Here is a 57,671-nt window from a genome sequence, read left to right as displayed (position 1 = left end):
CCAAGCTGCGCGTCAACGCCCAGTACGCAGGTTTCGTCAAACGCGCCGATACCAGCGCCGACAACACCTTCATGCGCAACCAGTTGCAGGAAGCGCGCTGGTTCATCAAGAGCCTGCAGAGCCGCAACGAAACCCTGATGAAAGTCGCCACCCAGATCGTCGAGCATCAGCGCGGCTTCCTGGAATATGGCGACGAAGCGATGAAGCCGTTGGTCCTGCATGACATTGCCGAGGCGGTGGGCATGCACGAATCGACGATTTCACGGGTGACCACCCAGAAATTCATGCATACCCCTCGGGGCATCTATGAATTGAAATACTTTTTCTCCAGCCACGTCAGCACCTCCGAAGGCGGCGAATGCTCGTCCACGGCCATCCGCGCGATCATCAAAAAACTGGTCGCGGCGGAAAATCAGAAAAAGCCGTTGAGTGACAGCAAGATCGCTGGTTTACTGGAGGCACAAGGCATTCAGGTGGCCCGCCGTACCGTCGCCAAATACCGCGAATCCCTGGGGATCGCACCTTCGAGCGAACGCAAGCGGTTGATGTAACAGGCCACGCCACAGCGTTCCAGTGGCAGGCACCCAGCCTGCCGCTTTATGCACTGGCAACGAAGGAGAAGCTGTATGCAAGTCAACATCAGTGGACACCAACTGGAAGTGACCGAACCCCTGCGCACCTACATCGGCGAAAAACTCGACCGATTGGAGAGGCATTTCGACAAGATCACCAACGTGCAAGTCATTCTGAACGTCGAAAAGCTGAAGCAGAAGATCGAAGCCACACTGCATATTCCCGGCGGAGAAGTGGTTGCCAATGCGGAGCATGATGACATGTATGCCGCGATTGACCTGCTGACCGACAAGCTGGATCGCCAACTCAAAAAGCATAAGGAAAAGACCCAGAGCCTCCTCCAGGGCGCAACCGGTCGTTAACCCCCCCAATCCATGATCCGACTAGAAACCATCCTGACCCCCGGCCGTTCCCAGGTGAACGCGCCGGGTGGCAGTAAGAAGAAAGCCCTCGAACAAATTGCCAACCTGATCCACCGCGAAGTGCCGGATCTGGAAATGCAGGACGTCTTCGAGGCCCTTATCGCCCGTGAAAAACTAGGCTCCACCGGTTTTGGCAACGGCATCGCCATTCCACATTGCCGCCTCAAAGGCTGTACGTCGCCCATCAGCGCGCTACTGCACCTTGAAGCACCCATAGATTTCGACGCCATCGACGGCGCCCCGGTCGACCTGCTGTTCGTATTGCTGGTTCCGGAAGCGGCGACCGATGCGCACCTTGAGCTGCTGCGCCAGATCGCCAGCATGCTGGACCGCAAGGAAGTGCGCGAAAGACTGCGCAGCGCAACGAGTAACGACGCTTTGTATCAGGTTGTCCTGGACGAGCAGAACGGTCATTAAACATGCGCATGATCATCGTCAGTGGCCGCTCCGGCTCCGGTAAAAGTACCGCCCTCAATGTGCTCGAGGACAGCGGCTACTACTGCATCGACAACTTGCCGGCAGGCCTGCTTCCGGAGTTGGCCGAGCGCGCCCTGATCCACACCGAACTGGCGCAACCGCTGGTCGCCGTGTCGGTCGATGCCCGTAACCTGCCCAGCCACTTGTCGCGCTTCCCCGAACTGCTCGAGGAAGTGCGCAGCCGCCATATCCAATGCGATGTGCTCTACCTGGATGCCGACGAAGAAACCTTGCTCAAGCGTTTCTCCGAAACTCGCCGGCGCCATCCACTGAGCAATGCGAGCCGCTCCCTGGCCGAAGCGATCCATGACGAAAGCCAACTGCTCGGGCCCATCGCGGACCTGGCGGACCTCAAGCTCAACACCACGAACCTGAACCTGTATCAACTGCGCGACACCCTCAAGTTGCGCCTGCTGAACCAGCCAGAACCGGGTACGGCCTTTCTCGTCGAATCGTTCGGTTTCAAACGCGGAATGCCGGTAGATGCCGACCTGGTGTTCGATGTCCGCTGTTTACCCAACCCTTATTGGAAACCGGAACTGCGCGAGCAGTCCGGGCTGGACCAACCGGTAATCGACTACTTGGCCGCCCAGCCGGATGTCGAAGAGATGTACCAGGACATTTCCAGCTACCTGCTCAAATGGCTGCCCCGCTTTGCCGCTAGCAACCGCGCCTACGTCACGATCGCCATTGGCTGTACGGGTGGCCATCACCGCTCCGTCTACCTGACCGAACGCCTGGGTCAGCTCCTGCAACAATCCCTGAAGAACGTCCAGGTTCGCCACCGCGACCTCAGCTAAAGGATTCACACCGCGATGCCTGCTCGTGAAATTGAAATCATCAACAAGCTGGGTTTGCATGCCCGAGCGTCGGCGAAATTCGTAGGTGTGGCGGGTCAGTTTCCTGAGACCACGATCCGGGTCGGGCGCACGCCTGAGAGTACCGTCGATGGTAAAAGCATCATGGCGATGATGATGCTCGCCGCTGGCAAGGGCACCAAGATCCACTTGAGCACCGAGGGCGAACAGGCCCAGGAGGCGATGGATGCCTTGGTGGCGCTGATCAACAACTATTTCGACGAGGGGGAATAACTCCTCCGGACCCAAGGCCATTTCGTCGCGAGGGAGCTTGCTCCCGCTCGGCCGGGCTGGCGCTCCAGTGCGCAGCGGCCGCAAGATGTTGGGGCCGCTTCGCGGCTCAGCGGAACAAGCTCCCTCGCCACAAAAACGGACTTGCCATGAGCTCTAATCGACACAAAAAAGGCGCGTCATCCACATGAATGACGCGCCTTTTTTTGTGGCCTTGAGTATCAGCTACCCGCCACGGTCATCCGCTCGATCAACACCGAGCCCGTGCGGATGTTGCTGCGCAGCTCCAAATCATTCCCCACCGCCACGATCTGCTTGAACATGTCACGCATGTTTCCGGCGATGGTGACTTCCTGAACCGGGAACTGGATCTCGCCATTCTCGACCCAGAAACCCGCCGCGCCACGGGAATAATCCCCGGTCACCATGTTCAGCCCATGGCCCATCAACTCCGTTACCAACAGCCCCCGGCCCATGCGCCGAAGCAATGCCGCCTGGTCTTCTTCGCCATGGGTAACGAAAAGGTTATGCACACCGCCAGCGTTGGCGGTGCTCGGCATGCCGAGTTTGCGGCCCGAATAGGTACCAAGGATGTAGGACACCAGCTCGCCGTTTTCCACGAACGGCTTGGCGTAAGTGGCCAGGCCATCGCCGTCGAATGCCGAGCTGCCCATGGCCTGCATCAGGTGCGGACGCTCGTCAATGGTCATCCACTCCGGGAACAGCTTCTGCCCCAGCGCGCCTTCCAGGAACGACGACTTGCGGTACAAGTTGCCGCCAGACACCGCCGACAGGAAGCTGCCAAACAGACCACCGGCCAGCTCGGCAGAAAACAACACCGGCACCTCACAGGTCGGCACCGGCCGCGCGCCCAAGCGGCTGGCTGCCCGTTGTGCGGCTTTCTGGCCGATGCTCACCGGGTCCGCCAGCAACGTGCCCTGGCGACTGACGTCATACCAGTAGTCGCGCTGCATCTGCCCGTCCGCCTCGGCGATCATCACACAACTGAGGCTGTGACGGGTCGAAGCGTAACCGCCGATAAAGCCATGGCTGTTGCCATAAACCCGGCAACCCTGGTGCGTATTGAGCGTCGTACCGTCGGCATTCTTGATCCGGCGGTCGGCATCGAATGCCGCCGCCTCACAGCGCAGCGCCTGTTCGATGGCTTGCTCGGGCGTGATGTCCCAGGCGTGGAACAGATCGAAATCCTTCAGTTCCTTGCACATAAGGGCGGCATCGGCCAACCCCGAGGCGTCATCCTCGGACGTGTGCTTGGCGATCGCCAGCGCCGCGGCCACCGTTTCACGAATGGCGTCGGGCCCGCTGGCCGAAGTGCTGGCCGATCCCTTGCGCTGGCCTACGTACAAGGTAATGCCGAAACCCTGATCCCGATTGAACTCAACGGTTTCCACTTCGCGCTGGCGCACCGAAGTCGACAATCCCTGCTCCAGCGATACCGCCACCTCACAGGCGCTGGCACCTTGTCGCTTGGCCTCGGCGAGAATCTGCTCGACTTGCTCCTGCAGTGCCGGCAATGCCTGCGGACCGACGCTCTGAACTGCACTCATGGTGTTCTCCACTCAAATTCTGCTTTCGGTATCGGGTTTGCACGCAAACTGCCTGCGCTGTTTTTCGTACAAACCCTTGGCCTTCTAGCGACCGGGCCGGACAAGCGGCCCCCGACTGGTTATCATGGCGGCGTTTCTTTGCGGACTGCCACCATGGTTGATTCTTACGACGACTCCCTCTACGAGGGTGAAAAAAGCAAATCCCAGGTCAAACGCGAGCTGCATGCTCTGGTTGACCTCGGCGAGCGCCTGACAACACTCAAGCCTGACTTGCTGGCCAAACTGCCGTTGACCGACGCCTTGCGCCGGGCCCTGGCCGATGCGCCCAAGCACACCGCGAATATCGCGCGTAAACGGCACCTGCAGTTCATCGGCAAACTGATGCGCGACCAGGACACTGACGCGATCCTGGTTTTGCTAGACCAGCTCGATGCCTCCACCCGGCAGTACAACGAGCGCTTCCACAACCTGGAACGCTGGCGTGATCGCTTGATCGCTGGCGATGACGGCACCTTGGAAAAATTCGTCATCGACTACCCGGAGGCCGATCGCCAGCAATTGCGCTCCCTGATCCGTCAGGCCCAGCACGAACTGGCGCACAACAAGCCGCCGGCCTCGAGCCGTAAAATCTTCAAATACATCCGTGAGCTGGACGAGACTCAACGCGGCCTGCGCTGAGTCTCGTCCTTGGGTGGAGGCCTTGCACTCCACCCAAGGCTCCGTCATGCGCCCGTGCCACCCACGGTGATCGCATCGATCTTCAAGGTCGGCTGGCCGACACCCACCGGCACCGACTGGCCGTCTTTGCCACACGTGCCCACGCCACTGTCCAGCGACAGGTCATTACCGACCATCGACACTTTGCTCATCGCCTCCGGCCCGTTGCCGATCAGGGTCGCGCCCTTGACCGGCGCGGTGATCTTGCCGTCTTCAATGAGGTAGGCCTCGCTGGTGGAAAACACGAACTTGCCGCTGGTGATGTCCACCTGGCCGCCGCCGAGGTTGGCGCAATAGATGCCTTTTTTCACCGAGGCGATGATTTCCGCCGGATCGCTCTGGCCGCCCAGCATGTAGGTATTGGTCATGCGCGGCATCGGAAGGTGCGCGTAGGATTCGCGACGACCGTTGCCGGTGCGAGCGACGCCCATCAGGCGAGCATTGAGCTTGTCCTGCATGTAGCCCTTGAGCACGCCGTTTTCGATCAAGGTGGTGCACTCGGTCGGGGTGCCTTCGTCATCAACGCTCAGGGAGCCCCGACGCCCGGCCAATGTACCGTCGTCGACGATCGTGCAGAGTTTCGAGGCGACCATTTCACCCATGCGACCACTGTAGGCAGAGCTGCCCTTGCGGTTGAAATCGCCTTCCAGGCCGTGGCCGACCGCTTCATGCAGCAGCACGCCGGACCAGCCGGAGCCCAGCACCACCGGCAACGTGCCGGCCGGGGCCGGAATCGCTTCCAGATTGACCAGCGCCTGGCGCAGGGCTTCGCGGGCGTAGCCCATGGCGCGGTCTTCGCTGAGGAAATAACGATAGTCGGTGCGCCCGCCGCCGCCATGACCGCCGCGCTCACGCCGGCCGTTCTGCTCGACGATCACGCTGACATTGAACCGCACCAGGGGCCGGACGTCCGCCGCCAGGCCACCATCGGTGGACGCCACCAGGATTCGCTCCCAGACGCCCGCCATGCTCACCGACACCTGCTGGATCCGCGGATCGAGGGCGCGAGTGGCAACGTCGATGCGTTTGAGCAGCTCGACTTTCTCGGCGCGACTCATGACCTCCAATGGATTATCCGGCGCATACAGCTGCGCCACGTCCTGGCTGCTGAACGCCTGGACCGTGCCGTTTTGCCCGGCGCGCGAGATCGAACGAGCGGCACGGGCCGCGGCGCCGAGGGCTTCGAGGGTGATGGCGTTGCTGTAGGCAAAACCGGTCTTTTCACCGGACTGGGCCCGTACGCCGACGCCCTGGTCAAGGTTGAAACTGCCTTCCTTGACGATGCCGTCTTCCAACGACCAGGACTCGGAAATCTGCCCCTGGAAATACAGGTCGGCGGCATCGATGCCCGGGCCGGCCAGGTCACCCAGCACGCCTTGCAGGCTTTCGAGGGTCACGCCACCGGGGGCTAAAAGGTGTTCACTGACTGAGGACAACAACCCGCTCATATGTTTTACGCCTTGAATTCGTCGTCTTGGGCAGGTCGCTGTCGGGCGCCCTGCGAGAAAAAGCGCCGATGGCTCGCCACCGGCATGCGCGCCCGGATGGACGCCTGTTCGCTGCTGTCGCGCTCGGCCAGCAGCACCGCCTCGCCTTGATCCTGTTGCGCCAGCACCCGCCCCCATGGGTCGATAATTGCAGCGTGGCCGAAGGTTTCCCTTGGCCCCGGATGCGTCCCGCCTTGGGCTGCCGCCAGCAGGTAGCACTGGGTCTCGATGGCTCGGGCGCGAATCAATACGTCCCAATGGGCGGCGCCGGTTACTGCTGTAAAGGCCGAAGGCGCGGTGATCAACTCAGCCCCGGCCGCTCGCAACTCGCTGTAGAGCTCCGGGAAACGCAAGTCGTAACAGACCGTCAGGCCCACCCGGCCCACGGGAGTATCGGCGACCACCACGTTGCGACCATAAGCATAGTCATCGGATTCGCGGTAGCGCCCACGATTGTCCGCCACGTCCACGTCAAACAGGTGCAGCTTGTCGTAACGCGCCACGATCTGGCCCTGGTCGTCCACCAGCAACGAACAGGCATGAGCCCTGGCTTCGGGCTCGTCCTCCGGCGGTAATGGCAGCGTGCCGGCGACAATCCATAACCTGAGGTCGCGAGCGACCTGTTTCAACCAAGGCAGGATCGGTCCCTGACCAAAGGCTTCGGCGCGACCGATGTCGGCAACGTCCCGCCGCCCCATGGCGGCGAAGTTTTCCGGCAGCACCGCCAGCCTCGCACCGCCAGCCGCTGCCTGTTCCAACAGCACACGGGCGCGGGCCAGGTTGGCGAGGACATCGCTTTGGCTGACCATTTGAATCACGGCGACTGGCATGCTGCCTCCCTCATTTTGTGCATCATCCTCTTGTGGGAGCGAGCTTGCTCGCTCCCACAAGGGCTAGCGTTACTCGTCAGAACGGCTTGTCGAAGCTGATCTTTGGCTCTTTCCACGGCCCCTTGACGTCGTATCTTACGCTGGCAAAACGCGCTACGCGGTCACCGATCAGTTTGTCGATCAAAAACAATGCCCCACCCACCGCCGGGGCGCCGACAATCAGCGCGGCGATGGGCAGGTTGTTGGTCACCGGCAACGTCACCAGCAGCTTGGCGTCGACCCGGTCAGTGACCATGTCCAGCGTTCCGTTCAGTTCCAGGTTGCTCGAAGGTCCCGTCAAGGCGATGGGCTCACGCGTTACATAGACGCCATTGCTCGCCACCAGCAAGCCCTTGACCCGGTCATAGCTCAGCCCCTTGCCAAACAGGTCGGAGAAATCCAGGCGCAGGCGGCGGCCGATGGAGTTGAAGTTCAACAGGCCGAATACCCGCAACGCCTGCGCGCTGCCTTCGACCTCGACGAACTGCCCCTTGGTAAGCGACGCATCGAGACTCCCGGAAAAGCGCTTGGTGGCCACCCAGGCGGGCGAACCAGGCCAACGGCCGTCAACGTCCAGGCGAAACTCCTGGCTGGTCACGCTGGGGGCGAATCCCCAGCCTTTCAGCACATCGGCCAGGTTCTTACCCTTGATCCGCCCCTTGTACCAACTGCTGGTCGAGCCCGGCGCACCTTCCCAAGCGCCATTGCCATTGAGGACCATGCCCTTGAGGCCCATGTCCAGATCGTTCAACGCAATACCTTTACCGGTTGGACGCACCTTCAACGACCAGGCGCCGATCAGATCAGGCCCTTGGAACAACTGGTCGATGGCGATATCCAGGGCCGGTATCTTGCTCGGATCAACCGAAGCCAGCGGATCCGGGGCGTTTTCGTCGGCCTGCACCGTCGGGTCGGCAGCGGGCAGGCGCACGTAGTCCAGCTTGATACCGATGGGGGCGGCCTTTGCGTCCGGCACGTTGACGCTGCCCTTGGCCTGCTGGCTGTCGAGCCGCATGGCCCAGGCGTCCGGCTTGCGGTCCAGTTGCACCGATGCCTGGTCCAGCGTCGTGCCCATCGCCGTGAGTTTGCCCACTTTCAGGTCGACACCGCTGAGCACTTGCCGGGCGCTGCCGCCCGGGTCCTGGCCGGCGTATTTGCCCAACAGATCCTGCCAGGGACCCACGTCCAGCTCCGATAGCGTGCCTCGCAGGCGCAGCCCCTTGGCTCCCGGCAGCACTGCATCGCCCCCGCCCAGGAGCAATTCGCCACGGCCATCGGCCGTTTTTTCCGCTCGGGGCGGCATAAGTGAAGCTGGCCAGGTCGCCATAATTGGCCCAGTAACGCCGCTCCGGCCCCTGCAATGTCATACGGAACACGGTGTCGCGCCCGGCATCAGCCGCCATGCCGAAGGGCGCCGGCAGATCCACCGCGACGCCTTTGAGATTGGAATTGATCGACAGCTGGCTGTCGGCGCCGTCGAGGATCACTTGCAACTGGTAAGGAATCACGCCGGAGACGGGCAACGGCTGGGTCACGCTCAGCCAGTCGGTGAGTTTCTTCACCTCAACCCGTCCGGACGCCGTGACACGCGTATTGAGCGCGCCGGTGCGGCCCTCGGCGAATATCTGCGCGGTCACGGGTCGGTCGAATGCCCGGGCCGCAATGTTCTTGCCGCTCAGCCCCTTGCTGCTGTCGAAGCGGAAATCCCCCTTGAGTTGAGTCAATTCCAAGGCCGGCTCGCTGAGTTTGAGCCGAGCCTTGTCCGTTGAGAAATCCACGAGGATCTTCGGTTGCTCGCCTTTCACGAGCGGGATATCGAGCTTTACGCTGCCGCGCAGGTCGCCCTCGCCTTCCCAGCCGGCGAATGTTTCGGCCGTGCCGATGGGCGCGGTCTGGAGGATCTTCAACCCGTCGCCGAGCCCTCCGGCAAACCCACCGTCGAGCAGCAAATGAGAGTTTTGCCCGGTCGGCACGTGGGGAATGTTCACCGAAACGTCTTTTACCTGGGTACCCAGCAGTTGCCCCTGGCTGGCGAAGATGCGTACGCCGCTGTCCTCGACAAACACATCGCCGCTGACCTTACTGACCGAAGGCCAGCCGGGCTGGAACGCCAGCTCAGCGTCATGCACCTTGAAAAACAGGCTGATGCTGCGAGCCGCATCCTCGGCGCCTTTGTTCAGCGAGCCTTGATACTGAAAGAAGCCCTCATCCACCGCGCCTTTGACAATTGCGGTGCGCAGCCACTCGTCCAGCGCAGGACTGAGAACGGCCGGCAGGTACTTGCCGGTGTAGCGCCCATCACCGTCCACCAGGCCGACCCGCAGGTCCATGTAATCTTCCTGGCTGTGATCGAAATGCAGGCGAATCAGGAAATCCCCGGCAATCCGGCCCTCCTCACCCAGCACCTTCAGGTAAGGCGCGATCAAGGTGAACCCTTGCTTGTCCAACTTCCAGGTCAGCCGTGCGTTGGCCTGCAAGTACTGCCAGGGTTTGGCGAAGATCGGGTCCAGGTGCAGGGAGAAATCCTTGCTGTCCATGCGCAGTTCGCCGCCGCCGAGGTCGCCGCTCAGGCTGCCCGAAACATTACGTGCCGCCGGGGCCCCGTGATAGGCGTTGAAACCCACCGTGTCGAGGTTGGTGGCGAAGCTGACTTTTTGATCACCGGTATTGTGTGGCCGGTAGTCGAGCAAGACGTTGCGCAAGCCACCGGTCACCTTGAGTCGGTCGATGGCGGTGGCGACGCCTTCCGGCAATGGCGCCAGGGCATTGATTAGCGGCGTGAGCGGCGTCAAGTCGAGACGATCGGCCTGCACGTGCCAGCGTTCCTCGGCCTTGTCGGTGGCGTCGGTCTGCTGCAGCTGCAGGCGCGACTCCCAGCGGGTGTCACCCAGGCTCATCGCCAGAGTGTCGAAGGTTGCGATAAATCCTTGGCTGCTGCGCTGGAAATAGCCGTTGAGGGCCAGGTTATGGATCTGCACGGGCTTGCGGTCGGCATAGGCGCCCTGGAGCTGCGGCGCGTTCAAGCGCACGGCCGCGCTTTGCACCGTGCCCGCGCCCCAGCTGAGCCAGAACTCGCCCCCCGCCTTGATTTCGGAAAAATTCCATTGCCGGGTCAGGCGTTTAGGCAGCCATTGGGACCAATCGCTTTGCGGCAGGCTCAGGTAGGCATCGGCCACGCCATTTTTCCAATCGCTGGCGCGGATGCGGGTACGCAGGTTGATCGCCACGGGCTGGCCGTCGGGCAGGGTCAGCCGAGCGTCCAGGCGCTGGCGGGAGGCACCGGTGCGCAGGCTCAAGCCAACGTAGGTGAGGCTCAGGGGCGGATGGTCCAGTGGCTGCAACGTCACTTGGCTGTCGAGCACCGACAGCTTCGAGACCATTTGCATGCGGTTCAACAGTTGCTGCGGATCGAGTGGCTGGTCGTCCCGTACTGGCAGGCCTTCCAGGGCCCATTTCCCGTCGGCGCCTTCCTTGAGGCTGATCTTCAGGCCGCTGATTTCCAGATGGGCGATGCGCACCTGGCGGGCCACCAGGCTGTCCCACACCGCGGGCACGGCGCGCACATGATCCAGGTGCAGGGCATTGGGGCCGTCGCCGACCACTACATCGCGCGCGGCGAAGATGGGGGCCAGGGCGTTCCAGCCGCCTTCGAGGCTACCGACGTGCACCGGCATGCCGAGCGCTTCGCCGGCACGGGCCTCGACCTCGCTACGGTATTCAGCCACCAGCGGGACCAACTCCCGGCCGAGGCTCACGTACAAGGCCAGCACGACCAGCAGCAGCGCACACAGGCCAAGCCCCCAGCGTGTCAATGTGCCCAACAGGCGTGTCAGACGCTCCATGTCAGCAGCCCCCCTTGGCAAAGGCATTCTCGCCGCGGCCTCGCCACTGCGCATGCCACGTCAGAGCAACACCACGTCGTATTGTTCCTGCGAATACATGGTCTCCACCTGGAAACGGATCGTGCGGCCGATAAAGGTTTCCAGCTCCGCGACGTTGCCCGACTCTTCATCGAGCAACCGGTCCACCACTTTCTGGTTCGCCAACACTCTATAGCCAGTGGCCTGGTAGGCGCGCGCTTCCCGGAGGATTTCCCGGAAGATTTCGTAACACACGGTTTCCGGGGTCTTGAGCTTGCCCCGGCCCTGGCAACTGCTGCATGGTTCGCACAGCACTTGTTCAAGACTTTCGCGGGTGCGCTTGCGGGTCATCTGCACCAGGCCCAGTTCGGTGATGCCGATGATGTTGGTCTTGGCGTGATCGCGCTCCAGCTGTTTTTCCAGGGTGCGCAGCACCTGGCGCTGGTGCTCTTCGTCTTCCATGTCGATGAAATCGATGATGATGATCCCGCCGAGGTTGCGCAGGCGCAATTGCCGGGCAATGGCCGTGGCCGCTTCAAGATTGGTCTTGAAGATGGTTTCCTCGAGATTACGATGGCCGACAAAGGCACCGGTGTTGACGTCGATGGTGCTCATCGCCTCGGCCGGATCGACCACCAGATAACCGCCGGACTTGAGCGGCACCTTGCGTTCAAGGGCGCGCTGGATCTCATCTTCGACGCCGTACAGGTCGAAAATCGGCCGCTCGCCAGGGTAGTGCTCCAGGCGGTCGGCGATTTCCGGCATCAGCTCGGCGACGAACTGGGTGGTTTTCTGGAAGGTTTCCCGGGAATCGATGCGGATCTTCTCGATCTTCGGGCTGACCAGGTCACGCAGGGTTCGCAACGCCAGGCCCAGATCTTCGTAGATCACGCTGGGAGTGGCGATGGTCTTGATCTGCGCGGCGATCTGATCCCAGAGCCTGCGCAGGTAGCGGATATCCATGAGGATCTCATCGGCCCCGGCGCCTTCGGCGGCCGTACGCAGGATGAAGCCGCCGGCTTCCTTGATGCCTTCTTTTTCCACGCAGTCACTGACCACTTTTTTGAGGCGCTCACGCTCGGCTTCGTCTTCGATCTTCAGGGATATGCCGACGTGGGCGGTGCGCGGCATGTACACCAGGTAGCGCGACGGAATCGACAGCTGGGTGGTCAGGCGCGCGCCCTTGGAGCCGATGGGGTCCTTGGTGACCTGCACCACCAGGCTCTGGCCCTCATGGACCAGCGCACTGATGCTTTCTACCGCCGGCCCTTCGCGCATGGAAATTTCCGAGGCGTGGATGAACGCCGCGCGGTCCAGGCCGATGTCAACGAAGGCTGCCTGCATGCCCGGCAAAACCCGCACCACCTTGCCCTTGTAAATATTGCCGACGATGCCACGCTTTTGCGTGCGCTCGACGTGAACTTCTTGCAGGACACCGTTTTCAACCACCGCCACGCGCGACTCCATCGGCGTGATGTTGATCAGAATCTCTTCACTCATGGCAGGGTCTCGTTCAGGCATATTCACGATTATGGCCGCATCTAGTCAGACGGCGCTCAACGCGCGCTCAAGGTTTGCCAACAGGGTATGCCGAAATGGCCGAGCAATTCTGCGGTTTCGCAGAGCGGCAGGCCGACCACGGCCGAATAACTGCCTTCAAGCCCGGCGACGAACACCGCGCCCAGCCCTTGGATACCATAGCTGCCGGCCTTGTCTCGCGGTTCGCCGCTGGCCCAATAGGCGAGCGCTTCCTGTTCCGTGATCAGGCGAAAGCGCACGCGGCTGCGAACCACCCGGGATTCGCAGCGTTCGGCATCCAGCACGGCAATGGCGGTCAGTACCTCATGATCGCGCCCGGACAGGCCCAGGAGCATCGACACGGCGTCGGCCTGATCCTGAGGCTTGCCGAGAATTCGTCCATCCAGCACCACGGCGGTGTCCGCGCCGAGCACGCAGCCATCGATGTCATTTGATAGGGCACGTCGTCCGGCATCGGCCTTGCCACGCGCCAAGCGCTCTACATAGGCCGATGGGGTTTCGTGATCGTGGGGAGTTTCGTCGATGTCCGCACCGATGGCGGTAAATGGCACCCCGATCTGCGTGAGCAATTCACGCCGGCGCGGCGACCCTGAGGCGAGGTAAAGCGGTTTCATCAAGACATCTCCCTTATAGGCGACCGGCTTTTGTGGCGAGGGAGCTCCCTCGCCACAGGGATGTAAGTCATCAAAAAAGTGTAGATATCCTGACCGAATCAGTTGATTTTGAAACGCAGCCGCAAGCCGCGCAAACCGAAACTTATCCACGGCCAGAGCAATGCGCTGACCAGGGCCGGCAAGACCAGCGCCAGGGTCGGCTGGCGATTACCGGTCAAGGCGCTGAGCCATAATTGCACCAGTTGCGCCAAGCCGAAGATCACCAGGATCACCAAGCACTGTTGCCACATCGGGAACATGCGCAGGCGTTGTTGCAACGACAGCACCAGGAATGTGATCAAGGTCAGGATCAGCGCGTTCTGACCCAGCAACGTGCCATAGAGCACGTCTTCGGCCAGCCCCAGGCACCAGGCCGTGACCATGCCGACCTTGTGCGGCAAGGCCAGGGCCCAGAAGGCCAGCAGCAAGGCCAGCCACAGCGGGCGCAGGATTTCCATGAACTGCGGCAGCGGGGAAACGCTGAGCAACAGGCCGATGGCAAAGGTCAGCCAGACCATCCAGCCATTACCGGATCGAGTACTGCTCATTCTTCACGTGCTCCCCTGGTGGCGGGCGTAGCGGCAGGCGCTGGGGCCGGTGGCTTGGTCGCGGGCCGGGCGGGTTGGACCGCCGGCTGCTGGGCTGCGGCCGGTCGGGCGGGAGCCGCGGCGTGTGCGGCCGGAGCTGTTGTTGCCGGGGCCGTCGCAGCCTGGGGCTTGGGCACAGTGGCTGGTACAGGTGCGGGCGCGGGCGCAGGTGTGGCCGGAGCAGGCGATTCGCCGCTCTGCTGGTCCTGGGCCTCCTGGGCCACGGCGGCATCGTTGGCGCGCTCTTCAGGCGTGCGGTTGTCGCTGAATACCAGCAGCAGGTAGCGGCTGCGGTTCAACGCAGCCGTCGGCACCGCCCGCACGATCGCGAACGGCTGGCCAGAGTCATGAATCACTTCCTTGACCGTCGCCACGGGATAACCAGCCGGAAACCGCTGGCCGAGGCCGGAACTGACCAGCAGGTCGCCTTCCTTGATGTCGGCGGTATCGGCCACATGGCGAAGTTCGAGGCGCTCGGGGTTGCCGGTGCCGCTTGCGATTGCCCGCAAGCCGTTGCGATTGACCTGCACCGGAATGCTGTGGGTGGTATCGGTCAGCAACAGCACACGAGACGTATAAGGCATCAATTCCACCACCTGCCCCATCAGGCCACGGGCATCGAGCACCGGCTGGCCGAGGACCACACCGTCGCGCTCGCCCTTGTTGATAATGATGCGGTGGGTGAACGGGTTCGGGTCCATGCCGATCAGCTCGGCCACTTCGACTTTCTCATTGACCAGCGCCGAGGAGTTGAGCAACTCGCGCAGCCGCACGTTCTGTTCGGTGAGGGCCGCCAGCTTCTGCATGCGCCCCTGCAGCAGCAGGTTTTCAGTCTTGAGTTTTTCGTTCTCGGCGACCAGTTCGGTCCGGCTGCCAAACTGGCTGGCCACACCCTGCCACAACCGTTGCGGCAGGTCGGTGATCCAGTAGGACTCCATCAACACCAGCGACATCTGGCTGCGCACTGGCTTGAGCAGCGTGAAGCGGGCATCCACCACCATCAGCGCAACCGACAGCACGGTCAACACCAGCAGGCGTACACCCAATGAGGGGCCTTTGGCAAAAAGCGGTTTAATAAGCCGCTCCTCCCAGGCAAACGTTGTCTTTATTCATACGGTATCGAACCGGCCTGGATACGAATGACAGAAGATAAACGCCAACGGGCAGCACTGCAAAGTGCCGCCCGAGCGCAAACAACATAGACCACTGCGCCAGATTTATTCGCTGGAGAGCAGGTCCATGGTGTGCTTGTCCATCATTTCCAGCGCACGGCCACCACCGCGGGCAACGCACGTCAGCGGGTCTTCGGCAACGATCACCGGCAGGCCGGTTTCCTGGGCCAGCAGTTTGTCGAGGTCACGCAACAGCGCGCCACCACCGGTCAGCACCAGGCCGCGCTCGGCGATGTCCGAGGCCAGCTCCGGCGGCGATTGCTCCAGGGCGCTCTTGACGGCCTGGACGATGGTTGCCAGCGACTCTTGCAGCGCTTCGAGCACTTCGTTGGAGTTGAGCGTGAACGCGCGTGGAACGCCTTCGGCCAGGTTGCGACCGCGAACATCGACTTCGCGCACTTCACCGCCCGGGTAGGCCGTGCCGATTTCCTGCTTGATGCGCTCGGCGGTGGATTCGCCGATCAGGCTGCCGTAGTTGCGACGTACGTAGGTGATGATCGCTTCGTCGAAACGGTCGCCGCCCACACGCACGGATTCGGCGTAGACCACACCGTTGAGGGAGATCAAGGCGATTTCAGTGGTACCACCACCGATATCGACGACCATCGAACCACGGGCTTCTTCCACCGGCAGGCCGGCACCGATGGCTGCGGCCATTGGCTCTTCAATCAGGAATACTTCGCGAGCACCGGCACCCAGGGCCGATTCACGGATGGCGCGACGCTCCACCTGGGTGGACTTGCAGGGCACGCAGATCAGCACACGAGGGCTGGGCTGCAGAAAACTGTTTTCGTGAACCTTGTTGATGAAGTACTGCAGCATCTTTTCGCAGACGCTGAAGTCGGCGATCACGCCGTCCTTCATGGGGCGAATGGCTGCAATGTTGCCCGGTGTACGGCCCAGCATGCGCTTGGCTTCCGTACCGACAGCCACCACACTTTTCTGGTTACCGTGGGTGCGGATGGCCACGACCGAGGGTTCATTCAGGACGATACCGCGCTCGCGCACGTAAATAAGGGTGTTGGCAGTGCCCAGGTCGATGGAGAGATCGCTGGAAAACATGCCACGCAGTTTCTTGAACATGGGAAAGGGACCCTAGGCAACGCGTGGGTAAAAAAGTGCGGCAAACTCTAACAACGACAGGGATTTTGGGCAAGGCGCCAATATGTTAAATTGGCCGCTTTTCTGTGCACCAAACCCTACAATCGCGGCCGTAGCGCCGTAGAAATGCGGTAGTGTTCCGACAATCTAACACACGGACAGACTGCGTCCGTTTTGTTTTCCACTGGAGAATCCCATGGCGCTTGAACGCTCCGACGTGGAAAAAATCGCTCATCTGGCCTGCCTGGGCCTCAATGAAGCCGATCTTCCACATATTACTTCTGCCCTGAACAGCATCCTCGGGCTGGTCGACGAAATGCAGGCGGTCGATACCGACGGTATCGAGCCGCTGGCCCACCCACTGGAAGCCAGCCAGCGCCTGCGCGCCGACGTCGTCACCGAGTCCAATAACCGCGAGGCCTACCAGTCCATCGCGCCAGCGGTCGAAAACGGCCTGTACCTGGTTCCGAAAGTCATCGACTAAAGGGAAAGAGCCTCTCATGCATCAGATGACCCTGGCCGAGATCGCCCGCGGACTCGCCGACAAAAAGTTTTCCTCCGAAGAGCTGACCAAGGCCCTGCTGGCGCGCATCGCCCAGCTCGATCCGCAGCTCAACAGCTTCATCAGCCTCACCGAAGAACTGGCCCTGAGCCAGGCCAAGGCCGCCGACGCCCGTCGCGCCAAGGGTGAGAACGGCGCCCTGCTTGGCGCGCCGATTGCCCACAAGGACCTGTTTTGCACACAGGGCATCCGCACCAGCTGCGGCTCGAAGATGCTCGACAATTTCAAGGCCCCGTACGATGCCACCGTGGTCGCCAAGCTGGCCGCCGCCGGCACTGTGACCCTGGGCAAGACCAACATGGACGAGTTCGCCATGGGCTCGGCCAACGAGTCGAGCCATTACGGCGCGGTGAAAAACCCGTGGAACCTTGAACACGTACCGGGCGGCTCGTCCGGTGGTTCCGCCGCCGCCGTGGCCGCGCGCCTGTTGCCGGCCGCCACCGCCACCGACACCGGTGGCTCGATTCGCCAGCCAGCTGCGTTCACCAACCTCACCGGCCTGAAACCGACCTACGGCCGCGTCTCGCGCTGGGGCATGATTGCCTACGCCTCCAGCCTCGACCAGGGTGGCCCGCTGGCCCGCACCGCCGAAGACTGCGCGATCCTGCTCCAAGGCATGGCCGGCTTCGACCCGAACGATTCCACCAGCATCGATGAACCGGTGCCGGACTACAGCGCCAGCCTCAACGGTTCGCTTCAAGGCCTGCGCATCGGCGTGCCGAAGGAATATTTCGGCGCCGGCCTCGACCCGCGCATCGCCGATCTGATTCAAAACAGCATCAAGGAGCTGGAAAAGCTCGGCGCGGTCATCAAGCAAATCAGCCTGCCGAACATGCAGCACGCCATTCCGGCGTACTACGTGATCGCCCCGGCGGAAGCGTCCTCGAACCTGTCGCGCTTCGACGGCGTGCGCTTCGGCTATCGCTGCGAGAACCCGCAAAACCTGGTCGACCTGTACAAGCGCTCCCGTGGCGAAGGCTTCGGCGCCGAAGTGCAGCGCCGGATCATGGTTGGCGCCTACGCGCTGTCCGCCGGCTACTACGATGCCTACTACCTAAAGGCGCAGAAAATCCGCCGCCTGGTAAAGAACGACTTCATGGCCGCCTTCAACGAGGTCGATATCATCCTCGGCCCAACCACGCCGAACCCGGCCTGGAAGCTCGGCGCCAAGAACAGCGACCCGGTCGCCGAGTACCTGGAAGACGTCTACACCATCACCGCCAACCTCGCCGGCTTGCCGGGCCTGTCCATGCCGGCCGGCTTCGTCGATGGCCTGCCGGTGGGCGTGCAGTTGCTCGCGCCGTATTTCCAGGAAGGCCGCCTACTCAACGTGGCGCACCAGTACCAGTTAAACACTGACTGGCACACCCGCACCCCTCAGGGGTTTTGAAACTGCTGCGCTCGGTAATGCTGCGTTGAAAACTGGCTCGAAATGCTCATTGACTAAAGTCAACTCCGCTTTCTCGCCAGTTTTCGCCTTGCCTTACCTTCGCTCGCGACGTTTCAAAATCCCCTGATAAGACTTCTGAGGAGAAACACATGCAATGGGAAGTCGTGATCGGGCTGGAGATTCATACCCAGCTCACCACCCGGTCGAAAATCTTTTCCGGTAGCTCGACCACTTTCGGTTCCGAGCCCAACACCCAGGCCAGCCTGGTGGACCTGGGCATGCCCGGCGTGCTGCCGGTGCTCAACGCCGAAGCGGTGCGCATGGCGGTGATGTTCGGCCTGGCGATTGACGCCGAGATCGGCCAGCACAACGTGTTCGCCCGCAAGAACTACTTCTACCCGGACCTGCCCAAGGGCTACCAGATCAGCCAGATGGAACTGCCGATCGTCGGCAAGGGCCACCTGGACATCGCCCTGGAAGACGGCACGGTCAAGCGCGTCGGCATCACCCGCGCGCACCTGGAAGAAGACGCCGGCAAGAGCCTGCACGAAGAATTCAACGGTGCTACCGGCATCGACCTGAACCGTGCCGGCACGCCCCTGCTGGAAATCGTCTCCGAGCCGGACATGCGCAGCGCCAAGGAAGCCGTGGCCTACGTCAAGGCGATCCACGCACTGGTGCGCTACCTGGGCATCTGCGACGGCAACATGGCCGAAGGCTCGCTGCGCTGCGACTGCAACGTGTCGATCCGTCCGAAAGGCCAGGCCGAGTTCGGCACCCGCTGCGAGATCAAGAACGTCAACTCGTTCCGCTTCATCGAAAAGGCGATCAACAGCGAGATCCAACGCCAGATCGAACTGATCGAGGACGGCGGCAAGGTCATCCAGCAGACCCGCCTGTACGACCCGAACAAGGACGAGACCCGTCCGATGCGCAGCAAGGAAGAAGCCAACGACTACCGTTACTTCCCCGACCCGGACCTGCTGCCGGTGGTCATCGAGCATTCGTTCCTCGATGAAGTACGCGCCACCCTGCCGGAACTGCCGCCACAGAAACGCGAGCGCTTCCAGGCGCAGTTCGGGCTGTCGAGCTATGACGCCAACGTCCTGGCCACCAGCCGCGAACAGGCCGATTACTTCGAGAAAGTCGTGAGCATCGGCGGCGACGCCAAGCTGGCGGCCAACTGGGTGATGGTCGAGTTGGGCAGCCTGTTGAACAAGCAGGGCCTGGAAATCGACGAGTCGCCGGTGTCGGCCGAGCAACTGGGCGGCATGCTGTTGCGGATCAAGGACAACACCATTTCCGGCAAGATTGCCAAAATGGTATTCGAAGCCATGGCCAATGGTGAGGGCAGCGCCGACGAGATCATCGACAAGCGCGGCTTGAAGCAGGTCACCGACACCGGTGCGATCAGCGCCGTGCTCGATGAAGTGCTCGCGGCCAACGCCGAGCAGGTCGAGCAATACCGTGCGGCGGACGAAGCCAAGCGCGGCAAGATGTTCGGCTTCTTCGTCGGCCAGGCCATGAAAGCTTCCAAGGGCAAGGCCAACCCTCAGCAAGTCAACGAACTGCTGAAAAGCAAGCTCGAGGGCTGATTGCCATGGAGCCAGTCTTTGAATCTGGCTCAACCCCCTGTGGGAGCGGGCTTGCTCGCGATAGCGGTATGACAGTCAACCTAGATGTTGAATGTCATGGCCCCATCGCGAGCAAGCTCGCTCCCACATTTGTATTTGGAACCTCTCAGATGAAGCGTCTCCTCGGCGCCTGCGCCCTGCTGTCCCTGCTGGCCGGTTGCGCCAGCCAGAGCGGGACGGTCGATCCACACGGCTACGACCAGACCGGCGTCGCCTCCTATTACGGCTCCAGGCACCATGGCAAGCGTACCGCCAGCGGCGAGCGCTTCGACCAGCACGGCCTGACCGCCGCGCATCGCCAGTTGCCATTCGGCACCCGGGTGAAAGTCACCAACCTGAAAAACAACGACAGCGTCGTGGTCCGTATCAACGATCGTGGCCCGTATACCCGTGGGCGCCTGATCGATGTGTCCCGCGCCGCGGCCGAACAATTGGGCATGCTGCGCAGCGGTACCGCGCGTGTGCGTGTGCAAGCCCTCGACGACTGATAGACGGAGCCCGGCCATTTCCCTGATCAATGCTTTACCGCTGCTCAGCCTGATCGAACTGTGTGGCGCCCTGCTGTTGCTGATCGCCGGCGCCGAGTTGCTGGTGCGTGCCGCCGTGGGGCTGGCGGCACGCTTGCAGGTGCGGCCGCTGATTATCGGCCTGACCGTCGTCGCATTCGGCAGCAGCGCACCGCAAATGGCTGTCAGCCTGCAAGCGACCCTGGCACAGAACGCTGACATCGCCGTGGGGAGTGTGATCGGCAGCAGTACCTTCAACATCCTCGTCACCCTCGGGCTGTCGGCGCTGATCATTCCGCTGCGCGTCTCGCGTCAATTGGTGCGCTTGGATATCCCGCTGATGATCGGCGCCAGCCTGCTGGTGTTCGTGCTGGCCTGGAACGAAGAACTGACCCGACTCGACGGCGTCCTGCTGCTGGTAGCCCTGGCGGTGTACCTGGGCCTGTTGCTGCGCCAGTCCCGGCACTCCGCGCGACCACATCCGCTGGGAGGCGCAGTTGCCCATGGTTCGTGGCCCAAGGGCCTGGTGATGATCGTTTCGGGCCTGGCGATGCTGGTCTTCGCCGGGCACCTGTTATTGGGCGCGGCGGTGGAAGTGGCGACCGACCTGGGGTTGTCCGAGCGCATCATCGGCCTGACCATCGTTGCCGTGAGCACCTCGCTGCCGGAGCTCGCCACTTCGTTGATCGCCGCCCTTCGGGGTCAACGGGACATCGCAGTAGGCAACGTAATCGGCAGCAACCTGTTCAACCTTCTGGGTGTATTGGGCGTGACCGCCCTCGCCGCGCCCTCTCCGCTCTCGGTCTCGCCCAATGCCCTGGCCTTCGACCTGCCGGTGATGCTTGGCGTCGCGGTGCTGTGCCTGCCGGTGTTCTATTCCGGCTATCGCGTCACCCGTGCCGAAGGGCTGCTGTTCCTGGGCTTGTACACGGCGTACGGGCTGCATGTGGTGTCGTTCACCACCGGCATGCCATTGGCCGGCCAGCTTGAACGATTGATGTTGTTCTACGTGCTGCCGGCCCTGCTCGCGTTTCTGCTGTTCACTTCCTTGCGCGCCTGGCGCCGCCAACACCACAAGAGGGATTTGCCATGACCGACAATCCAAAGACCGGCCTCGATATGCGTCGCAAAGTGATGGGCGATGCGTTCGTCGACCGCGCCCTGGGCAGCGCCACCGAATTCACCCAGCCGCTGCAGGATTTCGTGAACGAACATGCCTGGGGCAGCGTCTGGAGCCGCGAAGGCCTGCCGCTGAAGACCCGCAGCCTGATCACCCTCGCCGCCCTCACCGCCCTCAAGTGCCCGCAGGAACTCAAGGGCCACGTGCGTGGCGCGCTGAACAATGGCTGCACGGTAGAAGAAATTCGCGAAGCGTTGCTGCATTGCGCGGTGTACGCGGGCGTGCCAGCGGCGATCGATGCGTTTCGGGCGGCGCAGGAAGTGATCGATAGTTACCAGAAACCTGAGTGAATTGGGCGATCGCCTTCGCGAGCAGGCTCGCTCCCACATTTGGCCGGTGGTGAACACAAGATTTGTGCCCACCGAAAATCCCCTGTGGGAGCGAGCCTGCTCGCGAAAGGATCGATAGAACGCTGCAAACCTGAAGCTAGATCCACCCACCCCACTGCAACACAAAGATCCCCAGGTTGGTGGTAATCGCCGCCATCAAGGTGGTGATGACGATGATCGCCGCCGCCAGCTCGTGGTTGCCATTCGCGGCGCGGGCCATGACGTAGCTGGCGGCGGCGGTGGGGCTGCCGAAGTACAGGAACAGGATCCCCAGTTCCGCCCCGCGAAAACCCCACAACCATGCGCCCAGAGTAGTCACCAACGGCAAGCCGACCATCTTCACCAGGCTCGAACTCAGGGCCATCTTGCCGCTCTTGCGCAAGGCCGCAAGGGACAGCGTGCCGCCGATGCAGATCAGCGCCAGGGGCAAGGTCATTTGGGACAGATACTTGGCCGACGTCTCGAACCAGTTCGGCAGGCCGATCCGCCAATAGGCGAACGGCGCGGCGGCAAGCACGCTGATGATCAGCGGGTTGCTGATCACGCTCTTGCAGATGCTCCAGGGGTCGGACTTGATCACCGGGCTGTAGACCGCCAGCACGATGGTCGACAGGGTGTTGTAGAACAGGATCACCAGCGCCGCCAGAATCGCCCCCAGGGAAATCCCATAGTCGCCATACATGCTCGCGGCCAATGCCAGGCCGATCACGCCGTTGTTGCCACGAAACGCGCCCTGGGTGTAGATCCCGCGATCCTCCCGCGGGCAACGCCAGATCGCCCAGCCCCAGGCCATGGCGAAACTCACCAGGGTGGCAATCGAGAAATAGATCAGCAGGTCTGGCTGCAAAGCCGCGTGCAAATCAGCGTGCAGAATGCCAAGGAACAACAGCGCCGGCATGGTGACGTTGAACACCAGCGACGAGGCGATGTGGATGAAGTTGTCGTTGATCCAGCCGATGCGCTTGAGCAGCGTCCCCAGAAACAGCATGGCGAACACCGGCGCGGTGACGTTCAGGGTTTCGAGGAAAATTGCCAGCATGCCGAGGACCTTGAGAAGGAGGTGTCGTTAGGTGGCTAATGATAAGCCACTCACGACGTTGGCGTCTGGTGAAGCGCTTTCGCGAGCAGGCTCGCTCCCACATTGGATCTCCAGCGATAACAGAATCCACATTCACCCCCACATCCCTGTGGGAGCGAGCCTGCTCGCGATCAGCGCCGGATCAGGTAATCGGCGCCGGGTTGAACAAGGTAATGTCGTTGAACAACTTGTGCTGCTCGGCCCAGGTCTGTTTCTTGCCGCTGGCCACGTCCAGGTAGTAGTGGAACAGCTCCCAGCCCAACTCTTCGATGGTCGCGCGCCCGGTGGCGATGCGGCCGGCGTCGATGTCGATCAGGTCCGGCCAGCGCTGGGCCAGTTCGGTACGGGTCGAGACCTTCACCACCGGCGCCATGGCCAAGCCGTACGGGGTGCCCCGACCGGTAGTGAACACGTGCAGGTTCATCCCCGCCGCCAGTTGCAGCGTGCCGCAGACAAAGTCGCTGGCCGGCGTGGCGCAGAAGATCAGGCCCTTTTGCTTGAAGCGCTCACCCGGGCCAAGCACGCCGCTGATTGCGCTGCTGCCGGATTTGACGATCGAGCCCAAGGACTTCTCGACGATGTTCGACAACCCACCCTTCTTGTTGCCCGGCGTGGTGTTGGCGCTGCGATCGGCCTCGCCCTTGGCCAGGTAACGGTCGTACCAGTCCATTTCGCGCACCAGTTCCTGGGCGACTTCCTGGGTTTGCGCCCGGGAGGTCAGCAGGTAGATCGCATCGCGCACTTCGGTGACTTCAGAGAACATCACCGTCGCACCGGCCCGCAGCAACAGGTCCGAGGCGTAGCCCAGGGCCGGGTTGGCGGTGATGCCGGAGAACGCATCGCTGCCGCCGCACTGCATGCCCAGGATCAGCTCCGAGGCGGGCACGGTTTCGCGCCGACGCTGGTCGAGTTTCTTCAGGCGCGTCTCGGCCAACTCCATGATCTGCTCGATCATCTCGGTAAAGCCGTGGCTGGAATCCTGCAAGCGATACAACCATGGCTCGCTGAGGTCCACCGAGCTATCGCCTTCGTGCATCACCTGCCCGGCCTGCAATTTCTCGCAGCCCAGGCTGATCACCAGCGCCTCGCCACCCAGGTTCGGGTTGCGCGCCAGGTTGCGCACGGTGCGGATCGGGATGTAGGCGTCGGTGGCGGTGATCGCCACACCGCAGCCATAGCTGTGGGTCAGCGCCACCACGTCATCAACGTTCGGGTACTTGGACAGCAGCTCTTCTTTGATGCGCTTGACCGCATGGTCCAGCACCCCGGTGACGCACTGCACCGTGGTGGTGATGCCCAGGATGTTGCGCGTGCCGACGGTGCCGTCGGCGTTGCGGTAGCCCTCGAAGGTGTAGCCTTCCAGTGGCGCATCCGCCGCCGGCACATCGGTGGACAGCGGCAGGCTGTCCAAGGGTGGCGCGGTGGGCATGCGCAATTGGTCTTCCTTGACCCAGCTGCCACGAGGGATCGGTTGCAGCGCGTAGCCAATGACCTGGCCGTAGCGAATCACCTCGCCACCCTCGGGAATGTCCACCAGGGTGACCTTGTGGCTCTGTGGCACGAAGTCCACGGTGACCAGGCCGTCCGGGAACTCGGTCCCGGCGGGTACGCCCTGGTCGTTGACAACAATCACCACGTTGTCCCGCTCGTGCAGGCGGATGTAACGGGGCGAATCGGCATGTTCAATCAGATTCATGGACGCCATTCCTCAGGATTTGGCTTCAGACAGGCTGGATAGGTCGGCTTCCCTGGCCGTGGGCTCCTTGAGCACCACACGCTTGATCGGGCCCACGATGACCAGATAGCTGAACACCGCCACCAACGCATTGCAACCGACGAACACCAGGGCCCACTTGAACGAACCGGTGGCGCTGATGATGTAGCCGATGACGATTGGCGTGGTAATCGACGCCAGGTTGCCGAAGGTGTTGAACAGGCCACCGCTCAAGCCGGCGATCTGTTTTGGCGACGTGTCGGACACCACGGCCCAACCCAATGCGCCCACGCCCTTGCCGAAGAATGCCAGGGCCATGAAGCCCACCACCATCCATTCGATATCGACGTAGTTGCACGCCACGATGCTGCTGGACACCAGCAGCCCGGCGATGATTGGCGCCTTGCGGGCGAAGGTCAGCGAATGGCCCTTGCGCAGCAGGTAGTCGGAAATCACCCCGCCGAGGACGCCACCAATGAAACCGCAAATGGCCGGCAAGGACGCGATGAAACCGGCCTTGAGGATGGTCATGCCGCGCTCCTGCACCAGGTACACCGGGAACCAGGTCAGGAAGAAATAGGTGATGCCGTTGATGCAGTACTGGCCCAGGTACACGCCGAGCATCATGCGGTTGGTCAGCAGTTGGCGGATGTAATCCCACTTCGGACCGTCGGCTTTCTTTTCCTTGCCCTTGTCCTGGTCCATGTCGACCATCGCGCCATTGGAAGCGATGTGGTTGAACTCGGCCTCGTTGATCATCGGGTGCTGGCGCGGGCTGTAGATGACCTTCAGCCAGACGAGCGAGAACACGATGCCGATCACGCCCATGACGATGAACACGTGCTGCCAGCCGAAGCGGTAGACGATCCAGCCCATCAGCGGCGCGAACAATACGGTGGCGAAATACTGCGCCGAGTTGAAGATCGCCGAGGCGGTGCCACGTTCGGCGGTGGGAAACCAGGCCGCGACGATACGGGCGTTGCCGGGGAAAGAAGGCGCTTCGGCCAGCCCGACCAGAAAGCGCAGCATGAACAGCGCAACCACCGCCGTGGACATGCCGAACTCACCGACGTAGCCCTGCAGCACGGTGAACAGCGACCAAGTGAAAATGCTCAGTGCATAGATTTTCTTCGACCCGAAACGGTCGAGCAGCCAGCCGCCAGGAATCTGCCCGGCCACGTAGGCCCAGCCGAAAGCGGAGAAGATGTAACCGAGGGTGACGGCGTCGATGCCGAGGTCTTTTTGCAGGCTGGAACCAGCGATGGCGATGGTGGCGCGGTCGGCATAGTTGATCGTCGTCACCAAAAACAGCATGAGCAGGATCAAATAGCGGACGTGCGTCGGCTTGGTCTCTTGCATGTAATCTACTTCCACTATTTATTTTTATGCGGGAAATCAAATTGTACGGTCGGCGCCAGAGCCCGGCGCCGGCCGGTCTTGCGTATTACGAGCCGATGTAGGAGGTCTTCACCACGGTGTAGAACTCTTGCGCGTAGCGACCTTGCTCGCGCGAACCGTAGGACGAACCTTTGCGCCCACCGAACGGAACATGGTAATCCACGCCGGCGGTCGGCAGGTTGACCATCACCATGCCTGCTTGGGAGTGGCGCTTGAAGTGGTTGGCATACTTCAACGACGTGGTGGCGATACCGGCCGACAAGCCGAACTCGGTGTCGTTGGCCATCGCCAGCGCCGCCTCGTAGTCAGCCACGCGCACGACGTTGGCCACCGGGCCGAAGATCTCTTCGCGGCTGATGCGCATCGAAGCCTCGCTGTCGGCGAACAGGGTCGGCGCCAGGAAGTAACCTTCGGTGTCGCAAGTCACTACACCACCACCGCTGACCAGCCGCGCACCTTCGTTCTGGCCGATGTCGATGTACTTCAAGTCCTGGTTGAGCTGGGCTTCGGAAACGACCGGGCCGATGTCGGTGCCAGCCTTCAGCGCGTGACCGACCTTGATCGATTGCATGCGCTCGGCCATGGCGGCAACGAACTTGTCGTGGATACCGGCAGTGACGATCAGTCGGCTCGATGCCGTGCAACGCTGGCCGGTGGAGTAGAACGCGCTCTGCACCGCCAATTCGACCGCCTGCTTGAGGTCGGCGTCGTCGAGGATGATCTGCGGATTCTTGCCGCCCATTTCCAGCTGGACCTTGGCTTGGCGCGCCACGCAGTTGACCGCGATCTGCCGGCCGACGCCCACGGAACCGGTGAAGCTGATGCCATCGACTTTCGGGCTGTTGACCAGAATGTCACCGACCACACGGCCGCTGCCCATCACCAGGTTGAACGCACCGGCCGGGAAACCGGCACGGGAAATGATCTCGGCCAGGGCCCAGGCGCAGCCCGGCACCAGCTCGGCGGGCTTGATCACCACGCAGTTGCCGTAGGCCAGGGCCGGGGCAATTTTCCACGCAGGGATGGCGATCGGGAAGTTCCACGGAGTGATCAGACCAACCACGCCGAGGGCTTCGCGGGTCACTTCGACGTTGACGCCCGGGCGCACCGACGGCACGTAGTCGCCCGACAGGCGCAGGCATTCACCGGCGAAGAATTTGAAAATGTTGCCGGCGCGGGTTACTTCGCCGATGGCTTCGGGCAGGGTCTTACCCTCTTCCCGGGCCAGCAGTTGGCCAAGCTCTTCGCGACGGGCGAGAATTTCGCTGCCGACTTTGTCCAGCGCATCGTGACGGGCCTGGATGCCCGAGGTCGACCAGGCCGGGAACGCGGCACGGGCGGCTTCGATGGCGGCGTTGACTTGCGCTGCGTCAGCCTTGGCGTATTCACCGATGACGTCGGACAAGTCAGACGGGTTGATGTTGGTGCAATAGTCAGCACCGGCCACCCACTCACCGTTGATGTAGTTATCGAAACGCTTTGCATCTGCCACGGAGCTTCTCCTCTCACAAAAGCTGTCTAGGAACGCAGGGCGTCCCTGGCTGCGTTTCCACGCGCACGTGGAAACGATCAAGCCTTACGCAAAAAGCCGCTGATTGCTCAGCGGCCTTGTCGGGTCTGTTACTGCTTGCCTTGCTTGTCGATCAGCGCGGCCAGGGCTTCGTACTCTTCTGGCAGCAGGTCGGTCAGCGGCGTGCGCACTGGGCCCGCGTCATAACCAACGATCTTCGCGCCGGCCTTGACGATGCTCACCGCGTAACCCGCCTTGCGGTTGCGGATGTCCAGGTATGGCAGGAAGAAGTCGTCGATGATCTTGCCGACAGTCTCGTGATCTTCGCGGGCAATGGCGTGGTAGAAGTCCATCGCGGTTTTCGGGATGAAGTTGAACACCGCCGAGGAGTAGACCGGCACGCCCAGGGCCTTGTAGGCCGCGGCGTAGACTTCAGCGGTCGGCAGGCCGCCCAGGTAGCTGAAACGGTCGCCGAGGCGACGACGGATCGACACCATCAGTTCGATGTCGCCCAGGCCGTCCTTGTAGCCGATCAGGTTCGGGCAGCGCTCGGCCAGTTGTTCCAGCTGGGTCGCGTTCAGGCGGCAGACGTTGCGGTTGTACACCACCACGCCGATCTTCACCGATTTGCACACGGCTTCAACGTGGGCGGCAACGCCGTCCTGGCTGGCTTCGGTCAGGTAGTGCGGCAGCAGCAACAGACCCTTGGCGCCCAGGCGCTCGGCTTCCTGAGCGTATTCGATAGCCTGGCGGGTGGCACCGCCGACGCCGGCGAGGATTGGCACGCTGGTGGCGCAGGTATCGACGGCAGTCTTGATGACTTGCGAATACTCACTGGCGGCCAGGGAGAAGAATTCACCGGTGCCGCCCGCCGCGAACAACGCAGAGGCGCCGTACGGGGCCAGCCACTCGAGGCGCTTGATGTAGCTGTCGCGATTGAAATCGCCATTGGCAGTGAAATCGGTAACCGGGAACGACAGCAGGCCCGACGAGAGGATGGACTTCAGTTCTTGTGGATTCATTATTCGAACACCCTGGACGCAAATGTTGTGTTGTGGAAATGGTTCAGCTTCATGTGAAGTTGTAGGTCATCGTACAACTTAAAATGTGGGCGTCAACTGTATTTCGTCTTTTGTCGGGTGTCGGGGTTGGGGTGTTCCGCGCGAGGCCTTGTAAACCGGGGCTTTGGGCGTGATTGGGAGACGGATGAAACTTGCTGGCCGGGCCTCCACGACCGCTCGTCGCCACTGTCAACTCTGTCAGTAGGCGTCGTTACTGCATGGGGGCATAACCAGACATGGCTGTGCTGGACACGGCCGTAGTCCCTTTTCACAATCTTTTAAGTGAGTCGCCCGTACGCGACGATCAGGGCTGCCTCACAAGGAGTGACATCATGGAAATATATGCGAAGCCAACCGTTCAGAACTATTCAGAAAACCCATCCACAGGGACGGTCAACATCAGCCTGTCAGCGATGCAAGAAAGTGGACTCACCGTTGTGATTGCGGGAAAGCAAAAAGTACCTCTATACGACGATGCCTTTTTGATACTCGCTCCCGATGGGGAAAAACCTGGGTGGACGGGAGAACGTGGATCATTGGTGGACTTCACGGACCCTGAAAATCCCCAGCAAAAAACCGAGAACACTGTGATGACTCTGCCCAAGGAGGCACTGAAAAAGTACTTAGGCGAAGAGGTCCAACTGCGCTATCAGACATATGGTGAGTCGGAGGAATACAGGTACTCCAAGCCGATAAGGCTGAAGATCGAGCCGTAAGTTATTGTCCACATACCTGCACGTAAGGTCGACACAAAGATCCGAAGTCAAACAAAGCACCGTTGTGGCGAGGGAGCTTGCTCCCGCTCGGTTGCGCAGCAACCGCCATCAACCTGGGGCCGCTTCGCAGCCCAGCGGGAGCAAGCTCCCTCGCCACAACAGCATCCTCGGCGCCCTAGCAGTGAGCGACTTTCAGCCCTGCGCCTGCGCCTCTTCATGGGCCTGGCGCAACCGCTCGCGGCTGTTGGTCAGGTGCAAACGCATGGCCGCACGGGCCGCATCGGAATCCTGGCGAGCGATGGCCTCGTAGATTTCCTCGTGCTCGCGACTCAGTCGATCCATGTAGTGCTGTTGGTCGTCATGGGCCAGGCGCGCCGAGTTCAGCCGGGTGCGCGGGATGATGCTGGTGCCCAAGTGGGTCATGATGTCGGTGAAGTAACGGTTGCCGGTGGACAGGGCGATTTCCAGATGGAAGGCGAAGTCCGAGGCCACCGCGTCGCTGGCGTGGGCCGCGCTTTCGTTCAAGGCATCGAGCGCCGCCCGCATCGCCGACAGTTGCTCATCGCTGCGGCGCTGCGCCGCGAGCCCGGCGGATTCCACTTCCAGGCTGATGCGCAACTCCAGGATCGCCAGCACATCGCGCAGCGTGACCACCGTCGCCGGGTCGATGCGAAAGCCGCTCGGGCTGGGCGTGTCCAGCACGAAGGTGCCGATGCCATGGCGGGTTTCAACCTGGCCGGCCGCCTGCAAACGGGAAATTGCCTCGCGCACCACCGTGCGGCTGACGCCATGGGCCTCCATGATCGCCGACTCGGTGGGCAACTTATCGCCACGCTTGAGCAGGCCGTCGCGAATCTGCTCGGTCAGCACCGTCACCAGCTCCTGCGCCAGGCTGCGGCGCTTGCGGGGAAGGCGTGGGACGTTGATCGGGTTTTCCATGGTGTGTCTCTATCTGACAGGCGGCTAAGTATGCATCATAGCGCAACGTGGTTGTACGATCACCGTGCTCACTGGTGGGCCTTTTCAAAGGTTACTGCCATGCATCGCTGTGGCGAGGGGATTTATCCCCGCTGGGCTGCGTAGCAGCCCCTTGGTCTATTGGCAGACTCAATATCGAGACCGTTGATTTGAAAGGGGCGCTTCGCGCCCAGCGGGGATAAATCCCCTCGCCACAACAGCGTTCGACAATGACGATCAAGCGGTCACGGCCTGCTCCACCAGTTGGCCATTTTCGATACGCACATGTCGCGGATGGAAACGTTTCAAGCTGCTTCGGTGCCCGACACTGACAATGCTCAGGCCTGGCAACTGGTCGATCAGCGCCTGGTACAACGTCGCCTCGTCTTCTTCATCCATCGCCGAAGTCGCTTCGTCCATGTACAACCACAGTGGCGCGTAAAGCAACGCACGGGCAAAGGCCAGGCGTTGTTGCTCGCCGGGCGAGAGCATGCGCTGCCAGTGGTTGCTTTCATCCAACCGCGCCACCAGGTGCGGCAGGCGACAGGTTTCGAGCACCTGTGCATAACGTTCGTTGGGGTAGACATCGCCGGCCTGTGGGTAACTCAGCACTTCCCGCAGGCTGCCAATCGGCAAGTAGGGCTTTTGCGGCAGGAACAGATAACGCGCCGAGGGCAGGAGAATGCTGCCATGCCCCGCAGGCCACAGATGCCCCATCGCCCGCAGCAACGTTGACTTGCCGCTGCCGGAGCGACCACTGAGCATCACCCGCTCGCCCGGCTCCACGCTCAGTTCGCCATGGGTCAGCAGATGCCGACCATCGTTCAGGTCCAGCCCGAGATCGTGGACCTTCAGCTCGTTGCCCTGGCTCTGTACATCAATGGCCGGCACGCGCTCTTCGTTGTCGCTCATCGCCTGGCGGAAACTCAGCAGACGGTCACAGGTGGCGCGCCACGCGGCGAGGTTGGCGTAGGCGGTAATGAACCAACTGAAATTCTCCTGCACATTACCGAACGCCGAGTTGATCTGCATGAGCTCGCCCAGTTGGATCTTGCCCGCGAAATAACGCGGCGCGGCGACGATGAATGGGAAAATGATTGCGATCTGGCCGTAGCCGGACGTAAAGAATGTCAGGCGCTTGGACACCCGCATGATGTCCCAGAAGTTGTGCCAGACCAGGCCGAAACGACCACTCAAGCGACGATTCTCATTAGGCTCGCCGCCATAGAGCGCGATGCTCTCGGCGTTCTCGCGCACCCGCACCATGGAGAAACGCAGGTCGGCTTCGAAGCGCTGCTGGTTGTTGTTCAGACCGATCAGGCGACGGCCGATCAGGTGCGTCAGCCAACTGCCCACCGCCGCATAGACCAACGCGCACCAGAACATATAGCCAGGGATGGTGTAGCCGAACACCTCGATGCTGCCAGACACGCCCCACAGGATAATCGAGAACGACACCAGGCTGACCACCGTGCGAAGCAGCCCCAGGCCCAGCTCCAGCGTGTTGCTGGTAAAACTGTTGAGGTCTTCGGAGATCCGCTGGTCGGGGTTGTCCGTGTAGCCACCCTGCTCCAGCCGGTAGTAGTTCTTGTTGTTGAGCCAGCGGGCGAAATGCTGCTCGGTGAGCCAGGCCCGCCAGCGGATGGTGAGCATTTGCGTGAGGTACAAGCGGTACACCGCGCCCAGGATCGCTACCGCCGCGATGCCGCAGAAGTACAGGATCAACCGCCAGAATGCCACGGTGTCCTTTTCTTGCAGGGCGTTGTAGAAATCCCTGTACCAACTGTTGACCCACACCGAAATCGCCACGCTGAACAACGACAGCGCGATCACGGCGATCAATAGCGTCCAGGCCTTGCCCTTCTCCTCACTGCGCCAGTATGGCGTGGTCATCTGCCAGACACGGCGCAAAAAATGGCCGCGCACCGCGTCATTGACCGCGGAATATTCAGCGTTCTGATTCATGGTTAAGGCTCAATAAAGGAATAACTCGGGCCGATGATAGAGCAACGGCCCGATCTGTCGCGAGAGGGACAGCATTCGTTCAGCGCAGGTTCAGCGACGCACCGGACGCTTCTGCAATTTGCGCTGCAAGGTCCGCCGGTGCATGCCCAAGGCACGAGCCGTGGCGGAAATATTGCCTTCGTGCTCAGTCAGCACCCGCTGGATGTGTTCCCATTGCAGGCGATCCACCGACATGGGGTTTTCCGGCACCAGGGTATCGAGGTCGGCGTGCTCGGACAGCAGCGCCGCCAGCACATCGTCGGCATCCGCCGGTTTGCACAGGTAGTTGCACGCGCCGCGCTTGATGGCCTCGACCGCGGTGGCAATGCTCGAATAACCGGTGAGGATCACCACGCGCATCTCCGGGTCCAGCTCCAGCAGCTTGGGCAGCAGCACCAGGCCGGAGTCGCCGTCCATTTTCAGGTCGAGGGCGGCGTAGTCCGGCAGGTCGGCCTGGGCGATGGTCAGGCCCTCTTCGGCGGAACCGGCGGTGCTGACCCGAAAACCGCGACGGGACATGGCCCGGGCCATGACGCGGGTAAAGGTGGCGTCGTCATCCACCAGCAGCAGGTGCGGCAGTTCTTCGCCGTCGACTTGGATCTCGTCACTCATATTCGTCTCCTCGGTCGGCATGGGGCAGGCGCAGCTCGGTGAGCGTACCGCCTTCCTCATGGGGGTAGAGTTTCACCGAGCCGCCGGCGCGTGTCACGCTGGCCTTGCTCAAAAACAGGCCCAGGCCGAAACCCTTGCCCTTGGTCGTGAAAAACGGTTTGCCGATCTGCTCGGCAATCGCCAGCGGCACACCGGCGCCGTGATCGCGAATACAGATCGTCAGTTCATAGGCGTCCCAGTCCAGCACCACTTCCAAGTTTTCCGGGCAGGCGTCGGCGGCATTGTTCAGCAGGTTCAGCAAGGCCTGGGTCAAGTCCGGCGGCGGCGCCATGCGCGGCACCGTGCCCTTGCCCAGGCACTGGAAGCGATAACTGGCTTCGGGGCGCATCAGGTGCCAACGGTTCAGGGCATCGTCGAGCCAGAAGGTGACTGCCTGCATGTCGATGTCCAGCCGGCGGTTGGCCTCGGCGGCGCGCACCAGGTATTGCAGGGTTTCCTTGCAGAGCTTGACCTGGTCTTGCAGCACACTGAGGTCTTCTTGCAACGCCGGGTCTTTATGGTCCTGGCGCATTTCCTTGAGCAGCACGCTCATGGTCGCCAGCGGCGTGCCCAGTTCATGGGCAGCGCCGGCGGCCTGGGTCGCCACGGCCAGCAGTTGCTCGTCCCGCAGGCCTTCTTCACGACGGATCGCGCGCAACTCTTCCTGGCGACGCAATTCTTCGGCCATGCGCGCGGCAAAAAAGGTGATGACCGCAGCCGCCAGGGCGAAGCTCAGCCACATGCCGTAGATCTGCAGGTTTTCCCGGGCGATGGGGAAGGTTTCCAGCGGATAGAAGCGCGCCAGCAACAAGGTGTACAGCGCCAGGGCGATGCCGGACAGGATCAGCGAAAAACGCCACGGCAGTGTCACGGCGGCGATGGTCAGCGGCACCAGGTAATAAGAGACGAAAGGATTGGTGGAGCCGCCGGAGAAATACAGCAGCGCGCTGTGGATAAACAGGTCGCAGGCCAGTTGCACAGCGTATTCAAGTTCGGTCACTGGCCATGAGGTGCGCAGGCGAATCGCAGTCAACGCGCAAAGTACGCTGGAAAAGACCAGCGTGATTGCCAGTTGCAGCCAAGGCAGCGGCAGCAGGTCGAACCAATAGGCAAGCCCCACCGAGCCGGCCTGGGCTGCGAGGACCAGAATGCGGATAAACGTCAGGCGCCATAGGTTCTGGCGCGAAGCGGAAGTCATTTGCAAAGGGGCGAGCATGAGCTCTCCTGATGAGCGCTCCAGGCGGATCGCATGGAGTATAACCAAGGCAGGGCTTGCAGCGGCGGATATGCGGCAAAGCGCCACAGCTTTGGACGCTACATAGCCCCCTGTGGCGAGGGAGCTTGCTCCCGCTGGACCGGTCCGACGCTTCGGGCGCAGCAGGCCCAAAAGATTACGACTGCTGCGCAGCCGAGCGGGAGCAAGCTCCCTCGCCACGAAAAGCCACTGGGCCGCAATCTGTATAGAAGTTGTAACTGTGCGAACCGCACCATAAACGCTAGAGTCTTATCGTTCACGCAGGCCCGGAACCTACCCCTGCGCATCATCCCAAGGAGCTTTCATGCACACGTTCAGTCGCCCCGCCGCCCTGCTCGCCCTCAGCCTCGGCACCGTCGCCAGCCTGCCGGCCGTGGCCGCCGATGAGCTTCATTACAACCAGATTTCCCTGCGCGCCGAAGCCAGCCAGGAAGTGGCCCGCGACCTGATGATCGTCACCCTCTACACCGAGGAACAGAACACCGACCCGGCCAAACTCGCGGCCACCGTCAGCACCACACTGAACAAAGCCATTGGCCAGGCCAAGCAGGTCAAGGACATCAACTTGCGCCAAGGCAGCCGCAACAGCTACCCAGTCTACGATAACAAGGGTCAGAAGATCACCGGCTGGCGCGAACGCGCCGAGCTGCGCCTGGAAAGCGCCGACTTCGCCGCCCTGTCCAAACTCACCGGTGAATTGCTCACCGACATGAAAATGGCCGGCATGGACTTCGCCATCGCCACCGCCACCCGCCAGACCAGCGAAGACGCCCTGCTCAAGGACGCCGTCAACGCCTTCAAGGCCCGCGCCCAACTCGCCACCGAAGCCTTGGGCGGCAAGGGTTACAAGATCGTCAACCTGAACTTCAACACCAACGGTTATCCACAACCGTACATGCGCCCGCAGATGATGATGAAAGCGGCGTCCATGGATGCCGAGTCGGTCACGCCGGAAGTGGAAGCAGGCACCAGCAAAGTGACGATGACGGCGGATGGGGTTGTTGAGGTGTTGATGCAGTGATGATCGGCGGTGGTTCAGTTAATCTTACTGACTGAACCACCGAAGCCGAGCGACAAAAACTCCGTGGCGAGGGAGCTTGCTCCCGCTGGGCTGCGCAGCGGCCCCAAACCAGACACCTAGGTGTATCAGATGGATGCAGTCGCTGCTATTGGGGCCGCTTCGCGCCCCAGCGGGAGCAAGCTCCCTCGCCACTGGTTTGGTGGTCGGCGGGACATAGGCATATTGCTTCGACCTCTGCTGGGGTCTTCTCAGAACGGGGTCGCACAATAGTTTTGACATTTCCAAAAGCAGCACGAGAGAACTGTCCACGTTTTATGGAACGTGGACAGCGAAAGATTAGGCCTCCTTGAAAAGTCAAAATGTTTTTCCCAGGCATGAAATGTACAGCCTTCACACCTGGGCATTCAGGTGACCTTCGCGAACAAACCCACCCACAACTGATCGGGTACATCCGTGAAAAGATAGGCAGGCTACAAGGCCGCCTTCGCGAGCAGGCTCGCTCCCGCAAATGGATTGGGTATGACCGGGAGAGCCAGGTCGACTACCAGTTCAGCTTTGCCCCCACAGACCTGACAGGTGTACGACCCGGGAGAAACGCTATACCCAAACCCCACGGTCCCCCTCACTTTTCGATATTTCCACCACCCCCACCCGCAACGCTACTCTCCTGAAAACCTCACTGCCCCCAAGGGATTTCATGGACAGAACCACCTTCAAGCCCCTCCTGCTCGCGCTGGCCCTGATCAGCAGCGCCCCAATGGCCCAAGCCGCCACCACCCTGGTCTACTGCTCCGAAGCCAGCCCCGCCGGCTTCGACCCAAGCCAATACACCAGCGGCACCGACTTCGATGCCTCGGCCGAAACCGTCTTCAACCGCCTCACCCAGTTCAAGCGCGGCGGCACCGAGGTCGAGCCCGGGTTGGCTTCAAGCTGGGACGTGTCCCCCGATGGCCTGGCCTACACCTTCCACCTACGCGAGGGTGTGAAATTTCATACCACCGAGTTCTTCACCCCGAGCCGCGACTTCAACGCCGACGACGTGCTGTTCACTTTCCAGCGCCTGCTCGACCCTCAGCACCCGTTCCGCCAGGCCTACCCCACCGAATCGCCGTACTTCACCGACATGGGCCTGAACACCACGATCAAGAGCGTCGAGAAGGTCGACGAGCACACCGTCCGCTTCAACCTCAATAACGTCGACGCCGCGTTCGTGCAAAATTTGGCGATGAGTTTTGCCTCGGTGCAATCGGCCGAATACGCCGCGCAATTGTTGAAAGAAGGCAAGGCCGGCGACCTCAACCAGAAACCCGTCGGCACCGGGCCGTTCGTGTTCAAGCGCTACCAGAAGGATTCGCAGATCCGCTACGTCGCCAACACCGCGTACTGGAAACCCGAGGACGTGAAGCTCGACAACCTGATTTTTTCCATCACCCCGGACGCCGCCGTACGCCTGCAAAAGCTCAAGCGTGGCGAATGCCAGGTCAGCGGTTATCCGCGCCCGGCCGATATCGAAGTGATGGAGCAAGACCCGAACCTGCAGGTGCTCAAGCAGCCCGGCTTCAACCTGGGCTTCCTGGCCTACAACGTGACGCACCCGCCGCTGGACCAGCTCAAGGTCCGTCAGGCGCTGGACATGGCCATCGACAAGCCAGCGATCATCAAAGCGGTGTACCAGAGCGCTGGGCAACTGGCGCAAAACGCCTTGCCACCGGCCCAATGGTCGTTCGACCCTGCGATCCAGGACGCGCCCCATGACGTGACCAAGGCCAAGGCGCTCCTCAAGGAAGCCGGGGTTGCGCCCGGTACAACCATTGATTTATGGGCGATGACGGTGCAGCGCGCCTCCAACCCCAACGCGCGGATGTCTGCGCAAATGATCCAGCAGGATTGGGCCAAGATTGGTATCAAGGCGAACATCGTCAGCTACGAATGGGGCGAATACATCAAGCGCGCCAAGAACGGCGAGCATGACGCAATGATCTATGGCTGGACCGGCGACAACGGTGATCCGGACAACTGGCTCGGCGTGCTTTATAGCTGCGCGGCGGTCAAGGGCAGCAACTACGCCAAGTGGTGCGACCCGGCCTATGACCGGATGATCCAGCAGGCCAAGGTCGCGACCGACCGGCAAAAACGGATCGAGCTGTACCAGCAGGCGCAGAAAATCCTCAAGCAGCAGGTGCCCATCACACCCATTGCCAACTCAACGGTGTTCCAGCCGATACGCAAGGAAGTGGTGGATTTCAAACTCAGCCCGTTTGGCCTGACACCTTTCTACGGCGTGGGTTTGAACAAGTAAAACCCGCCCCATGGCGGTGCGCAGCAGCCCTGCGCCGCACCGCCAGCGGGCGCCTTTTGCCCCAAAAAAACCTGCGCAAACGATCAAATGCGTCAAAAGTTACAAAGATGCGACATTAAGGTACGTTCGTGCCACTGTTTCAGAGTTGAAACCGCTCTAGATCTTGCATTGGGTATGGGGCCTGCATAAGTATCCGCAGGACGACTCACGAGGTCGCCCTCAAATCCAAAAATGACAACAAATCATGAGGCCAACATGCTTAAACACGCGGTCATTCCGTTTTTAGTCGGTGCAGGCTTGTTAGCCAGCGCTCCTTTCGCTTCCGCCGCGACTAACCTGGTGTTCTGCTCCGAAGGCAGCCCGGCCGGTTTCGACCCCGGTCAGTACACCACCGGAACCGACTTCGATGCCTCTGCAGAAACCATGTTCAACCGCCTGACCCAGTTTGAGCGCGGCGGCACCGCCGTGATTCCTGGCCTGGCCACCAAGTGGGACATCTCCGAAGACGGCCTCACCTATACGTTCCACCTGCGTGAAGGCGTCAAGTTCCACACCACCCCGTATTTCAAGCCGACCCGTGAATTCAATGCCGACGACGTGCTGTTCACGTTCAATCGCATGATCAACAAGGACGACCCGTTCCGTAAGGCGTACCCAACCGAATTCCCGTACTTCACCGACATGGGGATGGACACCAACATCACCAAGATCGATAAAGTCGACGACCACACCGTCAAGTTCACCCTCAAAGATGTCGACGCCGCGTTCATCCAGAACATGGCCATGAGCTTCGCCTCGATCCAGTCCGCCGAATATAGCGCCCAACTGCTCAAGGAAGGCAAGGCCCCGGACATCAACCAGAAGCCGGTCGGCACCGGCCCGTTCGTGTTCAAGAGCTACCAGAAAGATTCCAACATCCGCTACACCGGCAACAAGGAATACTGGAAGCCTGAAGACGTGAAGATCGACAACCTGATCTTCGCCATCACCACCGACCCGTCGGTGCGTATCCAGAAGTTGAAGAAGAACGAGTGCCAGATCACTCTCTTCCCACGCCCGGCCGACCTCCAGGCCCTGAAGGACGACAAAGCGCTGAAGATGCCTGATCAGGCGGGTTTCAACCTGGGCTATGTAGCTTACAACGTGATGGACAAAGTCAAAGGCGACGACAAGCCCAACCCACTGGCTGACCTGCGAGTTCGTCAAGCCTTGGACATGGCCGTGAACAAGCAACAGATCATCGACTCTGTGTACCAAGGAGCGGGCCAGCTGGCGGTCAACGCCATGCCACCGACCCAGTGGTCCTACGACACCACCATCAAAGATGCCAAATACGACCCAGAGAAAGCCAAGGCGCTGCTCAAGGAAGCCGGCGTCAAGGAAGGCACAGAGATCGTTCTGTGGGCCATGCCGGTTCAGCGTCCGTACAACCCGAACGCCAAACTGATGGCGGAAATGCTGCAGAATGACTGGTCCAAGATCGGCCTGAAGGTCAAGATCACCAGCTACGAATGGGGCGAGTACATCAAGCGTTCCAAAGGTGGCGAGAACCAGGCCATGATCATTGGCTGGAGCGGTGACAACGGTGACCCGGACAACTGGCTCAACGTGCTGTTTGGCTGCGACTCGCTGCAAGGCAACAACTTTTCCAAATGGTGTGACAAGAAGTTCGACGGCCTCGTGAAAGAAGCCAAGCGCACCACCGACCAGGCCAAGCGCACCGACCTCTACAAACAGGCACAACACGTCCTCAAGGATGCTGTGCCGATGACACCTATCGCTCACTCGACGGTGTATCAACCCATGCGCGCCAACGTGCAGGACTTCAAGATCAGCCCATTTGGCTTGAACTCCTTCTACGGCGTCAGCGTCAGCAAATAACGATAGGCAACGGCGGCGCTTTCAACGTCGCCGTTGTGCTATCCGCCAAGACCCAAGGAAACCGCCTGCCTTTGGAAGCACCGCACACAGCGGTAGCCGAGAGGGCATCGCCTTTTCCCACATGTCTTTCAGGCGTTACGCATTTACCGCCTCGCCCACGACTCATACCGTCGGGCTACCGGTTTGCTAATGCTGTGGCATCGCTGTTTTACGCAATGGAATGAGCCCAGTGCCCCGGACCTGTCCCCGAAGAAGGACGCCGGTTCGCTGACAAACACCCCGAACGAGAGAGGGAGCGTCATGCGCCATACCTTGGTTTTATCCGCATTGCTGGGCACCGGCCTGCTGGCCGCCACATCCGCAGCCCAGGCCGCCGGCGGCAGCCTGGTGTTCTGTTCCGAAGGCAGCCCCGCCGGTTTCGACACCGCGCAATACACCACCGCCACTGATAACGACGCCGCCGAGCCGCTGTACAACCGCCTGGCCGAGTTTGAAAAAGGCGCGACCAATGTCGTCCCGGGCCTGGCAACAAGCTGGGACATTTCCGAAGACGGCTTGAAGTACACCTTCCACCTGCGCGAAGGGGTGAAGTTTCATACCACCGATTACTTCAAGCCGACCCGGGATTTCAACGCCGACGACGTGCTGTTCACCTTCAACCGCATGCTTGACCCGCAGCATCCGTTCCGCAAGGCCTACCCCACTGAGTTCCCGTACTTCAACGGCATGAGCCTGAACAAGAACATCGCCAAGGTAGAAAAGACCGGGCCGCTGACGGTAGTCATGACGCTGAACAGCGTCGACGCCGCGTTCATCCAGAACATCGCTATGAGCTTCGCCTCGATCCTGTCGGCTGAATATGCCGACCAGTTGCTCAAGGGCGGCAAGCCGAGCGATATCAACCAAAAGCCGATCGGCACCGGGCCGTTCGAGTTCAAGAGCTACCAGAAAGACTCCAACATTCGCTACGTCGCCAACGACAAGTACTGGGCACCGGAGCGGGTGAAGCTGAAAAACCTGATCTTCTCCATCAACACCGATGCGTCGGTGCGGGTGCAGAAACTCAAGGCCAACGAATGCCAGGTCACGCTGCATCCGCGTCCTGCCGACGTGCCCGCCTTGAAGAACGATCCCAAGCTGCAGTTGATCGAGAAGCCCGGCTTCAACCTCGGCTACATCGCTTATAACACTCGCCACAAACCCTTCGACCAGGTCGAAGTGCGCCGTGCGCTGGACATGGCGGTGAACAAGCAAGGGATTCTCAACGCGGTGTACCAGGGCGCGGGGCAACTGGCGCAGAACGCCATGCCACCGACCCAATGGTCCTACGACGAGACCATCAAGGACACGCCTTACAACCCGGAAAAAGCCAAAGAGCTGCTCAAGGCCGCCGGAGTCAAGGAAGGCACCGAAATCACCCTCTGGGCCATGCCCGTGCAACGCCCATACAACCCCAACGCCAAGCTGATGGCCGAGATGCTCCAGGCCGACTGGGCGAAGATCGGCCTGAAAGTGAAGATCGTCAGCTATGAATGGGGCGAGTACATCAAGCGCACCAAGAACGGCGAGCACGACATCAGCCTGATCGGCTGGACCGGCGACAACGGTGACCCGGACAACTGGCTGGGCACGCTATATAGCTGTGACGCCATCGGTGGCAACAACTACTCCATGTGGTGTGACCAGGATTACGACAAGCTGATCAAGCAGGCCAAGATCGTCACCGACCGCGAAAAGCGCACCGTGCTCTACAAACAGGCCCAGCAGTTGCTCAAGCAGCAAGTGCCGATCACCCCTGTTGCCCACTCGACGGTCAACCAGCCGCTGAGCGCCAAAGTCGAAGGGTTCAAAGTCAGCCCCTTCGGTCGCAACGTCTTCTCGGGCGTCAGCCTGAACCCATAACCGTATCGCCGCACAGCGAGGGCTTCCCTGGAAGCCCTCACGCAGACGTTTTGCCGTAATTCGCCGATCCGGCGCCAGGCAAACGTTTGCACGCTGCAAATGAGCTGTAAACCAAATAGCCGTATCACCAAAAAAGAACGGCATAAAAAAGAAAGAAAGGAGCGTTACCGATGAAACTGAGCAGCACCGCGATACTGGCCTTGGCCATCAGCAGCATCACCGCGACGGCCTATGCAGAGTCCCAGAGCCAGGCGGTTACGCCGGTGACGGTCAAGACCAGCAGCGCTCAATCCGAAGCCAAGGGCTTTATTGAAGGGCAAAAGCTTGAGGGCAGTACCCGTAACTGGTACTCCAACGAACAACTCAAGCGTGGCGCAAAATTCTCGTATCAGAAGAACGGCGCCCTGGCTCCAACTGATCGCCGCATCAACTGGATGCAAGGCACCATCATCAAGTACAACTCGGGCTTCACCGAGGGCACTGTTGGCTTCAGTACCGAAGTGGCTGCCTACAACGCTATCGCGCTGGAGCGCGACCGCAAGAATCTGGCATCGGCCAATGGTGGCGCTCCAGAGCCAGGACGAGGCGGCCGCGGAAACAACCGTACCCTGACTGAGAGTGGCGGCGATGCTGTCGACCAGTGGAGCAAGCTGGGCCTGGCCAACGTCAAGGCCCGTGTCTCGAACACTACCCTGACTGCAGGTCGCCAGAATTTCAGCAGCCCGATGGTCGATGTGATCGGCAACCGTGCCCTGCCTTCGAGCTTCGAAGGTGTGAGCCTGCACAGCGAAGAGCTGGAGAACCTGTCTTTCGATATCGGCACCTTCGATCGCAACTCGCCTCGTACCGAACAGAGCCAGCGCAAGTTCCGCTCCGAATACGGTAACTCCTCGGCTGAAGCCGACCATGTAAATACCGCCGGTATCACTTACCAGCCGCTCGCCAGCCTGACCACCAGCCTGTGGGGCACCCAGGCCGAAGACCTGTGGAACCAGTACTACTTCGGCGCCAGCCACGTGCTTGGCGACAGCTCGGTACTGAGCCTGACCACTGGCCTGAACTACTATAAGACCGTCGATTCGGGTTCTGCCCTGCTGGGCGATATCGACAACGATACTTACTCGCTGTCGTTCGGCCTGACTCACCAGGCTCATACCGTGACCTTCTCGTACCAGGAAATCAATGGCGACGAGTACTTCGACTACCTGCACGAAACCAACGGCATCTACCTGGCCAACTCCCTGCTGTCGGACTTCAACGGCCCGAACGAGAAATCCTTCCAGATCGCCTATGGCCTGAACATGGCCGAGTACGGCGTGCCGGGCCTGAAGTTCAACGTCTACCAAGCCCGCGGCTGGGGTATCGATGGCACTCACTACACCGGTAACAAAGGCGTAGTTGGCAAGGGTTACGACGGCGTCCAGGCCATGGACGGTGAACATCACTACGAGTACGGCATCGGTGCTTCCTACGCCGTGCAGAGCGGTCCGTTGAAGGCCACCGCGATTCGTGCGACCTACACCGCTCACCGCGCCAGCGAGAACCAGGCCGACGGCAGCATCAATGAATTCCGTCTGGTCACCACCATCCCGTTCAACATTCTCTAAACTGCCACCGGGCGGTCGACTCATAAGGTCGCCCGCCCGGTCTTTTGCCAATTACCCGATTGCAGAGGATTGACGATGAACATGAACCCCCTACGCGCCGCCATCGCCGCCGCGCTGCTGAGTGTCGCCGTTGGCGCCACGGCCAAACCCCTTGTGGTTTGCACAGAAGCCAGTCCGGAAGGCTTCGACATGGTCCAGTACACGACTGCAGTCACCGCCGATGCCGTGGCGGAAACCATTTTCAATCGCCTGGCTGATTTCAAGCCCGGCACCACCGAAGTGATTCCGGCTTTGGCCGAATCCTGGGACATCAGCGACGATGGCCTGACGTACACCTTCCACCTGCGCAAGGGCGTCAAGTTCCACACCACCGATTACTTCAAGCCGACCCGCGACATGAACGCCGACGACGTGGTCTGGAGCTTTCAGCGCCAGCTGGACCCGAATCATCCGTGGCATAAACTGTCGAGCGTGGGCTTCCCCTACTTTGAAAGCATGGGCTTCAAGGAGCTGCTGAAAAACGTCGAGAAAGTCGACGAGCACACGGTCAAGTTCACCTTGACCCGCCGCGAAGCGCCGTTCCTGGCCGACATCGCCATGGCGTTCTCTTCGATCTACCCGGCTGAATACGCCGACCAGTTGCTCAAGGCCAACAAGGCCGGCGACCTCAACAGCAAGCCGATCGGCACCGGCCCATTCGTCTTCCAGCGCTACAACAAGGACGCCCAGGTTCGCTTCAAGGCCAACCCGGACTACTTCCGTGGCAAGCCACCGGCCGATGCGCTGGTATTGGCCATCGCCACCGACAACAACGTGCGCATGCAGAAACTCAAGACCAACGAATGTCAGATCGCGCTGTACCCAAAACCCGATGACATCCCCAGCATCAAGAAAGACCCGAACCTGAAGGTCACCGAGCTGGACGCGATGACCGTTTCCTACACCGCGCTGAACACCAGCAAGAAGTACATGAGCGACGTGCGTGTACGCAAGGCCATCGACCTGGCCTTCGACAAGGAAGCCTACGTCAACGCCCTGTTCGGCAAGGGCAACGCCACCGTGGCGGTTAACCCGTACCCGCCGACACTGCTGGGCTTCAATCACGAACTGAAGAACCCGACCCGCGACCTCGACAAGGCCCGCCAGTTGCTCAAGGAAGCCGGCGTGCCGGAAGGCACCGTGTTTACCTTGTTCACCCGCAACGGCGGCGGCCCGACCAACCCCAACCCGATGCTCGGCGCGCAAATGATGCAGGCCGACCTGGCGAAAGTCGGGATCAAGGTCGACATCCGCGTGATGGAGTGGGGCGAAATGCTCAAGCGCGCGAAAAACGGCGAGCACGACATGGTGTCCGCCGGATGGGCGGGCGACAACGGCGACCCGGATAACTTCCTGACGCCTATGCTCAGTTGCGAAGCCGCCAAGAACGGCGAAAACTACGCGCGCTGGTGCAACGAGAAATTCCAGGCGCTGCTCGACCAGGCACGCGCCACAGTGAACCCCGAGGAGCGCGCCAGGCTCTATGAACAGGCCCAGGTGATCTTCAACCAGGACCAGCCATGGATCAGCATGGCCCACACCCGCATGTTCACGGCAATGCGCAAGAACGTAGAGGGCTACGTGATTAGCCCGCTCACCACCAACAACTTCGCCACCACCCAGGTGAAGTAGATAAGAAAACGCCCTTCGACGCTTGACCCCAAGCCTCGAAGGGCACGCCTAACCGGCTGATGAGGTACACCTGAAGATGTTTAGTTTTATTGCCCGCCGACTGGGATTATTGATCCCCACGTTCTTCGGCATCACCTTGCTGACCTTCGCGTTGATTCGCATGATCCCCGGCGACCCCGTGGAAGTGATGATGGGCGAACGTCGGGTCGATCCCGAAATGCATGCACAGGCAATGGAACGCCTTGGCCTCAACAAACCGCTGTATGCCCAATACCTGGACTACATCGGCAAACTGGCCCAGGGCGATCTCGGCGAATCGCTGCGTACCCGTGAAAGCGTATGGACCGAGTTCAGCTCCCTGTTCCCCGCGACCCTGGAACTGTCCATGGCCGCCCTGTTGTTCGCCGGTATCCTGGGCCTGCTGGCTGGGGTGATCGCGGCACTCAAGCGAGGATCCCTGTTCGACCATGGGGTGATGGGCGTCTCCCTCGCGGGATACTCGATGCCGATTTTCTGGTGGGGCCTGATCCTGATCATGTTCTTCTCGGTGTCCCTGGGCTGGACGCCGGTGTCGGGGCGGATCGACCTGCTCTACGACATCGAGCCGAAAACCGGCTTCATGCTGATCGACACGCTGCTGGCCGACGAGCCGGGCGCGTTCCTCGATGCGCTGCATCACCTGATCCTGCCGGCGATCGTGCTGGGCACCATTCCGCTGGCGGTGATCGCCCGCATGACCCGCTCTTCGATGCTCGAAGTGCTGCGCGAAGACTACATCCGCACCGCCAAGGCCAAGGGCCTGTCGCCGTCGCGCGTGGTGTTCGTGCATGGCCTGCGCAACGCGCTGATCCCGGTGCTGACGGTGGTCGGCCTGCAAGTGGGCACGCTGCTGGCCGGTGCGGTCCTGACCGAAACGATCTTCTCCTGGCCGGGCATCGGCAAGTGGTTGATCGAAGCCATCGGCGCCCGGGACTATCCCGTGGTGCAGAACGGCATCCTGTTAATCGCCTGCCTGGTGATTCTGGTCAACTTCGTCGTGGACATCCTCTACGGCTTTGCCAACCCACGTATCCGTCACCAGCGCTGAGATCAAGACCATGAGTACTCCAACTACCGCGGTAGCAGTCGATCAAAGCCTGCTGTACCCGTCCCCTTACAAAGAATTCTGGCAAGCGTTTTCCCGCAACAAGGGCGCCGTCGCCGGGCTGATGTTCATGATCCTGATCGTGTTCTGCGCGATCTTCGCTCCGTGGGTCGCGCCTCATGACCCGAGCGAGCAATACCGTGACTTCCTGCTGACGCCACCGGCCTGGCTGGAAGGTGGGCAGATGCAATTCCTGCTGGGCACCGACGAACTGGGCCGCGACCTGCTGTCGCGCCTGATCCAGGGCTCGCGCCTGTCGCTGCTGATCGGCTTGTCGTCGGTGGTGATGTCGTTGATCCCGGGCATCCTGCTGGGGCTGTTCGCCGGGTTCTTCCCGCGCATCCTCGGCCCGACCATCATGCGTCTGATGGACATCATGCTCGCCCTGCCGTCCTTGCTGCTGGCCGTGGCGATCGTCGCCATCCTCGGCCCAGGCCTGATCAACACCGTGATCGCCATCGCCATCGTCTCGCTGCCATCCTACGTGCGCCTGACTCGCGCCGCCGTGATGGGCGAACTGAACCGCGACTACGTGACCGCCGCCCGCCTGGCCGGTGCCGGCCTGCCGCGCCTGATGTTCATCACCGTGCTGCCCAACTGCATGGCACCGCTGATCGTCCAGGCGACGCTGAGCTTTTCCTCGGCGATCCTCGACGCCGCCGCCCTGGGCTTCCTCGGCCTCGGCGTGCAGCCGCCAACCCCTGAATGGGGCACCATGCTGGCCTCGGCCCGCGACTACATCGAACGCGCCTGGTGGGTCGTGAGCCTGCCTGGCTTGACCATTTTGCTCAGCGTGCTGGCAATCAACCTGATGGGCGACGGGCTGCGCGATGCGCTGGACCCGAAACTCAAGAATGCCGCCTGAGGAGATTCCCATGTCACTGCTAGAAATCAAGAATCTCAACGTCCGCTTCGGCGACGCCACCGCCGTGCCGGTGGTCGACGGCCTGGACCTGAGCGTGGACAAAGGCGAAGTCCTGGCGATCGTCGGCGAATCGGGTTCGGGTAAATCCGTGACCATGATGGCGCTGATGGGCCTGATCGAGCACCCAGGCATCGTCACCGCCGACGCGCTGAACTTCGACGGCAAGAACATGCTCAAGCTGAGCAACCGCCAGCGTCGGCAGATCGTCGGCAAGGACCTGGCGATGGTGTTCCAGGACCCGATGACCGCGCTCAATCCCAGCTACACCGTCGGTTTCCAGATCGAAGAAGTGCTGCGCCTGCACCTGAAGATGTCCGGCAAAGCCGCCCGCAAGCGCGCCATCGAACTGCTGGAAAAAGTCGAAATTCCCGGCGCCGCGAGCCGCATGGACGCGTACCCGCACCAACTGTCCGGCGGCATGAGCCAGCGCGTGGCAATTGCCATGGCGATTGCCGGCGAGCCGAAGTTGTTGATTGCCGATGAACCGACCACCGCCCTGGACGTGACCATCCAGGCGCAGATCATGGACCTGCTGCTGGCCCTGCAAAAAGAGCAGAACATGGGCCTGGTGCTGATCACCCACGACCTCGCCGTCGTGGCTGAAACCGCCCAGCGCGTGTGCGTGATGTACGCCGGCCAGGCCGTGGAAGTGGGCAAGGTGCCTCAGTTGTTCGACATTCCCGCCCACCCATACAGCGAAGCGCTGCTGGCGGCGATTCCGGAACACAGCATGGGCGCCGAGCGCCTGGCGACCTTGCCGGGTATCGTTCCCGGTCGCTATGACCGTCCGCAAGGCTGCCTGCTGTCGCCGCGCTGCCCGTATGTGCGCGACAACTGTCGCCAGGAGCGCCCTGCTCTCGATCCGAAAACCAACAGCCTCGCCCGCTGCTTCTACCCGTTGAACCAGGAGGTGGCGTGATGGCCGTCGTACTTACCGCCCGTGACCTGACCCGTCATTACGAAGTGTCCCGTGGCATGTTCAAGGGCCATGCGACTGTGCGCGCCCTCAACGGGGTGTCGTTCGAACTGGAGGCCGGCAAGACCCTGGCCGTGGTGGGCGAATCCGGTTGCGGCAAATCCACCCTCGCCCGGGCTCTGACGCTGATCGAAGAGCCGTCCGCGGGCTCCTTGAAAATCGCCGGTCAGGAAGTGGCTGGCGCCAACAAGGCCGAACGCAAGCAACTGCGTAAAGACGTGCAGATGGTGTTCCAGAGCCCGTATGCGTCCCTCAACCCGCGGCAGAAAATCGGTGATCAACTGGCCGAGCCGTTGCTGATCAACACCAACCTGTCGGCCACCGAGCGGCGTGAGAAAGTCCAGGCAATGATGAAGCAGGTGGGCTTGCGTCCCGAGCATTACCAGCGCTACCCGCACATGTTCTCCGGCGGCCAGCGCCAGCGCATCGCCCTGGCCCGCGCCATGATGCTGCAACCCAAGGTGCTGGTGGCGGACGAACCGACCTCGGCGCTGGACGTATCGATCCAGGCCCAGGTACTGAACCTGTTCATGGACCTGCAACAGGAATTCAACACCGCCTACGTGTTCATTTCCCACAACCTGGCGGTGGTCCAGCACGTCGCTGACGACGTGATGGTGATGTACCTCGGCCGCCCAGTGGAAATGGGCCCCAACGAGTCGATCTACAGCCGCCCGCTGCACCCATACACCCAGGCGCTGCTGTCGGCCACCCCGACCATCCACCCGGACCCGAACAAGCCGAAGATCAAGATCGTCGGCGAACTGCCCAACCCGTTGAACCCGCCGTCCGGCTGCGCCTTCCACAAGCGCTGCCCGTACGCGACCGAGCGCTGCAAGACTGAAGAACCGGCGTTGCGGCCGTTGGATAACCGGTTGGTGGCGTGTCACTACGCCGAGCGGTTCCTCGACGGTGCTGCATAAACGCAGAAGGTAGATAAAGCTCTTGTGGCGAGGGAGCTTGCTCCCGCTGGGCCGCGCAGCGGCCCCCCTTTCTTGGGCCCGCTGCGCAGGCCAGCGGGAGCAAGCTCCCTCGCCACAGGGGTGAATCTTCGCCTTGGGGGCAGTACATCTGGCATAAAAAACCCCTCCAGCCCCGACTGACTCTCAGTTGGGGCTGAAGGGGTTTTCTTTAGGTCAGAAATCTACGTCTGGCTATCGCCCTCTGCATCTTCATCGCTATCCGGTGTATCGATTGGCGAACCATCATCATCCTCGCCATCGTCCGGATCGCCTGCGTCCGCATCGGTCGCGGCCAGCATCATCTCGCCTTGCACCACCGAACCGCTCGAGGCGTGTTTCTCATGCTCATCGCACTCGGCCCACGCAGCCGTTGAGCCGAGGGAAAGCACCACCAAAACTTTCAGCAAAAACATCATGCGCAGCAGCTTATTCATAGCCCAATTCCTTCTTTATCCGGATACAGCAGAGCCCGATGGCGCTTAAGGGAAGCTAATTTTGAACAAAGTAGCACACAAGATAGGACGCCCCGAAACAGCTAGAAATGCCGCCATCGTAAAGACAAGTTTTGAATAAACCTTATTACAAAAGGTGCTGATCGCCGTTTCCCATTGCCTGGGTTTGGGTGATCAAGAATGGAGAAGTGGCACAAAAACCCACCAGAATCAGACCCCACCTCGTCCTATTCAAGCCTCGCCCCGGAAAAATTCCACGAAGCCACTGAGCGGGCGCTCGATTATTATTTGAAGCCGGAACAGGCCAAAGCCAAGAAAGCCCCGTCAGCAGCGCAGCTCTTCACTGTCGTCGAGAGCATCGATACTGAAAGCCTGCTCGCCAACCTCAGCGAAAACCTGGCCTCCGCCAACGCCATGATCAGCGACTTGGCGTTCGATCTTGAGGGTTCTCGCCGGCATGTTGCGATGGGGATCCTGCAAGTGACAGAGGTGAGTGAGCTACTGGCGAATCGGGCGCTGGATATCGCCGATCCACGCTAGCAACTCGCCGCACATCAAAAGGGCTGGCCGGCATTTGTAGGCGCCTCGACTACAAGGCCGGCAGCCCGTCCATGCAAGCTGAACCACTACCTTGAAAAACGCCGCCATCGCGAGCAAGCTCGCCCCCACAAGCCGCGCGTCAACTTAGCGCCAAGCGCTAGATCCTCACACCTCGCTATCAGTCACCTTGGCTAATTCCAGTCGCTCCTGATCCAATGCGCTCTCACTAACGATTGCCATGACTAGCGTACAGAAGAACGATCCGCCTTGAATAAAAAACCAGATGGACACCAACGCCACGAGGTCAAACTCTACGAAATGTGCAAAAGGCACGAGAAACAGAGCACACAGGAGATAAATGAGCCCTATCAAAATTTCGACCGAAGACGACTTAACCCCTCGCAGAAAATTTCCGGATTGTTTGAACTTATTCGTTCTAACCCACGAAATCTGGAGTTTAAATAAAGGTAAAATGAACGCCTTCACACCCACCCATCTCAGGGCACCTTTGAGCATCAATGTCATGAAATAATCACGCACTTCGTTGCTCCCCAGTTCTCTGACGCCGATCCATATTTCAAGAAATTTTACAACCACTGCCGCCCCAATCAAACCCAAGAAACCATGGGGTATTTGCAATACCTGCGAACTCGACACCAGAAAGACGCAAACGAGAAAAAAAGATATATCCACCAAAAATGCGCACGCACCGATACAATCTTTAAAGGTCGTATACAATCTCAAGCTTCTTTGAGCCACCGTCATTTTTTCGTTAGTCAGCCCAAGGTATCGACGCCAATTCACCCTGAATTCCTGGGTGGCTCCCGCCCACCAACGAAACTGTTGTTTTTTTATCCCGTCCAGAGTTTCTGGTATAAGCCCTTTGCCCCATGTGTCGCTGAATACATGCCCTGTATATCCCTTAGCCATAATTCTCATGGCCAGCTCCAGATCCTCGGTAAGCGCCCATTCTGCCCACCCGCCGAGTTCTTCAATCAAATGACGCCTAACCATACACACCGTACCCACCAAATAACCGGCACCGTATTCGTTCAAGGCAGGATGTACTGTTTTATGGCCAATTAAATAGTGATGATAAACGCCAGATAAAAACGGATTACCCCGCCACTCCCGATAGTCATGACTGGTCTGCACGAACCCCGTTTTTTCATCTTCAAAAAGTGCGATATATCGCCTTATGAACGCAGGGTCCACTATATAATCCGCATCGATAATCAAAACAATTTCTGCGTCGACGTTCGAGTGACGTAGCGCAAAATTTATGGCGCCCGCCTTTGCACCAGCGAGAGGATCGACATGAAAAAAACAAAATCGTTGCCCTAGTTTTGTACAGAATTTTTCAACCGGCTTCCAAAGCTCAGGATCTTTTGTGTTATTGTCAACAACCAACACCTCAAAATTATTATACTCAAGGTTCGCCACTGCACTTAGGGTGGCCATAACCAAAGCCGGAGGTTCCGCATAACAAGGAACATGTATGGAAATCAACGGATTCCACCGCCCATCGGCCATACTTATTTTTTGCAGCGCAGCATCACGCTTCGGAAAATTGATGGTAAATCTCGGCAAGTCTTCAAGCACTCTGCAAAGCATATAAAATACCGCGATGAGCAGACAAATAAGCTGAATAACATAGATACAACCCCAAAGTAAAATCCCCAACTCCACTTGCTGAATTTTTTGATTTACAAAAATCAGGATAGCCACAGGCACAGTAAACCTAGCCACCAGCAGCCCGACACCAAACAGACTGATAATTGGAATATAAAAACGAACTAAAAACCCTAAAGCTACTCCGCCTAGCAAAGAAAACAACGCCCCCTCCATCTCTCCTGTAACGACGGCGACTGAGATGAGACTCGATATGAAACTCGTTATCCAGAGACCACTCCAAAAATATGCCGACGGCTTGGCATAGGAATATCTGGCCCAAAGAATAAGCGCACTTAAGACGTTAAGTGTGGCAGCAAAATATAACGACTCCACGATCGTCTCCCTGTATTGACATTACATGTGAAGCGTTTGTCGAGCCGAATCTATGCGCGTCGGGATAGGGCTGTCTACTGTCAAAGATGACAGTAGACAGCCTAAGTTATTAGCAAGTAGTAAACAAAAAACCCCTCCACCCCCAACTAAGTCTCAGTTGGGGCTGGAGGGGTTTTCTTCAGGTCAAAAATCTACGTCTGGCTATCGCCTTCCGGATCCTCATCATCCGGCGTATCGATTGGCGAACCATCATCATCCTCGCCATCGTCCGGATCGCCTGCGTCCGCATCGGTCGCGGCAAGCATCAACTCACCCTGCGCCACCGATCCGCTTGATGCATGTTTTTCATGCTCATCGCACTCAGCCCAGGCAACCGTTGAACCGAGAGACAGCATCACCAACACCTTCAGCAAAAACATCATGCGTAGCAGCTTATTCATGACCAATTCCTTCTTTTTCCGGATAAAGCCGGGGCCCGACGGCGCTCAAGAAAATCTTGTTCTGAACTGCCCGGTTCACCAGATAAGACGCCACCGAACCGCCAGAAATGCCCCCGCACGACAGAATGGTTTCGAATAAGCCTTATTTCAAAACCAACTAACACCCAAAACCCAGTGTGGGAGCGAGCCTGCTCGCGAAGAGGTCGGCACATCCAGCATCCAGGCAGCCTGACCCACCGCTTTCGCGAGCAGGCTCGCTCCCACAGGGGCTATGGATGACCGGGAGATCGAGGATCTGACACAAGACCATTGTGGGAGCGGGCTTGCCCGCGAAGAGGCCGGCACAACCAACATCTAGGCAAGCTGACCTATCGCTTTCGCGAGCAGGCTCGCTCCCACAGCTTTTGGCTTTAAACGCTTACTGCTTAGTGATGCTCCCGCGTCGCGCGGAATTTCACATCCGGCCAGCGCTCTTCCATCAGCGCCAGGTTCACCCGGGTAGGCGCCAGGTAGGTCAAATGCCCACCACCATCCAGCGCAAGGTTTTCCACGGCCTTGTTGGAGAATTCCTCAAGCTTTTTCTTATCGCCACATTCGACCCAACGGGCGGAGTAAACGGTGATCGGCTCGTAGGAGCACTCAACCTTGTATTCCTCTTTCAGGCGGCTGGCGACGACGTCGAACTGCAGCACACCGACGGCGCCGAGGATGATGTCATTGCTGCGCTCCGGGAAGAACACCTGGGTGGCGCCTTCTTCGGCCAATTGCTGCAAACCTTGGCGCAACTGCTTGGATTTGAGCGGGTCCTTCAGGCGTACGCGGCGGAACAGTTCCGGGGCGAAGTGCGGGATGCCGGTGAAGCCCAGGGCTTCGCCTTCGGTGAAGGTGTCGCCGATCTGGATGGTGCCGTGGTTGTGCAGGCCGATGATGTCACCGGCGAAGGCTTCTTCCAGTTGCTCGCGTTCCGAGGAGAAGAAGGTCAAGGCATCGCCGATACGCACGTCCTTGCCGGTGCGCACGTGGCGCATCTTCATGCCTTTTTCGTATTTGCCGGAGCAGATACGCATGAAGGCAATGCGGTCGCGGTGCTTGGGGTCCATGTTCGCCTGGATCTTGAACACGAAGCCTGCGAACTTCTCTTCCACCGGCTCCACGGTGCGCTCGTTGGCAACGCGCGGCAGCGGGCGCGGGGCCCAGTCGACCACGGCGTCGAGCACATGGTCGACGCCGAAGTTGCCCAGGGCGGTCCCGAAGAACACCGGGGTCAGTTGCCCATCGATGAATTCCTGTTGGTTGAACTCATGGCAGGCGCCCTGCACCAGCTCCAGTTGCTCGACGAAACGCTCGTACTCATCGCCCAGGTGCGCGCGGGCTTCGTCGGAGTCGAGCTTCTGGATGATCTTGGTTTCGGTGCGTTCATGGCCGTGGCCTGGGGTGTAGACGATGATGTAGTCGTCGGCCAGGTGGTACACGCCCTTGAAGTCGCGATAGCAACCGATCGGCCAGGTGATCGGCGCGGCCTTGATCTTGAGGACGGCTTCGATCTCGTCGAGCAATTCGATCGGGTCGCGGATGTCGCGGTCGAGCTTGTTGATGAAGCTCACGATCGGCGTGTCACGCAGACGGCAGACGTCCATCAGCGCGATGGTCCGTGGCTCGACGCCCTTACCGCCGTCGAGAACCATCAAGGCCGAGTCCACCGCGGTCAGGGTGCGGTAGGTGTCTTCCGAGAAGTCTTCGTGGCCCGGGGTGTCGAGCAGGTTGATCATGTGATCGCGATACGGGAACTGCATGACCGACGTGGTAATGGAGATACCCCGCTGCTTTTCCATCTCCATCCAGTCAGAGGTGGCATGGCGGTCGGACTTGCGGGATTTCACCGTGCCGGCCACCGCAATCGCCTTGCCCATCAGCAAGAGCTTTTCGGTGATGGTGGTCTTACCGGCATCGGGGTGGGAAATAATGGCGAAAGTGCGGCGTTTCGCGACTTCGGCGGCCTGTTTGGTCATGGGAAATCGCCTGGCAGGTGATTCAAAAAAGGGCGGCGATTATAGCTCAACTTGGGCCAGGAACCGAACCGTTGAGCACATCGAGGGTGGCCAAATGCTGCCCAGCATGGGAACCTTTTGCCGCGTGGAGCCGTCCACAACCCTGATATGAGCAACCGTCGGGGCCTGCAAAATCAGCAAGTTAGCCTGACGAGGCTGCGCCCATGGCTCGCTTCGACGGTCCTTTGACCCGCCTCGAAAAGAGCTGCTTCTCGCGAACGTTTTCCCGGCATCCCATGATGGTTTGCCGCCCGAGCAAAGCGTGCGCCGACTAAAAGAAAAAGGAGTCCGCCTGTGGCTATCCGCTATGGCAAAGGGCTGACAGGGGCTGCGTTCGTCGTCGCACTCCTGGCCCTGTTGGTCCACTGGATTGGCATCGATACGATCCAACGCTACCGCGACGATCTGCTGTTTTACCTGCAAGCGCACCTGATGCTTGTATTGGCATCCATGTTGGCGGCCCTGATAGTCGGCATCCCAGCCGGCATACTCCTCAGCCGCCCCGGCATGGTCGGGCGTGCCGAACGCTTCATGCAAGTGTTCAACATCGGCAACACCGTGCCCCCCCTGGCCGTATTGGCCATCGCCCTAGGCGTCCTGGGCATCGGCAACGGGCCCGCCATCTTCGCCCTCTTCCTCGCCTCACTATTGCCCATCGTGCGCAACACCTATGAAGGCCTGAAAAACGTTCAGGGTTCCCTCAAGGAAGCCGCTATCGGCATCGGCATGACTGCGCGCCAGGTGTTGTGGAAAGTCGAATTGCCCAACGCCGTGCCAATCATAGTCGGCGGGGTGCGCGTGGCCCTGGCGATCAACGTCGGCACCGCGCCCCTGGCGTTCCTGATCGGCGCCAACAGCCTTGGCAGCCTGATCTTCCCCGGCATCGCCTTGAACAACCAGCCGCAATTGCTGCTCGGCGCAGCCTGCACCGCCCTGCTCGCTTTGCTGCTCGACGGGCTGGTGACACTGGCCAGCCGCCTCTGGCTGGAACGCGGTCTACGACCGTCCTGAGCCTGGCTGGATAAAGGAAACGTTATGAAGAAGATGAGCTTGATTCTGGGCTGCCTGCTGCTGTTCGCAGGGTTTGCCCAAGCCGCTGAAAAACCGCTGATCCGCCTCGGCGCCCGGGTATTCACCGAGCAGACATTGCTGGCGGAAATCACCGCGCAATACCTGCGTGACAAAGGTTACGACGCGCAAGTCACCGGCGGCCTGGGAAGCAACCTGGCCCGTAGCGCCCAGGAATCCGGGCAATTGGATGTGCTTTGGGAGTACACCGGCGTGTCGTTGGTGGCCTACAACCATGTCACCGAAAAACTCGACAGCGCCCAATCCTACGCCCGAGTGAAAGAACTCGACGCGAAAAAAGGCCTGGTCTGGCTTGCTCCGTCGAAATTCAGCAACACCTACGCCTTGGCCCTTCCTGAAAAAGTCGCGAAGAAGTACCCGCAGATCAACTCCATCAGCCAGTTGAACACGGTGTTGCAGGCCGAGGCCGACGAGAACCATCTGGTTGCCCTGGACACCGAGTTCGCCAACCGTTCCGACGGCCTGGCCGGCATGGTCAAGCAGTACGGTATGAACCTGACCCGCAGAAACATCCGCCAGATGGACGCGGGCCTGGTCTACACGGCGCTGCGCAACAGCCAGGTTTTCGCCGGTTTGGTGTACACCACCGACGGGCGCCTGAATGCCTTCAAACTGAAGCTGCTGGAAGACGACAAGCATTACTTCCCCGACTACACCGCCGCGCCGGTGGTACGCCAGGCATTCCTTGACGCGCACCCTCAACTGGCCGCGCAACTCAAGCCCCTGGCCGAACTGTTCGACGACGAAACCATGCGCCAGCTCAACGCCCGCGTGGACGTGGATCATGAAAGCCCTTCCGCCGTTGCCGCCGATTTCCTGCGTCAGCATTCGCTGCTCTCAACCCAATGACCTGGAGGAAAAGCCATGGATTTTCTTGACGCCTTTTCCCATCTGGACTGGCCGCTGGTGCTGCACCTGACCTGGCAGCACATCACCCTGGTGGGCATCGCCGTGACCCTGGCAATCGTGATCGGCGTGCCGCTGGGCATTTTCATGACCCGCTTCCCGGCGCTCGCCGGCCCGTTGCAGGCCAGCGCCACGGTGCTGCTGACGATTCCGTCGATTGCCCTGTTCGGGCTGCTGCTGCCGTTCTATTCCAAGTTCGGCCAAGGCCTGGGGCCGATGCCGGCGATCACCGCGGTGTTTCTTTATTCACTGTTACCGATCATGCGCAACACCTACCTGGCCCTGACCGGGGTCGAACCCGGTATTCGCGAAGCCGCCCGCGGCATCGGCATGACCTTCGGCCAGCGCCTGCGCATGGTCGAACTGCCCATCGCCGTGCCGGTGATCCTGGCTGGCGTGCGCACCGCCGTGGTCATGAACATCGGCGTCATGACCATCGCCGCCACCATCGGCGCCGGTGGCCTGGGCGTGCTCATCCTCGCTTCCATCAGCCGCAGCGATATGTCGATGCTGATCGTCGGCGCCTTGCTGGTCAGCCTCCTGGCCATCTTCGCCGACCTCCTTCTGCAATGGCTGCAACGCTCGCTGACCCCGAAAGGACTATTAAAATGATCGAACTTCAAAACCTCAGCAAAACCTTCAAGAGCAACGGCAAGGATGTCAAAGCCGTGGACTCGGTGAACCTGACCGTCAATGAAGGCGAGATCTGCGTGTTCCTCGGGCCGTCGGGCTGTGGCAAGAGCACCACGCTGAAAATGATCAACCGACTGATCCCGCCGACCTCGGGCAAGGTCTTGATCAATGGCGAAGACACCACCGGCCTGGACGAGGTGACCCTGCGCCGCAATATTGGCTATGTGATCCAGCAGATCGGTCTGTTCCCGAACATGACCATCGAGGAAAACATCACTGTGGTCCCACGCCTGCTGGGCTGGGACAAGCAGAAATGCCACGACCGCGCCCGCGAATTGATGAGCATGATCAAGCTTGAACCCAAGCAATACCTGCACCGATACCCGCGCGAATTGTCCGGCGGCCAGCAACAACGGATCGGTGTCATCCGCGCCCTGGCGGCCGATGCGCCGCTGTTGCTGATGGACGAGCCCTTCGGCGCGGTCGACCCGATCAACCGCGAGATGATCCAGAACGAGTTCTTCGAGATGCAGCGGGCGCTGAACAAGACCGTGATCATGGTCAGCCACGACATCGACGAGGCCATCAAGCTGGGGGACAAGATCGCGATCTTCCGCGCCGGTAAATTGATCCAGTGCGATCACCCGGACACGCTGCTGGCACATCCCGCCGATGAGTTCGTCAGCAATTTCGTCGGCCAGGACAGCACGCTCAAGCGCCTGCTATTGGTCAAGGCCGAAGACGCGGCGGACAACGCCCCCTCGGTCAGCCCCGAAACCCCGGTGGCCGAGGCGCTGGAACTGATGGACGAACATGACCGGCGCTACGTGGTGGTCACCTGTGCCGAGAATAAGGCCCTGGGGTATGTAAGACGCCGCGACCTGTACCGTCAGACCGGAACCTGCGGCCAATACCTGCGGGAATTCAATGCCACCGCCGCCTACGACGAACATCTGCGGATCCTGTTGTCACGCATGTACGAGTTCAATCGCTCGTGGCTGCCGGTGATGGACGCCGAGCGGGTGTTCCTCGGCGAAGTGACGCAGGAATCGATTGCCGAGTACCTGAGCTCCGGCAAGTCCCGTGGGGGCAAGACCAGTATTGTCTCGC

The 57,671-nt window shown here is 60.7% G+C and carries 49 protein-coding genes and 1 pseudogene (2 of these 50 cut by a window edge); 28 read left to right on the top strand and 22 right to left on the bottom strand.

What is annotated here, in order from left to right:
• The 5 genes from J3P90_RS04130 to J3P90_RS04110 all read left to right on the top strand — a co-directional run.
• On the top strand, positions 1–551 hold the 3' portion of the coding sequence (locus tag J3P90_RS04130; RefSeq protein ID WP_434560635.1) for an RNA polymerase factor sigma-54. Its footprint begins 946 nt before the window's first position; the window shows 551 of its 1,497 coding nt (coding positions 947–1,497); its start codon lies off the left edge, out of view; its stop codon occupies positions 549–551.
• Between the two features lie 75 nt (positions 552–626).
• Positions 627–935 (top strand): ribosome hibernation-promoting factor, HPF/YfiA family, encoded by a 309-nt coding sequence (gene hpf / locus J3P90_RS04125; RefSeq protein WP_090281780.1) that lies wholly within the window; start codon positions 627–629, stop codon positions 933–935.
• 12 nt (positions 936–947) lie between these two features.
• The gene (gene ptsN / locus J3P90_RS04120; protein ID WP_420765519.1) at positions 948–1,412 is read left to right on the top strand and encodes a PTS IIA-like nitrogen regulatory protein PtsN; all 465 of its coding nucleotides are present in this window, start codon (positions 948–950) and stop codon (positions 1,410–1,412) included.
• 2 nt (positions 1,413–1,414) lie between these two features.
• Positions 1,415–2,272: an RNase adapter RapZ gene (rapZ, locus tag J3P90_RS04115; protein WP_420765520.1), complete on the top strand. Its 858-nt coding sequence runs from the start codon at positions 1,415–1,417 to the stop codon at positions 2,270–2,272.
• Between the two features lie 15 nt (positions 2,273–2,287).
• On the top strand, positions 2,288–2,563 hold the full coding sequence (locus J3P90_RS04110) for an HPr family phosphocarrier protein (RefSeq protein ID WP_420765521.1): 276 nt from the start codon (positions 2,288–2,290) through the stop codon (positions 2,561–2,563).
• A 218-nt stretch (positions 2,564–2,781) separates the two neighbouring features.
• Here the strand turns inward: J3P90_RS04110 and pmbA are convergent, their stop codons facing one another.
• On the bottom strand, positions 2,782–4,128 hold the full coding sequence (gene pmbA, locus J3P90_RS04105; protein ID WP_420765522.1) for a metalloprotease PmbA: 1,347 nt from the start codon (positions 4,126–4,128) through the stop codon (positions 2,782–2,784).
• 153 nt (positions 4,129–4,281) lie between these two features.
• Between pmbA and yjgA the strand changes: the two genes are divergently transcribed.
• A complete protein-coding gene (yjgA, locus tag J3P90_RS04100; protein ID WP_420765523.1) occupies positions 4,282–4,806 on the top strand; it encodes a ribosome biogenesis factor YjgA in 525 nt (174 codons plus the stop codon).
• A gap of 44 nt (positions 4,807–4,850) precedes the next feature.
• Here the strand turns inward: yjgA and tldD are convergent, their stop codons facing one another.
• From tldD to mreB, 8 genes and pseudogenes are all read right to left on the bottom strand, one after another.
• Positions 4,851–6,293: a metalloprotease TldD gene (gene tldD / locus J3P90_RS04095; protein WP_186710681.1), complete on the bottom strand. Its 1,443-nt coding sequence runs from the start codon at positions 6,291–6,293 to the stop codon at positions 4,851–4,853.
• Between the two features lie 5 nt (positions 6,294–6,298).
• The gene (locus tag J3P90_RS04090) at positions 6,299–7,162 is read right to left on the bottom strand and encodes a carbon-nitrogen hydrolase family protein (protein WP_434560641.1); all 864 of its coding nucleotides are present in this window, start codon (positions 7,160–7,162) and stop codon (positions 6,299–6,301) included.
• Positions 7,163–7,238: 76 nt separating this feature from the next.
• Positions 7,239–11,043: pseudogene (locus tag J3P90_RS04085) on the bottom strand (YhdP family protein).
• Positions 11,044–11,103: 60 nt separating this feature from the next.
• On the bottom strand, positions 11,104–12,561 hold the full coding sequence (rng, locus tag J3P90_RS04080) for a ribonuclease G (protein WP_420765526.1): 1,458 nt from the start codon (positions 12,559–12,561) through the stop codon (positions 11,104–11,106).
• Between the two features lie 56 nt (positions 12,562–12,617).
• On the bottom strand, positions 12,618–13,214 hold the full coding sequence (locus J3P90_RS04075) for a Maf family protein (protein ID WP_420765527.1): 597 nt from the start codon (positions 13,212–13,214) through the stop codon (positions 12,618–12,620).
• Positions 13,215–13,312: 98 nt separating this feature from the next.
• Entirely contained in the window at positions 13,313–13,801 is a 489-nt protein-coding gene (mreD, locus tag J3P90_RS04070; RefSeq protein ID WP_249876151.1) for a rod shape-determining protein MreD, read from the bottom strand.
• On the bottom strand, positions 13,798–14,886 hold the full coding sequence (gene mreC / locus J3P90_RS04065; RefSeq protein WP_434560647.1) for a rod shape-determining protein MreC: 1,089 nt from the start codon (positions 14,884–14,886) through the stop codon (positions 13,798–13,800). Before mreC ends, mreD begins: the two co-directional genes overlap by 4 nt.
• Positions 14,887–15,057: 171 nt before the next feature.
• Positions 15,058–16,095, bottom strand: a complete 1,038-nt coding sequence (gene mreB / locus J3P90_RS04060) for a rod shape-determining protein MreB (RefSeq protein WP_002555108.1) — start codon at positions 16,093–16,095, stop codon at positions 15,058–15,060.
• Between the two features lie 214 nt (positions 16,096–16,309).
• Here mreB and gatC point away from each other — a divergent pair, with 214 nt between their 5' ends.
• The 6 genes from gatC to J3P90_RS04030 all read left to right on the top strand — a co-directional run bounded on the left by gatC (position 16,310) and on the right by J3P90_RS04030 (position 21,675).
• A complete protein-coding gene (gene gatC / locus J3P90_RS04055; protein WP_039592252.1) occupies positions 16,310–16,597 on the top strand; it encodes an Asp-tRNA(Asn)/Glu-tRNA(Gln) amidotransferase subunit GatC in 288 nt (95 codons plus the stop codon).
• A 16-nt stretch (positions 16,598–16,613) separates the two neighbouring features.
• The gene (gatA, locus tag J3P90_RS04050; protein ID WP_420765528.1) at positions 16,614–18,065 is read left to right on the top strand and encodes an Asp-tRNA(Asn)/Glu-tRNA(Gln) amidotransferase subunit GatA; all 1,452 of its coding nucleotides are present in this window, start codon (positions 16,614–16,616) and stop codon (positions 18,063–18,065) included.
• Positions 18,066–18,214: 149 nt separating this feature from the next.
• Positions 18,215–19,660, top strand: coding sequence for an Asp-tRNA(Asn)/Glu-tRNA(Gln) amidotransferase subunit GatB (gene gatB / locus J3P90_RS04045; protein ID WP_434560651.1), 1,446 nt, complete (start codon positions 18,215–18,217; stop codon positions 19,658–19,660).
• 149 nt (positions 19,661–19,809) lie between these two features.
• Positions 19,810–20,187 carry a septal ring lytic transglycosylase RlpA family protein gene (locus J3P90_RS04040; protein ID WP_420765529.1) on the top strand — a complete coding sequence of 126 codons (378 nt, stop codon included), beginning with the start codon at positions 19,810–19,812 and terminating at the stop codon, positions 20,185–20,187.
• Positions 20,188–20,236: 49 nt separating this feature from the next.
• The gene (locus tag J3P90_RS04035) at positions 20,237–21,298 is read left to right on the top strand and encodes a calcium/sodium antiporter (RefSeq protein ID WP_434676538.1); all 1,062 of its coding nucleotides are present in this window, start codon (positions 20,237–20,239) and stop codon (positions 21,296–21,298) included.
• The gene (locus tag J3P90_RS04030) at positions 21,295–21,675 is read left to right on the top strand and encodes a carboxymuconolactone decarboxylase family protein (RefSeq protein ID WP_420765530.1); all 381 of its coding nucleotides are present in this window, start codon (positions 21,295–21,297) and stop codon (positions 21,673–21,675) included. The genes J3P90_RS04035 and J3P90_RS04030 overlap by 4 nt, the downstream gene beginning before the upstream one ends.
• A 136-nt stretch (positions 21,676–21,811) precedes the next feature.
• Here the strand turns inward: J3P90_RS04030 and J3P90_RS04025 are convergent, their stop codons facing one another.
• The 5 genes from J3P90_RS04025 to kdgD form a co-directional block, all read right to left on the bottom strand.
• Positions 21,812–22,753, bottom strand: a complete 942-nt coding sequence (locus J3P90_RS04025) for an AEC family transporter (RefSeq protein ID WP_434607773.1) — start codon at positions 22,751–22,753, stop codon at positions 21,812–21,814.
• 181 nt (positions 22,754–22,934) lie between these two features.
• Positions 22,935–24,488, bottom strand: coding sequence for a galactarate dehydratase (gene garD, locus J3P90_RS04020; protein ID WP_434607775.1), 1,554 nt, complete (start codon positions 24,486–24,488; stop codon positions 22,935–22,937).
• A 12-nt stretch (positions 24,489–24,500) separates the two neighbouring features.
• The gene (locus J3P90_RS04015) at positions 24,501–25,865 is read right to left on the bottom strand and encodes an MFS transporter (RefSeq protein WP_434560659.1); all 1,365 of its coding nucleotides are present in this window, start codon (positions 25,863–25,865) and stop codon (positions 24,501–24,503) included.
• A gap of 85 nt (positions 25,866–25,950) precedes the next feature.
• Entirely contained in the window at positions 25,951–27,396 is a 1,446-nt protein-coding gene (locus tag J3P90_RS04010; protein WP_434648955.1) for an aldehyde dehydrogenase family protein, read from the bottom strand.
• 128 nt (positions 27,397–27,524) lie between these two features.
• Entirely contained in the window at positions 27,525–28,436 is a 912-nt protein-coding gene (gene kdgD / locus J3P90_RS04005; RefSeq protein ID WP_186613371.1) for a 5-dehydro-4-deoxyglucarate dehydratase, read from the bottom strand.
• A gap of 371 nt (positions 28,437–28,807) precedes the next feature.
• Here kdgD and J3P90_RS04000 point away from each other — a divergent pair, with 371 nt between their 5' ends.
• Positions 28,808–29,191: a hypothetical protein gene (locus tag J3P90_RS04000; RefSeq protein ID WP_434675859.1), complete on the top strand. Its 384-nt coding sequence runs from the start codon at positions 28,808–28,810 to the stop codon at positions 29,189–29,191.
• A 192-nt stretch (positions 29,192–29,383) separates the two neighbouring features.
• Here J3P90_RS04000 and J3P90_RS03995 read toward each other — a convergent pair whose 3' ends face one another.
• The 4 genes from J3P90_RS03995 to J3P90_RS03980 form a co-directional block, all read right to left on the bottom strand.
• Entirely contained in the window at positions 29,384–30,130 is a 747-nt protein-coding gene (locus tag J3P90_RS03995) for a FadR/GntR family transcriptional regulator (protein ID WP_420765536.1), read from the bottom strand.
• Positions 30,131–30,385: 255 nt separating this feature from the next.
• On the bottom strand, positions 30,386–32,113 hold the full coding sequence (locus tag J3P90_RS03990) for an ABC transporter ATP-binding protein/permease (protein ID WP_420765537.1): 1,728 nt from the start codon (positions 32,111–32,113) through the stop codon (positions 30,386–30,388).
• A 90-nt stretch (positions 32,114–32,203) separates the two neighbouring features.
• Positions 32,204–32,764, bottom strand: coding sequence for a response regulator transcription factor (locus J3P90_RS03985; RefSeq protein ID WP_003177957.1), 561 nt, complete (start codon positions 32,762–32,764; stop codon positions 32,204–32,206).
• Positions 32,757–34,019 (bottom strand): ATP-binding protein, encoded by a 1,263-nt coding sequence (locus tag J3P90_RS03980; RefSeq protein WP_420765538.1) that lies wholly within the window; start codon positions 34,017–34,019, stop codon positions 32,757–32,759. Before J3P90_RS03980 ends, J3P90_RS03985 begins: the two co-directional genes overlap by 8 nt.
• A gap of 343 nt (positions 34,020–34,362) precedes the next feature.
• Here J3P90_RS03980 and J3P90_RS03975 point away from each other — a divergent pair, with 343 nt between their 5' ends.
• The 10 genes from J3P90_RS03975 to J3P90_RS03930 all read left to right on the top strand — a co-directional run bounded on the left by J3P90_RS03975 (position 34,363) and on the right by J3P90_RS03930 (position 48,407).
• Positions 34,363–35,079 (top strand): SIMPL domain-containing protein, encoded by a 717-nt coding sequence (locus tag J3P90_RS03975; protein ID WP_434607781.1) that lies wholly within the window; start codon positions 34,363–34,365, stop codon positions 35,077–35,079.
• Positions 35,080–35,776: 697 nt separating this feature from the next.
• Entirely contained in the window at positions 35,777–37,378 is a 1,602-nt protein-coding gene (locus J3P90_RS03970; protein ID WP_434675858.1) for an ABC transporter substrate-binding protein, read from the top strand.
• Positions 37,379–37,633: 255 nt separating this feature from the next.
• The gene (locus J3P90_RS03965) at positions 37,634–39,259 is read left to right on the top strand and encodes an ABC transporter substrate-binding protein (RefSeq protein WP_434607785.1); all 1,626 of its coding nucleotides are present in this window, start codon (positions 37,634–37,636) and stop codon (positions 39,257–39,259) included.
• Positions 39,260–39,559: 300 nt separating this feature from the next.
• Entirely contained in the window at positions 39,560–41,161 is a 1,602-nt protein-coding gene (locus J3P90_RS03960) for an ABC transporter substrate-binding protein (RefSeq protein WP_434560671.1), read from the top strand.
• A 170-nt stretch (positions 41,162–41,331) separates the two neighbouring features.
• Positions 41,332–42,768, top strand: coding sequence for an OprD family porin (locus J3P90_RS03955; RefSeq protein ID WP_434560673.1), 1,437 nt, complete (start codon positions 41,332–41,334; stop codon positions 42,766–42,768).
• A gap of 75 nt (positions 42,769–42,843) precedes the next feature.
• On the top strand, positions 42,844–44,439 hold the full coding sequence (locus J3P90_RS03950) for an ABC transporter substrate-binding protein (RefSeq protein ID WP_434607790.1): 1,596 nt from the start codon (positions 42,844–42,846) through the stop codon (positions 44,437–44,439).
• A gap of 76 nt (positions 44,440–44,515) precedes the next feature.
• On the top strand, positions 44,516–45,526 hold the full coding sequence (locus J3P90_RS03945; protein ID WP_063322947.1) for an ABC transporter permease subunit: 1,011 nt from the start codon (positions 44,516–44,518) through the stop codon (positions 45,524–45,526).
• Between the two features lie 10 nt (positions 45,527–45,536).
• Positions 45,537–46,448, top strand: coding sequence for an ABC transporter permease subunit (locus J3P90_RS03940; RefSeq protein WP_186706009.1), 912 nt, complete (start codon positions 45,537–45,539; stop codon positions 46,446–46,448).
• A 10-nt stretch (positions 46,449–46,458) separates the two neighbouring features.
• Positions 46,459–47,427, top strand: coding sequence for an ABC transporter ATP-binding protein (locus J3P90_RS03935; RefSeq protein ID WP_420765548.1), 969 nt, complete (start codon positions 46,459–46,461; stop codon positions 47,425–47,427).
• Positions 47,427–48,407, top strand: coding sequence for a peptide ABC transporter ATP-binding protein (locus tag J3P90_RS03930; protein WP_030139820.1), 981 nt, complete (start codon positions 47,427–47,429; stop codon positions 48,405–48,407). Before J3P90_RS03935 ends, J3P90_RS03930 begins: the two co-directional genes overlap by 1 nt.
• A gap of 221 nt (positions 48,408–48,628) precedes the next feature.
• Here the strand turns inward: J3P90_RS03930 and J3P90_RS03925 are convergent, their stop codons facing one another.
• Complete coding sequence (locus J3P90_RS03925; RefSeq protein WP_420765549.1) at positions 48,629–48,880, bottom strand: hypothetical protein; 252 nt, start codon at positions 48,878–48,880, stop codon at positions 48,629–48,631.
• Positions 48,881–49,078: 198 nt separating this feature from the next.
• Here J3P90_RS03925 and J3P90_RS03920 point away from each other — a divergent pair, with 198 nt between their 5' ends.
• Entirely contained in the window at positions 49,079–49,438 is a 360-nt protein-coding gene (locus J3P90_RS03920) for a DUF6124 family protein (protein WP_434607796.1), read from the top strand.
• 165 nt (positions 49,439–49,603) lie between these two features.
• Here the strand turns inward: J3P90_RS03920 and J3P90_RS03915 are convergent, their stop codons facing one another.
• The 3 genes from J3P90_RS03915 to J3P90_RS03905 all read right to left on the bottom strand — a co-directional run bounded on the left by J3P90_RS03915 (position 49,604) and on the right by J3P90_RS03905 (position 53,894).
• Entirely contained in the window at positions 49,604–51,445 is a 1,842-nt protein-coding gene (locus tag J3P90_RS03915) for a glycosyltransferase (RefSeq protein ID WP_434675857.1), read from the bottom strand.
• A 191-nt stretch (positions 51,446–51,636) separates the two neighbouring features.
• Positions 51,637–51,885 (bottom strand): hypothetical protein, encoded by a 249-nt coding sequence (locus J3P90_RS03910; protein WP_434611663.1) that lies wholly within the window; start codon positions 51,883–51,885, stop codon positions 51,637–51,639.
• A gap of 425 nt (positions 51,886–52,310) precedes the next feature.
• Positions 52,311–53,894 (bottom strand): peptide chain release factor 3, encoded by a 1,584-nt coding sequence (locus J3P90_RS03905; RefSeq protein ID WP_434560681.1) that lies wholly within the window; start codon positions 53,892–53,894, stop codon positions 52,311–52,313.
• A 333-nt stretch (positions 53,895–54,227) separates the two neighbouring features.
• On the opposite strand from J3P90_RS03905, the gene J3P90_RS03900 reads away from it, so the two are divergent.
• The 4 genes in view from J3P90_RS03900 to J3P90_RS03885 are tightly spaced (at most 24 nt apart) and all read left to right on the top strand, a layout consistent with a single transcriptional unit that may run on beyond the window.
• Positions 54,228–54,944, top strand: coding sequence for an ABC transporter permease (locus tag J3P90_RS03900; RefSeq protein WP_420765551.1), 717 nt, complete (start codon positions 54,228–54,230; stop codon positions 54,942–54,944).
• Between the two features lie 24 nt (positions 54,945–54,968).
• Positions 54,969–55,871, top strand: a complete 903-nt coding sequence (locus J3P90_RS03895) for a glycine betaine ABC transporter substrate-binding protein (RefSeq protein ID WP_434675856.1) — start codon at positions 54,969–54,971, stop codon at positions 55,869–55,871.
• Positions 55,872–55,886: 15 nt separating this feature from the next.
• A complete protein-coding gene (locus J3P90_RS03890) occupies positions 55,887–56,540 on the top strand; it encodes an ABC transporter permease (protein WP_420765553.1) in 654 nt (217 codons plus the stop codon).
• Positions 56,537–57,671, top strand: partial view of an osmoprotectant ABC transporter ATP-binding protein OsmV gene (locus J3P90_RS03885; protein ID WP_434607804.1) — the 5' portion only. 23 nt of this gene lie beyond the right edge of the window; only the first 1,135 of its 1,158 coding nucleotides appear in the window; the start codon lies at positions 56,537–56,539; its stop codon lies off the right edge, out of view. Before J3P90_RS03890 ends, J3P90_RS03885 begins: the two co-directional genes overlap by 4 nt.

The organism is Pseudomonas sp. D3-10 (assembly GCF_051132175.1).
GTDB lineage: Bacteria > Pseudomonadota > Gammaproteobacteria > Pseudomonadales > Pseudomonadaceae > Aquipseudomonas.
The sequence above is the reverse complement of the archived record's forward strand: the minus strand, read 5'-3'. Positions and strand labels throughout refer to the sequence as shown.

Excerpts from the sequence above, each read along its gene's own strand:
- rapZ (WP_420765520.1), top strand. The coding sequence starts at position 1,415 with ATGCGCATGATCATCGTCAGTGGCCGCTCCGGCTCCGGTAAAAGTACC.
- J3P90_RS04110 (WP_420765521.1), top strand. The coding sequence starts at position 2,288 with ATGCCTGCTCGTGAAATTGAAATCATCAACAAGCTGGGTTTGCATGCC.
- J3P90_RS03925 (WP_420765549.1), bottom strand. The coding sequence starts at position 48,880 with ATGAATAAGCTGCTGCGCATGATGTTTTTGCTGAAAGTTTTGGTGGTG.
- pmbA (WP_420765522.1), bottom strand. The coding sequence starts at position 4,128 with ATGAGTGCAGTTCAGAGCGTCGGTCCGCAGGCATTGCCGGCACTGCAG.
- gatA (WP_420765528.1), top strand. The coding sequence starts at position 16,614 with ATGCATCAGATGACCCTGGCCGAGATCGCCCGCGGACTCGCCGACAAA.
- J3P90_RS03920 (WP_434607796.1), top strand. The coding sequence starts at position 49,079 with ATGGAGAAGTGGCACAAAAACCCACCAGAATCAGACCCCACCTCGTCC.
- ptsN (WP_420765519.1), top strand. The coding sequence starts at position 948 with ATGATCCGACTAGAAACCATCCTGACCCCCGGCCGTTCCCAGGTGAAC.
- J3P90_RS03940 (WP_186706009.1), top strand. The coding sequence starts at position 45,537 with ATGAGTACTCCAACTACCGCGGTAGCAGTCGATCAAAGCCTGCTGTAC.
- J3P90_RS04075 (WP_420765527.1), bottom strand. The coding sequence starts at position 13,214 with ATGAAACCGCTTTACCTCGCCTCAGGGTCGCCGCGCCGGCGTGAATTG.
- J3P90_RS04000 (WP_434675859.1), top strand. The coding sequence starts at position 28,808 with ATGGAAATATATGCGAAGCCAACCGTTCAGAACTATTCAGAAAACCCA.
- J3P90_RS03910 (WP_434611663.1), bottom strand. The coding sequence starts at position 51,885 with ATGAATAAGCTGCTACGCATGATGTTTTTGCTGAAGGTGTTGGTGATG.
- J3P90_RS03945 (WP_063322947.1), top strand. The coding sequence starts at position 44,516 with ATGTTTAGTTTTATTGCCCGCCGACTGGGATTATTGATCCCCACGTTC.
- gatB (WP_434560651.1), top strand. The coding sequence starts at position 18,215 with ATGCAATGGGAAGTCGTGATCGGGCTGGAGATTCATACCCAGCTCACC.
- J3P90_RS03965 (WP_434607785.1), top strand. The coding sequence starts at position 37,634 with ATGCTTAAACACGCGGTCATTCCGTTTTTAGTCGGTGCAGGCTTGTTA.
- J3P90_RS03995 (WP_420765536.1), bottom strand. The coding sequence starts at position 30,130 with ATGGAAAACCCGATCAACGTCCCACGCCTTCCCCGCAAGCGCCGCAGC.
- J3P90_RS03895 (WP_434675856.1), top strand. The coding sequence starts at position 54,969 with ATGAAGAAGATGAGCTTGATTCTGGGCTGCCTGCTGCTGTTCGCAGGG.
- tldD (WP_186710681.1), bottom strand. The coding sequence starts at position 6,293 with ATGAGCGGGTTGTTGTCCTCAGTCAGTGAACACCTTTTAGCCCCCGGT.
- J3P90_RS03950 (WP_434607790.1), top strand. The coding sequence starts at position 42,844 with ATGAACATGAACCCCCTACGCGCCGCCATCGCCGCCGCGCTGCTGAGT.
- J3P90_RS04040 (WP_420765529.1), top strand. The coding sequence starts at position 19,810 with ATGAAGCGTCTCCTCGGCGCCTGCGCCCTGCTGTCCCTGCTGGCCGGT.
- garD (WP_434607775.1), bottom strand. The coding sequence starts at position 24,488 with ATGAATCTGATTGAACATGCCGATTCGCCCCGTTACATCCGCCTGCAC.
- J3P90_RS04015 (WP_434560659.1), bottom strand. The coding sequence starts at position 25,865 with ATGCAAGAGACCAAGCCGACGCACGTCCGCTATTTGATCCTGCTCATG.
- J3P90_RS03980 (WP_420765538.1), bottom strand. The coding sequence starts at position 34,019 with ATGCTCGCCCCTTTGCAAATGACTTCCGCTTCGCGCCAGAACCTATGG.
- J3P90_RS03955 (WP_434560673.1), top strand. The coding sequence starts at position 41,332 with ATGAAACTGAGCAGCACCGCGATACTGGCCTTGGCCATCAGCAGCATC.
- J3P90_RS03990 (WP_420765537.1), bottom strand. The coding sequence starts at position 32,113 with ATGAATCAGAACGCTGAATATTCCGCGGTCAATGACGCGGTGCGCGGC.
- J3P90_RS03970 (WP_434675858.1), top strand. The coding sequence starts at position 35,777 with ATGGACAGAACCACCTTCAAGCCCCTCCTGCTCGCGCTGGCCCTGATC.
- J3P90_RS03930 (WP_030139820.1), top strand. The coding sequence starts at position 47,427 with ATGGCCGTCGTACTTACCGCCCGTGACCTGACCCGTCATTACGAAGTG.
- J3P90_RS04090 (WP_434560641.1), bottom strand. The coding sequence starts at position 7,162 with ATGCCAGTCGCCGTGATTCAAATGGTCAGCCAAAGCGATGTCCTCGCC.
- kdgD (WP_186613371.1), bottom strand. The coding sequence starts at position 28,436 with ATGAATCCACAAGAACTGAAGTCCATCCTCTCGTCGGGCCTGCTGTCG.
- gatC (WP_039592252.1), top strand. The coding sequence starts at position 16,310 with ATGGCGCTTGAACGCTCCGACGTGGAAAAAATCGCTCATCTGGCCTGC.
- hpf (WP_090281780.1), top strand. The coding sequence starts at position 627 with ATGCAAGTCAACATCAGTGGACACCAACTGGAAGTGACCGAACCCCTG.
- J3P90_RS03975 (WP_434607781.1), top strand. The coding sequence starts at position 34,363 with ATGCACACGTTCAGTCGCCCCGCCGCCCTGCTCGCCCTCAGCCTCGGC.
- J3P90_RS04030 (WP_420765530.1), top strand. The coding sequence starts at position 21,295 with ATGACCGACAATCCAAAGACCGGCCTCGATATGCGTCGCAAAGTGATG.
- J3P90_RS03985 (WP_003177957.1), bottom strand. The coding sequence starts at position 32,764 with ATGAGTGACGAGATCCAAGTCGACGGCGAAGAACTGCCGCACCTGCTG.
- J3P90_RS03905 (WP_434560681.1), bottom strand. The coding sequence starts at position 53,894 with ATGACCAAACAGGCCGCCGAAGTCGCGAAACGCCGCACTTTCGCCATT.
- J3P90_RS03960 (WP_434560671.1), top strand. The coding sequence starts at position 39,560 with ATGCGCCATACCTTGGTTTTATCCGCATTGCTGGGCACCGGCCTGCTG.
- J3P90_RS04025 (WP_434607773.1), bottom strand. The coding sequence starts at position 22,753 with ATGCTGGCAATTTTCCTCGAAACCCTGAACGTCACCGCGCCGGTGTTC.
- yjgA (WP_420765523.1), top strand. The coding sequence starts at position 4,282 with ATGGTTGATTCTTACGACGACTCCCTCTACGAGGGTGAAAAAAGCAAA.
- J3P90_RS03935 (WP_420765548.1), top strand. The coding sequence starts at position 46,459 with ATGTCACTGCTAGAAATCAAGAATCTCAACGTCCGCTTCGGCGACGCC.
- rng (WP_420765526.1), bottom strand. The coding sequence starts at position 12,561 with ATGAGTGAAGAGATTCTGATCAACATCACGCCGATGGAGTCGCGCGTG.
- mreD (WP_249876151.1), bottom strand. The coding sequence starts at position 13,801 with ATGAGCAGTACTCGATCCGGTAATGGCTGGATGGTCTGGCTGACCTTT.
- J3P90_RS03890 (WP_420765553.1), top strand. The coding sequence starts at position 55,887 with ATGGATTTTCTTGACGCCTTTTCCCATCTGGACTGGCCGCTGGTGCTG.
- mreB (WP_002555108.1), bottom strand. The coding sequence starts at position 16,095 with ATGTTCAAGAAACTGCGTGGCATGTTTTCCAGCGATCTCTCCATCGAC.